We start from the raw sequence: 51,725 nt of genomic DNA, 5'->3' as shown, positions 1-51,725 counted from the left end.
CACTCACGGAACCGTCGCGATCCGAGGTGGGAGCGGCGTCGTCGTGATGGGAGCCGGAACCCGACTCCGAACCGGCGGCAACTGCGCCAGCCGCGCCACCCGCGCACCCGCGGTGGCACCGGCGCGGACCAGGGACTCGCCCTCAACGTCCACGCGAGGCAGGATCTTGTCCAGCCAGCGCGGCAGCCACCAGACCTTCTCGCCCATGATGCGCATGACGGCCGGGATCAGGAACATGCGGACCACGAACGCGTCCAACAGCACGCCGATCGCCAGGGCGAAACCAATGGGCTTGATCATGGACAGGTGCGCGAAGATGAAGCCCGCGAACACGGAGATCATGATGATTGCCGCGGCCGTGACCACTGCGCGGCCGGCCTTGAATCCGTGCACCACGGCTTGGCGCGCGGGGTGACCGTGGACGTAGGCCTCGCGCATACCGGAGCCCAGGAACAGCTGGTAGTCCATGGCCAGACCGAACAGGATGCCGATCATCAGGGTGGGCAGGAAGCTCAGGATGGGCCCGGGATCGTGCACGCCCATCAGGTCGCCGCCCCAGCCCCACTGGTAGACCGCGACCACGGCACCCAGCGACGCCAGGACCGAGAGCAGGAAGCCCAAGGAGGCGATCACCGGAACCACGATGGAGCGGAAGACCATGAGCAACAGGAGCAGCGAGATGATGATGACCACGCCCAGGTAGAGCGGGAGCTTCTCGCCGAGCAGCTGGGAGACGTCGATATTCGCGGCGGTCGTGCCGGCCACGCCGATTTTGACGTCCTCGCCGTTCAGAGCGTCGCCGTTGAGGCCGCGCAGGTTGTTGACGAGCTCCTCAGTGGCGGCATCGGCGGGACCGGATTCCGGGATCACCTGGATGACGCCGGTGCGGTTGTCATCGGTGGTGACGCCGGGTAGCACGTTGGCTACGTCGTCCTGTTCGGCAATGCGGTCGGAGACGATGTTGAGCTTGTCGGTCGCCTCGTCATCGCTGAGGCCCTCGGGCATATCGACCACGGCCACGAGCGGGCCGTTCTCGCCGGCGCCGAAGTCCTCGGCGATGCGCTGGTAGGCCTGGTACGAGGTGCTGTCCACGGCTTCGGTGGAAGCATCCGGCAGACCCAGGCGCATGTCCTGAGCGGGCAGTGCCAGCACCACCAGGACACCCACGCTCAGCAGCGAGGTGATCCAGGGGTGACGGAGGTGGAACGGAACGTCGTGTTCGTCGATGTGCTGCTCGTCGGGGGCGGCGTTGCGCTGCTTGCGGGGCAGCGCCTTGCGCCCGGCCAGGGAGAGCAGCGCGGGGGTCAGGGTCAGGGTGATGAGCAGTGCGATCAGTACGGCAATGCCGGCCACGGTACCCATCAGGCCCAGGAACGGAATGCCGGTGATGTTCAGCGCCACCAGTGCAACGATCACAGTCAAGGCAGCGAAGAATACGGCGGTGCCCGAGGTGCCCACGGCCATGCCGATGGATTCCTTGACCTCCATGCCGCGGCGCAGCTGCTGACGGTGGCGGTTCAGGACGAACAGCGAGTAGTCAATACCCACGGCCAGGCCAAGCATCACGCCGAGCATGGGGGTCACCGACATCATGTCGATCACGCCGGAGAAGGCGAGCGTGGCGGCCGTGGAAATACCCACGCCGATCAGTGCGGTCAGCACCGGCAGGATGGCGGGCACCAGGGCGCGCAGCATGACCAACAGCACAATGGCAGCGATTGCCACACCCACGATTTCCGCCGGACCCAGCAGGGCCGAGATGTCCTGCGAGAGCTCCTGGGAGAAGTCCACGCCCACGCCGTCGACCGGGTGGTCCTTCACGGCGTTCATCACGGCTTCCTTGGCGTCCGCGGTCACGGACGTCTGATCCACGGTGAAGTTCACGACCGAGATGGCGGAGTTGCCATCCTCGGAAACCACGCGGTAGTCGCCCATGCGTTCCATGGCCTGCTCACCGGATTCCAGCTGAGCCTGCTGCTCCTGGATCTGCTGCGGGTCGATGCCGCGCTGCTGCAGGATCTGGTCCGCGTTGGCACCCGGAGGCAGGTTCTCCTCCAGCTGCTGGATGGCCTGCTGGCCCTCCTCCAACTGCTCCCGGCCGTCCACGAGTTGCTGGCGGCCGTCATCGAGCTGGGCCTGCGCCTCGAACGGGTTGCTGGCGCTGTCGACCTGGTCGATGCCCTCGGTCGAAGCTACGGCGTCGGCAATACCCTGCCGCTGCTCTTCCGTGAACTCCGAGCCGTCCTCGGTGTAGAAGACCATGCGCCCGGTGCCCTGGTTGGCCTCGGGAAGTTCGTCCTGCAGCCGGTCAGCGAGCTGCTGGGTCTCGGTACCCGGGATGGTGATCGCGTTGGACAGCTGCACGCCGGAGAACGCCACCGCTCCCACGGAGATGGCCAGCACGGCGATCCACGAAACAATCACCGCCCACGCGTGACGGGCCGAGCCGATGCCCAGCCGGTAGAGAAGTCGTGCCACGAAGAATCTCCTACTTGTGAGTAGCGATGGTCATGTTCAGTTACGTTCCGCTGTAGCGGATCTCGCCGACGACGCCGCTCGCGCGGGCTTGCCGACAAAAGGTCAGGTAGGTCAGGTGTTGAAGCCGCGGCCCAGAATCTTGAGGGTCTCGGTCAGGAGTTCGTTCCACTCACTACGGGTTTGGTCGTTCAGCTCTCCACCGGTACGCAAGAGCCACGCGTCCATGCACACGGCCATGGAGTTGATGATGGAGGTGGCCACCAGCTGCAGTTCGAGCTGACCGTGATCCGGCAGCCTTTCTTGCATGACCCTCTCCAGCTCCTCGGTTGCCGCGTTGGTCACTCGGAAACTCCAGAGCGCTGCGGTCGGAGATTCTTTGATATCCGTTGCCTGCAACAGCAGAGGGCGCAGTGCTTCCACCAAACTGTGAGCCCGCATGGCCTTGCACAGGTCCTGGTAGACCTGCCCCAGCGTCTGTTCGGTCTGCTCGGAAGGCTCCGGAAGTTCCGCCAAAACCATACCGATGAGGTGCGAGACAAGTTCCGAGAGGTACTCGTAGCCTGCATCCTCCGCAGATGCGAAGTGGTTGAAAATAGTGCGCCGGGAAACGCCCGCCTTCTTGGCCAGGTCGTCCACCGAGAACCCCTGAATACCGTGGAGGTCGGCCAATTCACCGGCAGCCATCACGATGGCGCGCCGGTTGTGCCACTTGAGAGCACCCCGTTTGTCTTTGGGGGCCTCCCCCCGGCATGAAAAGTTCACGTGTCAACAGTAGGGCACTTGTTGCACTCTGTGCACCTTCTGAGGCTGAGTGTGAGCAAGCAGACTTCCTGGGGAAAGCTGGTGGTGTTTCTCCGGCGTTGATGCTGCTCGTGCTGCGCGCATGGCCGGGTGTCAGGCGTTGGGCCTCAGGCGCCAACCGTCGGGCGTCCGCAGGCAGGCGTCAGGCCAGATAGCCCCGCTGGATGTCCTCGGGAACCATGCCGCCGCCGGTCAGCCAGGCGAGGTGGGTGACATTCTGGAGCTGCTGGTTCGTGAGGTTCATGCGCTGTAGATAGTCCGCGTCGGCGGCGATCCACCGCGGGCCGTCCAAGCTTGCTGCGGCGGAGGGTTCTGCGAGTATTCCCTCTGTTGCATACAGCGCTTTGACCAGTTCTTTCATGCGTTGATCGGTCACCGTGTAGTAACCGTCGATGAGGCCCTGCATGCGTCGCCCCACGAAACCTGATGGTCTCCCCACGGCCAAACCGTCCGCCACCGTGTGGGTGTCCAGCCCTAATTCAGCCACAGAGATCTCATCGTGGAGTCCGGTGTAGACGCCCAGCATCATGCAGGGTGCGGCTGTCGGTTCGGCGAAGACGCAGTGGACGGCATCTCCGAATTCCAGTTTGAGACCGTAGGCCACCCCGCCGGGTGCACCGCCGATGCCGCACGGAAGATAGACGAATAGCGGGTGATCCCCATCCACGGTGAAGTCCTGATTCGCCAGCTGCCGCGCGAGCCGTCGCCCCGCCACGGCATAACCGGCGAACAGGCTGACCGAGTGCTCGTCATCCACGAAGTGCGTGGTCGGATCGGCTTGCGCTGATTTACGCCCTGCCTTCACCGCGGCGGTGTAGTCGGTGCTGTGCTCCACCACTTCCACACCCAAGCTGCGGAGGAGTTCCTTCTTCCAGGCTTGCGCGTGCGTGGACATGTGCACCGTCGCCTGGAGTCCGAGCGCCGCGGCGGTGATGCCGATCGACAGCCCAAGATTGCCAGTTGAGCCAACGACCACGCGATGCTGGGCCATGAGCTCACGGAACGGATCCGAACCGAACGCGCGGTAGTCCGTGGTGCCGCCGGGCTCATCGTCATTGTTGCCGGTGGTGAGGCACGAGGTCGGGTCCGCGCCTTCGTTCGAGGCCAGATTTCTGGTCGCACAGCCGCTGTTCAGTGGCGCCAGCAACCCGGCCTCGATGGCCAGTGACTCCGCATACTCGAGAACCTCGTGCACTCCCCCGCGAGCCTTGATGGAGCCGCTCACGGGCAGGATGTCGTCCCGCTTGAGCAGCAACCGGCCCGCAGTCACGCCCAATTCACGTTGCATGTCCGGCGCGGCATAAAGCGGCGACTCGATCACTCCCCGAGCATCCGCCGTCTCCGGAAACGCCTGGGCAATCCACGGAGCGAACCGCTCGAGTCTCGCGGCGGCGGCGTCGTCCACGATGCCCGACGACAGGCCCGACGCGGCCAACCCCGCCCCGGTGGTGGTGACGGCCGGGTTGAACCACGCGGACGGCTCTTGCTCTGCCAGCCTGGTGAGGAACGGATCGTCACGAAGGTTGCCGTGCGCGGCCATCACGCCTGCTGCGCCGCCGCGGACAACGTGCTCGGATCCTCGCCGTTCAACGCCGCACGAAACAACGCCATGAGGTTCTCCTCGGTGGGAATGGACGGGTTGGATTCGGGGATGGCTTTCAGGGACCGCTCGACGGCCTCCGCGATCCCGTCCTCCGTGAAACCAATGTCCGCGAGCGCCCGGGGCGCTTCGATCTCGCGGTACAGCGAGCTCAGAGCGGCGGTCGCATCGCTGGAGTCGGAGCCCAGCGCGTCGGCCAACCGCGCCGATACCTCCGGCACCGCGGGCGCGTTGAACGTCAGAACGTAGGGCAAGACGGTCGCGTGGACCTGCGCGTGCGGGAGGTTGAACGTCCCGCCCAGTACGTGCGCAATCTTGTGGTGCATCCCGGAGCCGGCCGACGCGAAGGACAGCGCTGCAAGGTAGCAGCCGTACAGCGCCATCTCGCGGGCGCGCAGGTCATCCGGATCAGCCGTGATGCCACGCAGGGCAATTGCCAGGCGCGTGCGCCTTCGAGGGCGAACGTCCGATTGATCGGGTCGGCTTTGGGCGCCCACAACGAATCCACACAGTGCGCCATCCCGTTCAGGCCGGACGCGACCGACAGGCCCACCGGCAGGGAACGGGACAGAGCGGCGTCGTAAATCACGGTGACCGGCAGGACCTTGGGATCCAGGCCGGTGGTCTTGGTGCGATTCTCGGTCAGGCCCCACATGTCGGTGGCTTCGGAGCCGGCGTAGGTCGTGGGCACGGCGATCAGCGGCAGTCCGGATGTGAGCGCCACGGCCTTGCCCAGACCGATGGTCGAGCCGCCGCCGACGGTCACGAGCGCGTCGACCTTAGCGTCCGACGCCGCCGCACGCGCCTTCTCCGCGAGCTCCACCGGAACGTGCTGAACCACCTCGTTCCACCACAGGCCCGGCTCAAGCTGCGCGGTGATGTCCCGGGCGGCCTGTTCCGCGGAACCACCCGTGATGATCATGGGACGCGTGCTGCCCAACCGCTCTAGCTCCGCGGCCAGGAATTCACCGGCCTTGTCGGAGCCGAACAACACCCGCTGGGCGGCGGTGCTGTGCTCGAACACCATGGGCTGGCTGTCACCGGGCTTGGCCTGATTGGACCGCTGATCACTCACGAACATCCCGCTCTCTACGCACGAAGACTGGTTGGCTCCAGTCTGTCAGGTGCGCCGGGTCGACCCAGGGCCATTTCGTGACGGTTTACTGCAGAGTACGGCGGCCTACCGTGCAGTAAGCCGTGATCAGATGGTGCCCGCCGCTCCCTCCCACGTCCGGTACTGCGCAGCCAGCCGCACGGGGGCGTTGGGGGCGCCGAATCCGCGGTAGCCGCCGCGGCGTTCCACGACCTCCACGAACACCTCGCCGAGGGTCGCTGTGTAGAAGTGCAGGAACTCGCCGTGCTCGTCGCGGTCGTAGAGCAGTCCGTGCTCGCGTAGTTCGGCCACCACGTCCGGGGCCAGATCGAAACAGGCCACGAGGTCTTCGTAGTAGTTCTCGGGAACCGGCAGGAAGGTGAGGCCGCGGCGTCGTGCGCGGCGAGCCACGGCGACAATGTCGGTGCAGGCCAGCGCCACGTGTTCGGGGTAGGCCGCTCCCGTGTACGCGCCTTGTTCTGCGGCGGTGGGGGCCACGTTGAGCGGGATTCGCACGGTCTCGTCCGCAGATCGCATGACCTGCGAGCGCACCAGCCCGGACGGCCCCGCCACTTCCTGCGCCGGCTGCGCGTGCAGATCGAGCAGGGAGGTCAGGAACAGGACGGCCTCGTCGTAGTGCTGCCACGGCTGCGCGAGGTTCACGTGTCCACGCCGGTGATCAGGGATTCCGACGTCGCCTCGGCCGGGTCCGCGCCGAACTCCTCCAACCACGGGGGCACGCCGCTGTCCGTGTGGGGACCGAAGAAGATCTCGGTGGCATCCGGGGCCACCACGCCGTGCAGCACGGTTTCGTCCGGCTGCTGGGTGCGAGAAACCACCGGGGCGAGCAAGCGGGAGGCGCGGTGGGCGGCGTCGTCGGGGCTGTCGACCTGGAATCCGAGAGCGGCCAGGCGGGTGGGTTGCGCGGGCGAGGCCTCGAGATCCTCCGCGATGACCATGCGCACCGGACCCTGTGTCCACGCCTGAACAGTGTCTTTGCTGCGGTGATGACCCGCCAGTTCGAAGCCCAATTGGTGCAGCAGTCGCGTGGTCTGGCCGAGCTTGGAAGTACGCAGTTCCACGAAGTCCCAGGCTCGCGGGGGCTGTGGATCGGGCAGGTCCACCAGCACGAGCGGCTCGCGTGCGGGGTCCTCGCCCGCCGCACGTACGGCATCTGCCGTCTGATCCTCAAGCCAGCGCAGTGAGCGCAGTCCGTCCACCGCGGTGCGGTGAACATCGGCCTGGCGGAAAGCATCGTTGAAGATCTCGAGCGAGACCGGACCCGCATAGCCGCATTCATGCAGGCGGGCGAGCACGTCCACCAGATCGAAGTCCCTCTCACCCGGGAACACGCGGTGGTGCCTCGACCACGAGAGGATGTCCTGCTTGAGCAGCGGCGCATCCGCGAGCTGAACGAAGAACAGCTTCTCCGGATCCAGCGACTCCACCCCGTCCACGGTGTCCCCGCGGGAGAGGATGTGGAAGCTGTCCAGGCACGTGCCCACTGCGGGGTGATCGGCAAGCTCCACGATGTGGTGGGCGCGGCGCCAGTCGTTGACGTTCTTGCCCCAGGCCAGCGCCTCGTAGGCGAGCTTGATGTCGTATTCGGCCGCCAGGTCGCCGGCCTGTCGCAGCTGATCCGCGATCGCCTGGTCATCGTTCAGCGCCCCCGTGGCCACGTTGGAGCACATGAGCAGCACCGGGGTGCCGAGGCGCTTCATCAGCTCAAACTTGGCGCGCAGCCGGCGCAACGAATCGGGAAAATCCTCCGGGGCAACCTCTACGCCGTCACGGAAGGGCTGGTACATGTCCAGGGACAGACCCAGTTCGGCAGCCATCCCGCGCAGGTCTTCGGGCGAGGACGGCGAGACCACCAGGTCCTGCTCGAACACCTCGATCCCGTCGAATCCCGCGAGCGCGGCGGCCTGCATTTTCTCTTCGAGCGTGCCGGACAGGCACACCGTGGCGATGCTAGTTCTCACAGGGCGGCTCCCTTGTGCTGCTCCTCGGCTACCGGTGACTGCCCGGTCAGGGACAGGAAGTGATCGCGCATTCTCTGCCGGTCCGGTTCCAGATCGGTGAACAGCCTGAAGGCATCCACCGCCTGCCCCACCGCCATGTGGCCGCCATCCAGCACCTGGCAGCCCAGGGCCTTGGCCGCGGTCACGAGTTCGGTGGCCAGCGGCAAATAAACCACGTCCGCAACCCACTGCCGCGCATTGAGCAGGGCGGTATCGAACGGGGTGCCCGGGTGGTGATGCATCCCGACCGGGGTCGCGTTGACGACGCCGCTCGCCACCTTCACGAGTTCGGGCGCCTGTTCGGGTGAGACAGTTTCGACGAGGGCGCCGGGTACCGCTCGGCCAGGGCGGTGGCGCGCTGAGCCGCGCGAGCGACGTCGACGTCGATCAGATCCAGGCGCTGAACACCCGCGGTGAGCAGCGCCTCGGCCACCGCCGACCCTGCGCCGCCCGAGCCGAACTGGACCACGCGCTCCAGACTGGCGCCGGGCAGGCCCGCGCGGAATCCGTCCGTGAAGCCGGAGCAGTCAGTGTTGTAGCCGATGAACTTGCCGTCCCTGATCAGCACCGTGTTGACGGCTCCGATCGCGGCTGCCTGGGGATCCACCTCGTCCAGATGCTCCAGCACGATCTGCTTGCACGGGTGCGTGATGTTGAACCCGTTGAACCCCAGGTCCCGACCGGCGCGCAGTAGCTCACCCACGTCCGCCCCGGGGCGGTTGATCACGGTGAGGTCCACGGGGCGGTAGAGGTAGCGCACACCGTGCTGATCGGCTTCGCGCTCGTGCATGGGCGGGGTGAGGCTCTCGGTGATGCCGTCACCGATCAGACCGATCAGGAAGGACTCGTTGCGAGCGGACATGCGGTTCCTTTCGGGGAATCCGTGGTGTTTCGGTGTCTGGAAATTCAGGTGACTGGGCGCGTTGAGCCGTCTGCCGGCGACGCGGTGACTACGGACGCTGCGGGAGTTGCGAGGCCAGTTGGGCGGCGGCGTCGTTGAGGAGGGGCAGGTTTTCTTCGAGACCGGCCAGATTGCAGCGGTAAACGGGAGCAGCGAGCGCGAGAGCGGCTACGAGCGTTCCGCCCGGGGCCATGACCGGCACGGCTACGGCGCACATGCCGTCATCGTGTTCCTGATCCTGGGAAGCCCAGCCGCGTTCGCGGGTTTCCTCGAGAATGCGGCGGAGGTCCTCGCGATCGGCGAGGGAGCGGTCGGTGCGCTGGCCCAAGTCAATGCTGGCTACCAATTCGTCGCGCGTCTCCTGTGGGCTGAAGGCCAACAGCGCACGGCCCAGAGACGAGGTGTGCAGTTCGCCGCGGTCCCCCGGATCGGTGGTGATGCGGTGGTTGGGTCCGTCCACGGTGTGCACGGTGAGAAAACGATCCCCGTCCAACACGGCCAGCAGCGAGCTTTCGCCGGTGGCTTCGGTGAGCTTCCGCAGCACGGGGAGTGCGACGCCCGAGTACCCCCTGGCCGTGGCGACCTTCTGCCCCATCTGGAACACGAGCAGTCCTAGGCGGTACTGCTTGGTGGCAGCGTCGTACTCGGCGAACCCGGAATCGACGAGCGTGGTAAGCAAGCGATAACAGGTACTGAAGGCGTAGCCGGAGTCAGCGACGATCTGACCCGCGGTAGCCCCGTGCGGATAGTTGGCCAGCAGCTCCAGGAGCGTGAGCCCTTTGCGCACGGTGCCGGATCGGTCGGCAGGGCGCGCCTTGTCAGGCGGGCCTGCCGCGTCCGCCGCCGCGGCGGTGGTCTTGGTGGGGCTCATGGCGTGCTCCTGATTATTTCGGTCGGGTACTTGACGAACAGTGTGACCCACTTCATGCTTATGTTTCAAGTATTTGAAAACAGTTTCCAATATTTGGCAATCGTCGCAGCGGGGACGTTCGATCCCACGCCTTCCGTGAAGGATGACTTCTCATGAGCACCACCCACCACACAGCTCCCCGGGCCCACAAACCCGCCTCATCACTCGGCCGGGACTCCCGCCAAGACACCGAAGAAGGCCGCGCTCGCGAGCTGGATCGGCTCGGCTCTGGAGTACTACGACTTCGCCGTGTACGGCACCGCCGCGGCACTGGTGCTGAACCATCTCTTCTTCCCGGAGGATGCATCCCCGGCGTTGCCATCCTGTTGTCCATGGGCACCGTGGGTGTGGCTTACGTGGTTCGCCCGCTGGGCGCGTTGATCATGGGGCCGCTGGGTGACAAGTACGGCCGCAAGTTCGTGCTCATGCTGACCCTGTTCATGATGGGTGGCGCCACCTTCGCGGTCGGCTGCTTGCCCACTTACGATCAGGCAGGCCTGTTGGCTCCGGCCTTGTTGGTGTTGTGCCGCGTGATCCAGGGCCTCTCGGCCTCCGGTGAGCAGGCGAGCGCCATCTCCGTTTCGCTCGAGCACTCGGATGACCGCCACCGCGCCTTCACCACCAGCTGGACCCTGCAGGCACCCAGTTCGGCACCTTGCTGGCAACCGCCGTGTTCATCCCCTTCACCCTGATCCTCACCGAAGAACAGTTGTTCAGCTGGGGCTGGCGCGTACCGTTCTGGGCCTCCGCCGTGGTGGTCTTCGTGGCCTACATGATCCGCCGTCATCTGGAGGAGCCGCCGTCGTTCGAAGAGGCCAAGGCCGAGGGCTCCGAGGTCAAGCGCACCGCACCCCTGAGCACCCTGCTGAAGTACCACAAAGCTGCCGTGCTCCGCATTGCCGCCGCCGCCATGGTCAACACCATCAACGTGGTGTTCCTGGTCTGGTCGCTGTCCTTTGCCACGTCCATCGTGGGCCTGGAACGCTCCACCATGCTGTGGGTTTCGGTGGTCGCGAACTTCGTGGCACTGTTCACCATTCCGGCGTGGGCACTGCTGGCGGACAAGATCGGCCGCAAGCCCGTGTTCATCGTGGGTGTGCTGGGTGCCGTGGGCTTCATGTTCCCCTACCTGGCGGCAGTGTCCGCCGGTAACTGGACCCTGATCTTCCTGCTGGGTGCGTTGCTGTCCGGCTGCTTCTACTCCATGGCCAACGGCATCTGGCCCTCGTTCTACGCGGAGATGTTCCCCACCCGCGTTCGCGTGACCGGTCTGGCCCTGGGCACGCAGATCGGCTTTGCGATCTCCGGCGGCATCACGCCGTTCCTGGCCACTTCCGTGGCCGGCGCCGACGGATCCTCCTGGATCAACGTGGCCCTGGTCGTTGCAGCCGCGGGACTGATCTCGGTAGTCGCAGCACTGACCGCCAAGGAAACCAAGGACCGCTCGCTGGACGAGATCAACGACCTGCACACCACTCGCACCGAGGCACTCGAGCTGGGTGCCCTGGACCGCAAGGAGGCCTCGGCTGCGGGCCGTCGCTGACGCAGCCTCGCGGGGTGAGAACTCAGCCCCGTGATCTTTTGAACTAACCCACGCGACCCGACCCGGGCGGCGTCGTCACTCCTGGTGAGTGGCGGGCCGCTCGGGCTTGGTGATGTGCAGGGCGATGGACGCGAGTACGCCGACCACGGCGGCGGCCATCGTGAGCATGAATCCGCGCTCGGGCTGCACGGACAGCACGCCGCCCAGCGCGGCACCCAGCGAGACACCGAGCACCAGGCACGTGGTGAGCATGGTCATCACCGAGGCGATGCGATGCGAGGGTGCAATCCGCTCGCCGCGACCGAACGAGCTGACCAGCATGGTGCCCACACCCACGCCGATGATCACGAACAGTGCGGCGATTACCGGGGTGCCGGGCAGGGACAGCAGACCGACGCAGGTCAGCGCGATGATGGATGCGCCGATGGCCACGCGCAAGGACAACGGGAAGCGCTCCGGCAGCCGGGAGACCAGAATGCTCGCGACCGCGCTGCCCGCGCCCATGAAGCCGTAAATGATGCCGGTGTAAGCCTCGGTGCCGCGGATCGCATTGATCGAGGTCAGAGCAGTCTGGGTCGAGCCGAACACGGTGCCCACGCACAGGCACACGATCATGGGCGGCACCACCTTGGCGATCGAGATCCCCCCGATGCCACCCGCTGCGGTTTCCTCGACCGTGGCCGCGCCGTGCTCGGTGCGGTGGCGCGCCAGGTACACGATGAACGCACCCTGGCCCACGATGACCCACGCCATGATGGTGAGCAGCGCGGGATTGGGGCCGAGCAGACCAACGAGCAGACCGGCGATGACGGGGCCCAGGATGAAGCTGGTTTCGTCACAGGCCGTTTCGTAGCCCAGCGCGCGACTGATCAGCCGCGGTTGCCGACGACGCCGCGCCAAGCCCGACCAGTGTGCCCTTGCGATCGCGCCCACTTGTGGGTTCGCGGAACCGACCAGGGCGGCGCACACGAGGATGAGGGCGGTGGGGCCTTCGTTGACGACCGTGAGAAGTAGTGCCGTAAGGCTCAGCAGTTGGACGAGCGTGGCACCCGTGACCACGGGCAACGGGCCAAAGTGGTCGACGAGCCTGCCGACCAACGGGGCACCGACCGCTGAACCGAGTCCGACGGCCGCCACCGTGATGCCAGCCAGGCCCAGGCTCAGCCCGGCGCCACTGACGTAGAGCAGTAGACCGAGTTGAACGGTGGCCGCGGGCAAACGGCCGATGAATGCCGTGATCAGGAACGGCCAGCCGCCTGCTTCGACGAGCGAATTCTGTGAAGAGAGTGGCCTCTGTGCCTGAGGCGCGGTCGAGCTGGACAAAGGAACCTCCGGGTACACCAAACCGCCGCACACCCGACCACACGTGCGGACCGATCCCTCTAAGTTCGCTTCACATGGTACGCGCGAATTGGGCGGTTGGTGGTGGGTGAGGTGGAGGGGTTGGTCACGGGTGGGGTTCGGTCGATGGTGCGCGGGGCGTGGAGGGGCGCTGGAGTGTGCGGGCCCAGGCACCTGGTGGTTCGGTGGAGCACTTCTTCACAGGTGAGGGGTCGCTAGAACCTTAGATGCGCTCCAGGTGTCGTTAGAGCCTTTTCCGCTGGGCAGACGGGTTCCATCGGCGCCCAGATGTAGGCGGAGGTTCGAACGGCGCACCAGGTGCAACGGAAGTGAGACGTCACGCCATACTTGGGGCATGGAACAGGACTTGAGGTCCGCCGAGTTCGGCCCGCCGGGGCCGCTGCGGGATCAGCTGGTGTTGCTAATCCTCCGCGGTCAGAAGACGGCGACGAGTTCGCTGGTTTCGGACTACGACGTTGAAGGTGAACCGCTGCCTGAGCCAGGTGAGCTGGAGCTCTTGCTGAACTCCAATGACCGTGGCGTTGCAGTCCTTGAGACCATCGCGGTCACCATCGTGCCGTTGAGCGATATCCCCTGGTCCCATGTGGTTGCCGAGGGCGAGGGCCACACCTCGTTGACGGACTGGCGCCGGGACCACGAAGAGTACTGGGCCGCCCACTCCCCCGCCGGCCAACTCGATGACAGCACGCCAGTGGTGATGCAGGAGTTCCGGGTGGTGGAGCGGCTGGTGGCAGATTAGAACCCTCAGATGCACACCAGGGGCCGCTAGAACCTTTCCCACAAGGGATGAAGGTTCCAACGGCACTTCCCGTGTAATCGATGGCTCTAACGGCACACCGGGTGCACCCTGCACGGACCACCAAAACCCATGCACGGAACGACGAGACGCAGATCACATTTAGGCGCATCATGTCTTCATGGCACACACGAATTTGAACAACTCCGACCAGCACACCGTGGTGATTGGCGCAGGAACAGCAGGATCCATCGTTGCGGGGAGGTTGGCCGCGGCCGGTCACACCGTGACTCTTCTGGAGGCCGGCGGCCAGGACACGAACCCCGCCATTGCAGAGCTCCCCCGTCTGGGCGAACTGTGGCACGGCGCCGAGGACTGGGATTACTTCACCGTCCCGCAAGAACACGCCTCCGGCCGGGTCATCCACTGGCCACGGGGCCGCGTCCTAGGCGGCTCCCACGCACTCAACGCATCCATCTGGGTACGCGGTAACCCACTCGACTACGACGACTGGGCCGCGGCGGGTTGCGACGGGTGGTCTTGGAGCGACGTCGGCCCCGTTTTCGAAGCCCTGGAAAATTACGACGGCGCCGCGTCGCCTGACAATCTCAACCCCCGCGGCAAGGACGGACCGATTCCCGTGGTGGGCAACTACAAGCGCAGCCCAATCTTCGAGTCGATCATTGCCGCGGCGGAAGCGGTGGGTGTGGAGTTCAATCCCGATTACAACGGTGACCAACAGGACGGCGTCTCTTACGAGCAGCTGACCATCCGGAACGGAAAACGCTGCACCACCTACACGTCGTACGTGAAGCCGCTGGTCGAGGCGGGGAAAATCACGGTTCGCACCGGGGCGATCGTGGAGAAGTTGCTGATCGGGGGCGGCGCGGTGGTCGGTGTGGAGCTGCACGCCGGCAACAACCAAGAAGTCGAAGGGGTGGAATCAGAGGACCCCGCGGCCAGGGAAACCGGATCGGGCGATGTGATTCGCGCCGATCAAGTCATCCTGTGCGCCGGGGCGCTGGACAGCCCCAAGATTCTGATGCGCTCGGGTATCGGGCCGGCTGATCATCTGCGCGAAGTAGGCATCGAACCGATCGTGGATCTGCCGGGTGTGGGTGAGAACCTGCACGACCATCTGCTGCTGCCCGTCATTGCGGAAGCCACCAGCCGGGCCGTCGATCACCAGGTGGACGAGCAATCGATATCGCAAACGCACCTGTTCTGGCGCTCGGGACCGGAGCAGGATCGACCGGACACCCAACCCATCCACTTCTGCGTCCCGATGTACGACGACACCATGACCGGACCCGCCAATGCGTTCACACTGCACAGCGGCCTGGTGCGGCCCTATTCGCGCGGGACCATCCGCCTGACCGGGCCGAGCAGCGCGGATCCCGCCGAGTACGATCCGCAGATCTTCGCAGATCCGCGGGATCGGGAATCGTTGCGAGCGTCGTTCCGGCAAGCGCGGGAGATGGTCAGGAGCGCGCCGTTGGCCGAGGACTGGGGTGCACGGGAGGTCTATCCCGAGTCCGACCTCGCCACCGAGGAGGAAGAGAACGCTACATGGACCGGGCGGTGACCACCTACCACCACCAAGTGGGCACTTGCAGGATGGGCACTGATCCGATGGCGGTCGTGGACCCGGCGACTCTCAAGGTGCACGGGGTGGAAGGACTCCACGTGGTCGATGCATCGATCATGCCGTCCGTGACCACGGGAAACACCAACGCGCCGTCGGCGATGATCGGGGAGAAGGGCGCGCGGATGCTGCTGGGTGAGGAGTAGGCCGCATCTGGTGGGGCGCTAGAACCCTCGAACACACTTCAGGGGCGTTGAACCCTTCCCGCTTGGAAAAGGGTTCCAACGGCCCTGAGATGTAAACGGCGGCTCTAACGGCCCACCACGTGCACAGCCAAGCCTCTTAGGAGCAAGGATGCGCGCAGGACCTACTGCACCGTCACCTTCGCGAAGGGGTAGTCGGTGTAACCGCGAGCCCCACCGCCGTAGAAGGTCTTGCTGTCCGGCTTGTTGAGTTCCAGGCCGTCGCGCCAGCGCTCAACCAGGTCCGGGTTGGCGATGAGTGCCCGGCCAACCACCACGGCGTCGGCAATGTTGTCCTGCACGATGTGCTCGGACTCTTCCAGATCCGTGTGCTCGCTGAAACCGCTGTTGAGCATGAACGGTCCGCCGAAACGCGTGCGCAGATCCTGCACGAATTCACTGTCGATGTCCTTGTACAACATGGACAGGTACGCCAGACCCAAATCCTTGATGCCGTCGACCAGGGTTTCGTAAGTGGCCACAGCGTCCTCGTGATCGGCTTCGACAGCACCCTGCACGTTGTGCTGCGGGGAGATGCGGATTCCCACGCGATCGGCACCGATTTCCTCAGCCACCGCGCGAGTCACCTCGATGACAAAGCGCGCACGGTTCTCGGGAGATCCGCCGTACTCGTCGGTGCGTTGGTTGGATGCGGGGGTCAGGAACTGCTGCAACAGGTAGCCGTTGGCGCTGTGCAGTTCCACACCGTCCACACCGGCGTCCACGGCGCGGCGGCTGCAGCCACGAATTCATCACGCACGCGCGGCAGTTCGTCGAGTTCCAGGGCGCGGGGCTCGGGAGTCTCTTCCTTACCGCCGGGGATGTGAATCGGCTGACCGGGTGCGATGGCGCTGGGTGCTTCGCCCTGCTGACCCTCGGTCAGCGCGGGGTGAACCAGTCGCCCGGCGTGCATGATCTGAATGAAGAACAAGCCATCGCGCTCGTGTACGGCGTCCGCCACTCGGCCCCAGCCTGCAGCCTGTTCGTCGGTCGCCAAGCCGGGTTCGTTGACGTAGCCGCGGCTCACCACGGTCGGGAACGTACCCTCAGCGACCACCAAACCTGCCGAGGCCCGCTGCGCGTAGTGCTCCACCATGATGTCGGTGGGCACGCCGTCGGCATCGGCACGCATACGGGTCAGCGGCGCCATCACCACGCGGTTCTTCAGTTCGTACTGGCCCACTTTCAGCGGGTCAAAAAGAGTGGTCATGCGTGTCCTTCCACAGTCTTCACCGGGCCGCTACGCGGGCAGCGGCCCTGATACTTTCCGTAGACAACAACACGACGCGCCCCGCGACATTCCGACGCTCCCTGCCCCACCAACGCGCGAACCAAAAAAATGGCCACATGACCAATGACAGCCCTTCCAGCGGCACCTACCGTGGAGCCAATCGGAGAGGAAGGAAAGGATAGGAAGAAGTACATCCCGTCCGCGCTGATCCTGTTATTCATTGTGTTGGCGGTCATCGCGTACTTTGCGGCGTCGAACCCGGCGCTCGCACTCGTATCCGCCACATGTGGAGTCTTGGTGTGGGCACTCGTACCCAGCGGCCTCGGTCACTCCCCGGGGCCGGCCGGTGATGCTGACCCCAAGGAGCTTAAGACCTACCGCAAGGAGCACCCGGGCTCGACCGTGGCGGACGCAGTACGGGCGACCAGAAAGAAGTAGTCCATTCTCGGCGGCCCAGCAATGGCTCGCGGACCGCCGCTCGGTGAAAGTTACCGGTCCCGTCCCATCCGTGCCGCGGCGATGTTCGCCCCCAGAATCAGGGTGCGCATGAGCCGCTCGGTGGCCTCGATGAGCAGTCGTTCACCATCCGCCACGGCGTCCTGCAGCGACATGGGCACCGGCACAATCGATGCGATTGCATCAATTCCGATGTCGTAAACGTCCCGCGAGCCCTTGCCCAACGTTCCTGCCAGGCCGATCACCGGCACGCCGTGCAGAGTCGCGCGGCGGGCAATCTCCGCCGGAACCTTCCCCTTGGCGTCTGGAAGTCGATGGCACCTTCAGCGGTGATCACCAGATCCGCCTTGCTGAGCAGATCGTCCAGATCAATCCCGGCCAGACCGGAGTCCAGTAGCGCCTGGAATCGCGGCATCAGAACCGCTCCCACCGCGGCCATGCCCGCACCCAAACCACCGGATGCGCCAGTGCCCACGCCGTGCGCAAAGCTCGTACCGCGAGCGGATTCCACACAGTCGCGGCCGAGCACGGCTGCCCAGTTGTCGAAGCCGTCCGAGAGTTGCTCGACCTGCTCCGGCGTTGCACCCTTCTGCGGCCCGAACACGCGCGCCACGCCCTTGGACCCGGTCAGCACATTGTGCGGATTCAGCGCCAGGGTGATCTGGGCCGAGCCATCTTTGAGGGCCGGGTGCAGATTAGTCATGTCCAGGCGATCGACCTTGGCCAGATTCGAACCGCCGTCCGGAACCTCGTTGCCATCGGCATCCAGCACGCCCACGCCCAAGGCCTTGAGCGCACCCAGACCGCCGTCGCTGGTACCGGAGTCACCGCAACCGACCAGGATCTTCAACAGACCCTCGTCCAGCGCGGCGGCAATCAGTTCGCCGACGCCGCGCGTGGTCGTAGCGCCCGGGTCACGTTGGTCCTTGGGCACCAGCCGCAAACCCGCCGCCGCAGCCATCTCGACCACCCCGGTGCCCTTAGCGGAGCCACCCAGAACTGCGTAGTGGGACTCGACCGGCTGACCCACGGGACCGGTCACGGTCATGGGAATCAGGTGACCAGCGGTGGCGGTGGCCAGCGTCTCCGCGGTGCCCTCGCCGCCGTCGGCAATCGGAACGGCGCGAATCATGGCGCCGGGCACGGCACGGCGCACACCGGCCTGAATTGCGGCGGCCACGGCATTGGAGTCCAGGGACTCCTTGAAACCGGAGGGTGCCACCAAAATGTTCTGCGGGAAATGAGAAACCATGATGGGTTCGCTTTCTGTGGAGAGTGAACGAAACGGGTTTAGAGGAACAGCGGCATGCCCATGAGGGGCCAGATGACAAAGGAGAAGACCAGGACCATGGCCACCATCAGCGGCGCCAGGAAGGCGCTGAGGCGGAGCAGGTCCTTGGGTTGATAGGTTTCGATCCCCTCGACGTCCGAGAAGAGGGTCACGGGCTTGGCGGAACTTGTCAGGGTGTGACAGAAACCCGCAGCCGCGGTGGAGACGAAGGCCGCCGCCATGGGGTCGACCCAACCCCCGGTGCCAGTGAGACCACGATCGGAATCAACACGGCGGATCGGGCCGAGCGCGACTGAATGATCAGGTGCGCTGCCGTGGACATCACCACGACCACCACCACAAAGACCACGCCCGCCGCAGCACCCGCCCCGGAGACCGGGCCGAGCACGCGCTGCGCCAGCCAATCCGCGGCACCGGACTCCACCAGGGCGGTGCCCAAGGTGAGGGTCGCGGCCATGAACAGGAGCATGGACCACGGCACGGTTTTCAATGCCTTACCCATGCTGACCAGTCCGTATCCGGGGCTCGTGGCCAACAACGCACCCAGCAGAGCCACCACCGCGGGATGCAGTCCGTGCAGAGATTCCGTGCACCACAGCACCACCACGGCCAGGGTGAGCAGTGCCGCGCGGGATTGCCCCACGGTGAGCGGACCGGTCAGAGGCATGGAGGTGTGTTCCTCGAGCTTCTCAACACTCACGTCCAACTTCTGCGAGCGGCCCTGCTTGTCCAGGAACAGCCACATGATCAGTTCGGCGCACGCGTAGGAGGAGATCACCGCGAGGGGCAGGCCGTAAATCAGCCACGTGGTGAACGAGAACCCGTCGTAGCCGGACGTCTGCAGGATCTGGCTGGTGATGATGTGCGCGCCGGCGCCAGATAGGACGCCACCGCAGACAACAAAATCACCGACGGGAACAATAGAGACAGGGCCAGCACGAGCCGTTTGCGGTCGTGCAGCGCCTGCGCCAAGGCCACGAAAATAGGCAGCGCGAGTGCCGCACGCCCGGACGTGGACGGGATCGCGAACGCCGTGGCCACCAGGACACCGGTCACCAAATACACGAGCTGCCGCACCCCGGTCGCACCAGTCACGATGTACACGGCCGCCCTGGTGGACAGTCCCGTGGCGGTCACGCCGGCAGCAATCACGAACGCGGCGAGCAGCAGCCAGACGGTGTCCTCACCCAGCGATGAGAACAGCTGACTGTCCGAGAGCATGCCGGTGAGCACGAGCACGATGGCCGCACCCAACGCCACATAGGTGTCACCGATGGACGAGAAGATCCACAGCCAAATGGCGATCGCGAACACGGCCAAGGTGAGGGCGCCTGGGCAGGCAACCGGGCGACGTCGGCGGCCGGGGTCGGCCCGAAGGCCTCGAAAGCGCACCAGGCCACGAAGGCCAGTAGAAGGAGCGCACCGATGATGGCCGGAACGTTGTCTTTCGCCCATGTGATCGGGGTGTCCTTGGGCGCGAGCCGGGTGGACGGGGCGGAGTGGTCGCGTACCGAACCGGCGGCTGATCAGATTCGGACGACGGAGAGGGCGCGGCTGAGGAACTCATCGTTCCTCCCGCATGGATTCGTGCACCTCTTCTGCGAGCTGTTCATCCTCCCCCGCCTTGCGTGGGGCCAGGGCGTCCACGGGAATGTCGATGCCGAACCGGGTGCCGGACGGTCCCCCGGATTCAACCCAGGCGCTGCCGTTGTGGGCGTCTGCCACAGCCCGCACCACGGCCAGTCCCAGGCCCATGCCGGACTCGTCCTCACTCTCGGAATTGGTGCGATACTCCTCGAACAGCCCCTCGGCCTGCTCCTGGTTGAGCGGAATACCGTGATTGGTGACCCACATGCTTAGAGTCTTGCCCTGATCGGTGAGGGTCGATCCCACGCGAATCGGGTCCTGCGGATCGGTGTGGTCCACCGCGTTGCGCACCACCTGGTGCATGGCATCCGCGATGCGCGCGGGATCCACCCAGGCCTCACCGTTAGCAGTGGATTCCAGGTTCCATTGCCGGTTGGGATTATTCTCGGCGGCGTCCGCGTAGACCTCCACGGTCAGCTGTTTCAGGCTGACGCGCTGCGGTTTCACGAAGTTCGGCTTGTCGCTCTGCGCCAGCAGGTCCAGATCCACCAGGGTGCGGCGCATCGACCGGATCTGGCGGTTGGCCTGCTTGGCCGCACGACGCCGCTCGGCCGGGTTCTCGTCCGCGGTCGCCATGGTCTCGATGGCCTGCGCCGTGCGTGAGAGCGGTCCTCGCAGGTGCTGTTGTGCTTCCAGCACGAAGTGCTGCTGGGAACCGTAGGCGCGTTCCACACGGTCCAGCATGTTGTTCAGGGTGTGCGCCAACTGAGATAAGTCGTCGCGGCCGTGCACGGGAATGCGCGTGGACAGGTCCTGCGCGGTAACGGAGTCCGCGACCTCACGCATGGTGCGGATGGGCTGCAGGATCCGGCCCGCCGCGAGCCAACCGATACCGGCCGTCAGCAAGAGCCCGGCCATGGCGATCCCCACGAGAACCACGACCTGCCGGTTCACGGCTTCGCGTGGCTCTTGCGTGAAGTGCACGACGATCAGGGTGCCTGCTCATCACCATTCGGGGCACCGGCGGACATCTTGCCCCAGCGCATTTCGCCGTGCTCACTGTCCGAGACGCCGGAATTCTCGCTGGACTGCACCAGTTCGTTCAGGCGTGCCCGGTCGCGGGCAAGCAACTCCCCCGGATCGTCACGGGCGTTGTCCGTGTACATGACCTGGTCACCCACCACGGCAATGATGGCTTCACCGGTGGCCGGGGTCTGCCGGGACAGGTAGCGCTGCATGAACGGTTCCAAGGAGGTGAACGGTTCTGCGGTGGTGGGGTCGACACCTTCTTGGGCGAAGACCCGGAACTCGTCGAACTCCTGCGAGATCGCAGCATTGGCGGACTCCGAAACCTGACCCATGAGGAACGAGCGCATGGTGACCGTGACTGCCAGTAGAGCCAGCAGTGTGGTCAACACGATCCAGCCCACGATGCGCCAACGGGCCGAGACCCGGGTCATTTCCATGGTGGAGTTCTGCGGTGTTTTAGTCATCGAGATCCCCATCCCACTCGTCATCCATGTCGTCATCGCCAGGGACTTGCACCGGGTGCGGGTTCTGGTAGACCTGCTGCGGAATTTCGCCCACGTTGGGCACGGGGACACCCGGACTTACGGGCGCTCGGTGACCGGTGCAGGCGAGGGAGCGTCGGATTCCTCAGCTTGATCCGGTGCCACTGACGCCGCATCGCGGGGCTCAGCAGAACCAGACGGCGTGGCTGACGAGGACGCGGATGCTGCGGGCTCAGACGGTTCTCCGGAACCGCTCAATTGCACTTCGATGGTTTCCTGCGGCAACCGCGGGGGTTCCGCAGTCGACGCAAGGGACTGACTCGCGAGGGCGAGCGCGATGGGTACGCAAATGACGCCCAGCAGCATGAGAATTTTTCGGATCACGCCGTAAGGATTACCGCACCAGGTGAAAGCGGGGTTAACTAATCATTAAGGTGTTCTCATGTTGCCGCCCCTATCGGAAGCCGTGAACCCCCTCCGACATGCGGTTCTGCTCGCGGCTCGTACCCCGGAGGCAACGAGCCCCCTCATCAAATTTATTTTGACATTGCATCGAATGATTAGAGGGGCTAATCCGCATTTATGGCGGATTTCCAAGGGCCTTTAGCCGAGAACAGTGAAACGCGTCAGATAACACTTCGATTACGAACCCGACATTCTGAAGAAGCCGGTGACCTCAGCACAGGGCTGCTGAGATCACCGGCCTCGACAGTGGGACCGAGCGGCGTCGTCGCCCGCTACCTAGAAATCACCTTGGGCGCGGCAACTGACTTGAGGCCCTCGACCCCGAATTCCAGGCCGTAACCGGAACTCTTGATGCCACCGAAGGGAACGCGCGGATCCACCGCACCGTGCTTATTGATCCACACGGTGCCCGCCTCGATCCGCTGAGCGACCTCGACGGCGGCGCCCGGATCGGACGACCACACAGAGGCACCCAACCCCACGTCCAGCCCGTTGGCCATGGCGATCGCTTCGTCAAGATCCGAGTACTTGATGATCGGCAGGGCGGGACCGAACTGCTCCTGCGCGACCAGGGGATTATCATTGGGCAGGTCCGCGACCAAGGTGGTCGGATAGAAGTAGCCGGCCTGCTCAGCCTCCGGATCGCCACCGATGAGCACGCGGCCGCCGCCATTCTTGGCGTCCTCGACAAGCCCGGCCACGATGTCGTACTGCTGCTTGTTCTGCAACGGACCCAGCACGTTCTGCTCTTCACGACCATTGCCCATGGGCATCTGCTGGGCACCGCGACCAAGGCGTCACACACGTCGTTGTAAACGTCCTCATGCACATAGAGGCGCTTGAGGGCGGCACAAGTCTGTCCGGTGTTGATGAACGCGCCCCAGAACAGGTCGCCCGCGATTTTCTGGGCGTCCACATCGGGCAGCACAACGCCCGCGTCATTACCGCCCAACTCGAGAGTGAGGCGAGCCAAGCTATCCGCGGCGGAGCGCATAATCGCCTGACCGGTCTTGGTTGAACCCGTGAACATGATCTTGTCGATGCCGTCGTGCTCGGTCAGCGCCTGACCGATCTCTCCGCCACCCGGAACCACGTGCAGTACATCCGATGGCAGCGCTTGGTTGAGCACGTGAATGAGGCCCAGCACGGACAGCGGCGTGTACTCGGAGGGCTTGACCACCACCGTGTTGCCCATGCACAAAGACGCAGCGACCTGCCACACGGTGATCATCATGGGCCAGTTCCACGGCCCGATCGCCCCGACAACACCCAGCGGCATGTAGTGCAGTTCGGCCTTGCCGGATTCGTCGTCCACGAGGACTTCCGGCTCCATGGGGGTGTCCGCATTCGCTCGCAGCCATGCGGCACAAGCACCGACCTCAAAGGCCGCATTGGGGCCGTTCTTGATTGGTTTGCCCTGCTCACGTGAGAGCAGTTCCGCGAGCGCTTCCGCGTTGGCCTCCACCGCATCCGCCGCTCGATGCAGGAACTCGGACCGCTTGGCATGGCCCGACGCCGCCCACTCTGGCTGCGCGGCGCGGGCCGCTTCGATCGCCTGGTTCAGTTCAGCCACCGTGGACTCGTGGACCTTGCCCACGAGCTCCCCCGTGGCCGGGTCGAGAATCTCGCGACCGGCTGGATTTTCAATGGCAGACAACAGTTCCTGATACGCGCTCATGGGTGCTCCTTGGATTGCAACGGCGGCCCACCACCGACTGGCGAAGGCCTGTCTCTGTACCCATTGTGGCGTGGATCACGCGCACTGATGTTGTCAGCCCGCGCAGCAGTTTTGGCCCCAGGTGCAGGAGGGGCCCTGAACATTTACATGACGGCACCTTGATCGGCACCGCGCAGTCAAAGACAACTGTCGAGCACTCCTGGACAACACCTTATGGATGTGACCTGGCTAACAATGGGCTAACCCAGCTGAAACCCGCATCGGAGGCTCACCGTGCAGCAACCTACTCGCCTCGCGAGGCGTCATTTATCCACCACAGCCCTGGTGTTCATGATCATCGCAGCGTCAGCGCCCTTGACTGTCTTGGCCGGCGGTGTGCCCACAAGCTTCGCTGTATCCGGCCTCCTCGGAGTGCCCGTGGGTTACCTGATCCTGGGACTCATCCTGGCTGTATTCGCCATTGGATACGGCGCCATGAGCGGCCATGTCCAGAACGCCGGAGCGTTCTACGCATACGTGGCCGAGGGCCTGGGAAACAGGCAGGGCATCGCAGCGGCCATCCTGGCGCTGGTCTCCTACAACATGATGCAGGTGGGCCTGTATGGACTATTCGGCTTCTCTCTGGCCGCGTTGATCACAGGGCTGTTCGGCATCGCGGTCCCGTGGTGGCTGGCCGCCCTGCTCGGATGGGTGATTGTTGGCGCTCTGGGTGTCAATAGTGTGGATCTCTCCGCCGAGGTCCTTGGTGTTCTGGTCGCACTCGAATTCCTGGTCGTGGGCGTGGTCTCCATCCTGGCGCTGGTAGCCGCCCCGGAGGGAATCGAGTTCCAGACTCTCGATCCACAGAACTTCTTCACGCCCGGAATTGGCGTACTTCTGGCTTTCGGTATCGCTGCGTTTATGGGGTTCGAATCGGGTGCCATCTATTCCGAAGAAACCAAGAATCCTCGCAAGACCGTGGCCCGCGCGACCTACGTCGCAGTGGCCGTAATCGCCGTGTTTTACATGTTTTCGTCATGGGCATTCTCGGTAGGCGTGGGCGCCTCGAGCATCGTGGCCTCGTCTCAAGAATTCGGGCCCGACCTCGTCTTCGTGTGGCTCGCGGAGCGCAGCCCTCTGCTTGCCGACGTCGCTAATGTCCTTTTCATCACCAGCCTGCTTGCCGCACTGGTCGCTTTTCACAACGGCGCCGCCAGGTATTTCTTCGCTTTAGGCCGCACCGGAGTGCTTCCGAAGAAACTCGGACTGACATCCGCTCGGACCGGCGCCCCGTTCGCGGGGTCCCTTGCGCAGTCTGCCGTGGCGGTTGTGGTCATCGTAGTTTTCGCACTGGCCGGTGCAGGATCGCCCTTGGGAGATCTTTTCCCAGTTCTGACGCTTTTCACCTGGCTGACCAACGCGGCCGCTTTTGGGCTGGTCTTCCTTCTGGCCATTACTTCTATCGCCGTGGTCGCATGGTTCTCCCGCCGTCATCACGGCCACGGTGTGGGCACGCGAGTGGTTGCCCCGGTGGTCTCGGCCCTCGGGTTGATCACCGTGGCCATCCTCATCCTGGTCAACTTCGACCTCATGATCGGGGCGGAGGGCCCATCACCGCTGGTGGCCATTATGCCGGGCATCATCATCGGCTCGGGAGTAGTGGGACTGATCTGGGGTGAAGTCCTTCGCCGACGCCGCCCGGACGTGTACCGGGCCATGCAGCACGAGGACCAGATCCCTGAGTCGCAAGAACTTCCGGTAGTCGCAAACCATCCCCATTCCTGATCTGTCCAACAACCCATTCACTGGAGGAATCACCATGAGCAATCCCCACGTCGTAGTTGTCGGGGCCGGCTTCGCTGGCCTAGTGGCGGCCCGAGAACTGCAGATGGCTGGCGTAGACGTGGAAATCGTTGAAGCCCGCGACCGTATCGGCGGACGAGCGTGGACCGAGGAACGAATGGGGCGCCCACTTGAGCTCGGTGCCACCTGGGTGCATTGGATGCAGCCTCACGTGTGGTCCGAGATCACCCGGTACGACCAAAGCATCTACCCCAGCCCGTTCTGTGATGACGCCTACTGGGTCACCGGCGACTCGGTCAAGCACGGTTCCGAAGCTGACCTCGAGGCCGCGATCGACCGCCCGATGCAGAAGATCTTCGAGAACTCTCGCGATTTCTTCCCGTACCCCTACGAACCACTGCATGTCCTCGATGAGCGCAGCGGAAGCTCCCCAGAACTGCGGCAGCAATTCCTCGCCGCTGACGAAGGTAGCGTTCTTGACTGCCTCCGCGATGGGTCCTTCAGCCAGGAAGAGATCGACCTCTGTAACGCCTTTTGGGCCGCCGGTTACATCGGTGACCCGGAACAGGGATCGCCGCTCATGGCCAAACAATGGGCGGCACTGTCCGATCACCGAATGAGCCTCATGGAAGAACAGACTCTTCGGTACAAACTCACGAATGGCATGCGGGGCATCTACGAGAACATCGCGGCCGACCTCAACTGCCCGATCAGGCTCAACACCCCGGTCAAGTCCATTGACCACCGAGCAGCCGGAGCCACGGTCACCCTGGAGAATGGTGAGAGCATCTCCTGCGACAGCGTGATCGTCACGGTCCCCGTGGGAGCGTTGCCCACCATCGAGTTCACCCCGACACTTCCAGACGGCATGCGCAACATCATCGATAAGAAGTGGAACTCCACCGGCTGCAAGATCTGGGTCAAGATCAAGGGCCACCACAGCATCCTTGGTTACGCCCCCACCCCCGCCAAGATGGCGATTTTCCGCAGCGAATTCTTTCTCGACGACGACACCACCATTTGCGTAGGGTTCGGCCCCCACCACGATCAGGTGAATCTCAACGACCCCAAACACGGGCAAGAGATCGTCAACCAATGGCGACCTGACCTGGAAGTCGTAGACTCCACCGGCCATGACTGGGTCGCGGACAAGTGGAGCGGTCAGGCTTGGGCAACGCTGCGTTCGGGACAGTTCACCAACGGCTGGCACCACTTCCGCACCACCGACAGCCGCCTGCATTTCGCGGGAGCGGACTGGGCGCGGGGCTGGCGCGGTGTCGTGGTGGATGGCGCCATTGAAACCGGGCTGAGCACGGCGCGAAACGTGATCAAGGAGCTGAAGGTCTAACCGTCATAACGCATGCTGGCCGGGCCCGGCGGGATACTCAGGCCCCGGCCAGGATGCGTCTTCGATATGCCGACGGCGTCTCCCCATACTCCGCTTTGAAGCTCTTACTTACGTGTGCTGCGTCCAGTAAGCCGTAGCGAGAACTCACGCTGTGCACCGTCTCGTCCGCGAGCGCGGGATCCGAGAGATCTTCACGGATCGCTTCCAACCGCTTCAGACGAACGGTCGAGGACACGGTGAGGTCCTGGGCCGCAAATCTGCTGTGCAGCTGGCGAACCGAAACGTACAGCGCCTTAGCAATGGTGCCCGGCGACAACTCAGAATCGCCCAGATGGTCGTCGATGTAGGCCGCTGCCTGCTGGACCAGCAGGTCTCCCGGCTGCTCCTCGCTGAGTTCCAGAACGTCCGAGGACAGCACGCTCACAAGCATGCCCAGCGCGCTCCTGACCAAACGCATGGCGTGGGGCCCGTGAAGTAGATCCATGTTCTCGGCGAGATCACGGAACATGGGGGCGGCCACCCGGCCCAGCCCATGGTCCTGGGTGATCCGCCGCGCGGTGACCATCTCCACCTGAGCCGGAGTCATGTGAACCACGGAGCGAGGAAACGTCATAACCATAGAGTGCTGCGGACCACGAAAATCCAGCTCGTAGGGCCGGTACGCTACGTACAGTCCCAGGTCACCGGGCTCCAACTGGCACTCACGCCCGTCCTGGCGGAGAGTGCACACCCCTTCCAACTGCAGGCTGAGCTTGAAGTACTCCCCCTGGTCCTGCTCGACCAGCTGTGCAGTGCGCACCACCCGGTGAGCGTCGGTGGACATATCGAACAAATGCACGTCGTCGAGTTCCACCACGCGTAAGTTCGCGCGGAATTGGCCCTCATTGGGAGCAGTGATTTCCAATGCCGAGAACGAACCACGAATCACTTCCCGCCACTGCGGCATGGTCAGGCCGGTGTACAGACCGGCAGGTTCAACAGACGGTTGCTGGGGTGTCGCCATGTCCCTCTCTCCCTCGCTGCCCGGTTGACGGCATCCTACGAAGATTCGGGTGCGGCCGACACCAGGAGACCGATCCTCGCTAGCGGGACGGAGCGGCGTCGGCGGCTATCCGACGGCGCTGCGTAACCGGGCCCGGCATTCTCGGTAGACCGCAACGGGGTCGGCGGTCTCGCCACGCGTGGCCAACTCGCCCCAGCGGATCCAACTGACCCGCCACACTGCCACCGCTGTTTCGGAGATCAGCAGCAGCGTGGCCGGGTCTGCCTCCGGTAGTTGCTCGGCCAGACGTGCACGCAGCGCACCGGGAGGACCAACTCTTGCGATGCTGCCAGAGACTGCAGATCCGCGTCCCGCGCCAGCAGTTTGGCCACGCGCCGGTGTTCATCGAGTTCGGGATCATTGTCCGCACCCATGACCGTTTCCGCCATGGTTTCCACCGCACGGAGTACCGCCGCGGGATCTGGATCAGTGATCTCAAGCGAATCGATGGCTCGCAGCATCCGCCGCTGACCGGGCAGTGCCGCTTGCTCCTTGGTCGAGAAATAGCGGAAGAACGTGCGCGGTGAAACCCCGGCGCGTTCGGCAATCTGGTGGACCGTGGTCTCCCGCACCCCGTACGCCTCGAAAAGTTCCAGTGCAGCTTGATGGATCTCGCGCTGCGTTTCCAGTTTTCGACGAGCCCTCAGCCCCGCCTGCGGTTCATGCTCCATGACGCCCTCCCTGACGCTCGGCACCCCATTGTGACCAACCCCACGGCTTTATGTCACTTATGCCAAAGTGGCATTCAGTGCCATTATTGAGTGTAATCCCCTCTGAGAAACAGGTACTTGCATGTCCCATGCCCACATTCAGGATGAGCCGACCACCGGCCAATTCCAAGCGGTAGCCGATACGGCCGCCCGATCCGCTCTCGAGCTCGAACCGGAGCGCCCCGCCACCAAGCACATCGTTGCCGTGATCTCCGTGCTGGTGACCTCCGCTCTGATCATGATTCTGAACGAAACGGTCCTGACGGTGGCCCTGCCCAACCTGATGGCCGACTTCAGCATTACTGCGGCCACGGCCCAGTGGCTGACCACAGGATTCATGCTGACCATGGCCGTGGTGATCCCCACGACCGGATGGATGCTCCAGCGTTTCACCACCAAGGGCCTGTTCACCGCGGCCCTGCTGTTGTTCGGGATCGGTACCGCCATGGCTGCGTTCGCGCCAAGCTTCGCCGTGGTCCTTCTGGGTCGGATTGTGCAGGCCGGCGGCACGGCCATCATCCTGCCGCTGTTGATGACCACCACCCTCACCTACGTTCCCCCGGCCCACCGCGGCACCATCATGGGACTCAACTCCGTGGTGATCTCAGTGGCTCCGGCCATTGGCCCGACCATCTCCGGCATGATCGTCAATGCCCTGAACTGGCGCTGGGTCTTCGGCCTGATGCTTCCGGTCGGGATGCTCGTGCTGCTCCTGGGTCTGGTGCTCATCAAGACGACCGGTGAGACCCGCAAGATTCCCCTGGGCGCCTTCTCCGTGCTGCTCTCGGTCTTCGCCTTCGGAGGCATCGTTTACGGCCTGGGATCCATGAGCGCTTTGTTCCAGGGTTCGCTGCTTCCTGTGCTCGCCCTGGCGGTCGGCGCAGTCGCCCTTGCGCTGTTCACCATCCGCCAGGTGCGCCTCCAGCGCGCAACGGACGTCGCCCTCCTGGATGTGCGCTCCGTTCGTGAAGAAGCTACCCCCGGTGCCCGTCCGAGTGACCGTGGACTGATCCCTGCGACGTCGAAAATCCCGGCCTGACTCGATCGCGAGCCAAGCCGGGATTTTCGCAACCATCTAGAGCCTGCCGAGGACTACTTACAGTCCTTCACCCGAGGGGGAGACGAGAATCTTGACCGCAGTCTCGTTGCGGTGGATGAGCGTATCGAACCCCTCATCCACAAGACCTTCCAACCCGATCTTGCCGGTGATGAACGGCTTGAGATCAATCTTGCCGGACTCCACGAGCTCGATGGTGGCGGGGTGGGAATTCACATATGCAATGGTGCCGCGCAGGTCGATCTCCTTCATGACCAGCTTATGGATATCGAAGTTGGACCGTTCCGCCCAGATCGATACGACGACCAGCACGCCAGTGGGTCGCAGGGCATCCATCAAGGTGTCCAGCACCACCTGAACCGACGTGCACTCGAACGCGACATCCGCACCTTTACCGCCGGTAATCTTCTGAACTTCCTTCACCACGTCCACTTCCCGTGGATCCAGCGCATAATCTGCCACGCCGGTCTCCAGAGCTTTCTCGCGACGCAGGGAGGAGAGCTCCGACACCACCACGGTGATACCAAGGGCCTTGAGCACGGCGGCGGTCAGCAAACCGATGGGGCCGGCACCACCCACCACTGCTACGTCCCCGGCTTTGGCCCCGGAGCGCTCGACGGCGTGATATCCCACAGATAGTGGCTCGATCAGGGCGGCCTCGTCCAAGCTCACGGAGTCCGAAATCGGGTGCACCCAGCGGCGCTTGACGGCAATGCGCTCCCCCAGGCCGCCGCCGCGTCCGGCGAGACCGATGAAGTTCATGTTCGGAGACAGGTGGTAATCCTTGGATTCAGGACCGGTGTCCACCTCGTCACCAATGATGTAAGGCTCGACCACCACGTGCTGACCGACCTCGAGATCTTCCACGCCTTCACCGAGTTCATCGATCACTCCGGAGAACTCGTGCCCGAGAGTCACCGGAGCAGTCTCACCCGAGATGGGGTGCGGGGTGTCGTGGGTGGGGCAGAAAACGGGCCCGTCCTTGTACTCATGCAGGTCAGTGCCACAGATGCCGCACCAGGCCACTTTGATTCCCACCTCGCCCGGGGCCACCGTGGGCTCGGGAATCTCTTCAATACGAATGTCGCCTCGGTCGTAAAACCGTGCTGCCTTCATCATGAACCTCCGGATCACTCATGGGACCGGGAATGGAGACTCGATCCCTGTGGTCTGACCATAAGCACGATGGGGTCTAAAAATAAAGACCCAGGGAAGCATGGAACACATTTCTAGCCCAATCCCAGAATGGCGCGAGCAATGAAGAAGTAGACCACCAGGCCGGTCGCGTCCACGAACGTGGTGATGAAAGGGTTGGAGAAAACCGCCGGGTCCACTTTGATGGCGCGGGCGATCAGGGGCATGAGGCCACCCACCGTGGCAGCCAAGGTACAGATCGCAGCCAAGGTCAGGCCGATGACCGCGCCGATCGAGGCCCCGTAGATGATTCCGGCGATGACAAAGCCCGCAGCTCCCAGGAGTAGGCCCAAGCTCACGCCCACGCGCAGTTCCCGCAGCCACCTTGGCCACGTCTCGCGGGCGAACATCACCCAGGGCGAGTGCACGCGTGATGGATGTGGCCGCCTGATTACCCGTATTGCCGCCCGTGCCGATGAGCAGCGGGATGAACACGGATAGCACCACCATTTGCTCGAGCGTGGATTCAAAGACCTCGAGCACCTGGACTGTGAGGGTCGCACCGATCGCCAGCACGAGCAGCCAGACCACGCGGGCTTGCACGAGAGTGCGCACCGGAGTGGACAAATACGGACGACGCAGGGGCTCGGAACCGCTGATGCGCGCCTGATCCTCGGATTCGGCGTTCTCGAGGATGTCCAGGGCGTCGTCCACGGTCAGGATGCCCACGAGCCGATCCTCGTGATCCACCACGGGCATGGCCAACAATCGCAACCCCGCGCAGCGGCGTGCCGCCTCCTCCGCAGGTTCGGTCGCGGTCGCGGAATCCGCCTCGCTCATCAGCTCAGCCACGGGAGTTTCGGGATCGGCACCCATCACCTGGCGCAGCCCCACAACGCCCACCAGCTTCCGGGAGTCATCGGTCACGGGAATCGTGTAGATCGTCTCCGCACGCTGCAGTCCGTGACGGATGCGCTGCAAGCTCTCTCCGGCGGTGAGGTGCGGGTGGGTGGTCACGCACTCGGGGTTCATCCGACGCCCAATGGAGCGCTCCGGGTAGCCCAGCACCACGGAGGTGAGCTCCCGCTCGTCGTCCGGGAGGTCCCGCAGCAATCGGGTAGCCACGGTGGCGGGGAGCTCATCAACCAGGCGGGCACGGTCATCTGGAGTCAACCCCGCGAAGATCGCGGCGACGTCCTCGTCCTGCAACCCCACGACCAGTTCTTTTTGGAGCGGCGCATCCAAACGTTCGAACACCACGGACGCACGGTCCTTGGGAAGCATGCGATACACCAGTGCCCGATCACGCACGCTCAGTCGTTCCAGGAGCTCGACCACCTGGCCCGAGGGCATGGCGTCGATCGAGCTCGTCACCCGGTCGAAGTCCCGTTTCGAGACTGCGGATTCAACATCCTGAAGCTGCCGGCCGGTCACCGGTTCGGCTTTGCGATCCACTGCATCTCCCTCGTTGTTACGTCCTTCAAACCCGCCAGGGTCACCGCGGAGCTCTCCCCACCATTCTCCGCGTTGTTCCTAGTCAGTAGGCTCCATGAACTCACAAGAAGCCGGTCGCAAGTGTGGGTAATCACATTCATCCACGGGTGATTCTCGGTTGTTACGTTGGTTACGTCCAGGTCAGGGAGAAGGTTTGGGGGAACCTAACCGACACTCGCGACATGGGCTTCTTAGTTCGACGCCTGCGGGGGCAGGCGCATCAAATATCTGGAGGAAACCCGTAAAAAAGAATATCGTCAAGACCGGTACCGCCATCGCAGCTTTCGGCGCCCTGACCTTCGGTTCTGTCGCTCCGGCACAGGCCACCTTCTTCCACCCGGCTCCCAGCCACCCCGTGACCTCCTGCTCCACTTATGACCCTTGCAAGGACGGCGGCAGCACCGGCGGCGGCCACACCGGTGGTCACACCGGCGGCAAGGACATCCTGGGCGGCCTGTTCGGTCACAAGATCAACTTCGTCAAGGACGTCATCGACTTCAAGCTGGGTCTGTTCCACAAGATCTTCAGCTTCAAGCACTGAGGTTCCGTTTCACTGATTTCCTAGTGAACGTGCCCCGCACCTTCTGGTGCGGGGCACGTTCTTTTGCGCCGGGCACTCCTCAAATCACCAGCGGGCACCTAAGGTAGTAAAAAGTTTTGCTATTTCTGCTCCCCTCGGAGGACCCGCATGAACGCCGACCCGAATGACATGCCCGCAATCCGCGAAATGCTTCACGAGATTTTGCGGAATGATCCCGCCCCACTGCACCTGGGCATCCAATTGGGGGACATCGACCAGGGACGCGTGGTCATGACCATGCCCATCGCCGATCACATGGCCAACAGCCACGGTATGAGCCACGGCGGCTACCTGTTCACCCTGGCCGACACAACTCTCGCCTACTGCTGCGCGACCGCGGGTACGCGCATTGTCACCCGCAACGCGGAAATCACGTTTGTCGCCCCGGCCCACGCCGGCCAGATCGTGACGGCGACCGCTACGCGCCGGGTGAGCTTTGGCAGGAACCAGATCTGCGACGTCGTTCTGGAGGCCGACGGGCGCGTGGTCGCCTACTTCACGGGGCAGGGAACCACGCCCCCGCCGCCGCGTGAGAACAAGTCCTAGCGAGCCTCATCCGCATCCACCCGGGTTGCCTCCAACTGCGCGCGCCGCGTGGCCATCTTGACGTCCACGTAAATCAAGATCCCCACAACGATGCCGCCCACAGCAGCCACCAGAAGCAGCATGGGCCAATTGTCACCGGGTGCTTCGAGCGTACGGTCGTCGATCTGCCACGGCCACAGCGCCCGCAGCGCTCCGAGCATCAGCCCGGCCAGGACCACCATGGTCGGGCGGTAGCGATAGGCGAGCAACAACTGGAGGCCCTTCACGAGAACGGCCATGCCCATGATCGCACCCACCATGAAAAGCCCCAGGTAGCCCAGGTCCAGCTCATCCACGGCCTTGAGCGTGGGCTGGTACAGGCCGATGGTGAGCAGGATGAACGAGCCGGACAGTCCCGGCAACAACAGCGCGGAGACCGCGATGGCGGCCGCCAACACAATGATCACGGGATTCGGTTCCACCGTGGTGGGCGGAATCGACACTATGAAGAACGCGAAGAGGAACCCGGCGATACCCATGATCCAGTCGATTGCACGCCAGTTCCTGCCCGCCAAGCGGATGGGTACCGCCACCGAGACCAGTACCATGCCGAAGAACAAGGCCCGCATGACCTCGGGATGATCCTCGACCGCGCGCGACATAGGACCCGCAATCGTGAAGACGGCCAGGACCATGCCCAACATGACGGGAATGATCATGCGCCAGTGCACCTTGGCCAGGTTCTCCTTCACCCCGGCCATTCGATCCGGGCCCAACAGGGCGCGCTTGCCGGCGCTGACCACGTGGGACGCGGAATCAATGAGCTCATCGTAGATCCCCACGACCAGCGCCACCGTGCCACCGGAAACTCCCGGGATGGTTTCCACCGTGCCGATCAGGGCACCACGGATGATGTTGCCGGGGATATTGCGATGCTCGGTGACCTGATGCGGTTCTGCGGTCGGTTGTGGTTTTCCGGTTGGTCGTGCGGTGGCGCCCATGCAGTCGTATCCCCTCGTTCGCGGCTGAATGGTCCACGCTACCGGGCCTACCCGTGCGGTCCCTCAGACTGTTCTCGGTGACCGGCGCGACCTCAGCCGGCCACCGTAGAACAGACGGTGATCAGACCGCGGACCAGCCGCCGTCCGAGGGCAGGATGGCTCCGTTGATGTTCACGCTGTCATTGGAGGCCAAGAATGTGATGCTGGCAGCCAGGTGCGCGGCCTGGGCCATGCCCGGCATGTTGGAGCGCACTCCTCCCAAGCGAACTGCGCCGGACTCGGACATGTCCGCCGGAAGCTTGATGCCGGTGGCCACGCCACCCGGCGCCACCGCGTTGAACCGAATGCCTGAGTGGCATACATGAAAGCAGAGCTGACGGTCAGACCCACCACGGCGTGCTTGGAAGCGGTGTAGGCGGCACCCGCAGCGGAACCGCGCAGACCCGCCTCTGAGGTCAGGTTGACCACGCTGCCGTGACCGGCCTCGAGCATCAAGGGGATCACGGCGCGGGTCAGGCGCATCATGGCGTCGACGTTCACGGCGAAGACCTTTTGCCACGTCTCGTCCGTGACCTCGTGCAGCGGTGCGAAGTTGTCCATCACACCGGCGTTGTTGATCAGGCGTCCACGCGATTGTCGGCGGCTGACAGGATGCCGGGGATCGCGTCAGGATCCGTGAGGTCCGCTTGCACGGGCACCAGGGACTCCGAGAACTCGCTGGAGAGATCGTCCAGACCATCGGTGTTCAGGTCCACTGCGACCACGCGGCCGCCCTCGCGGAGAATCCGGGAGGTCGTGGCCAGGCCGATACCAGCACCTGCGCCCGTGACGATCACCGTCTGACCGGCGAACCGTTCGGGCACGATCCGCTCTTCCCACTCGAGATTCAACATGGTGGGCATACCCGGAGTTTCAGTCATTGTTCTCCCCTTCATCGCGGTAGACGACCCGTCCGTCGCACACGGTCAGAACCGGCCGGAGGTCCTTGAGATCCTCAGTCTCAACACTAAACGGATCACGGTCCATGAGCACCAGGTCTCCCAGGAACCCCTCCGCGATTCGCCCCAACCGATCCTCTTCGAAGGAAGCACGAGCCGCAACGGTGGTGAACGCGGCGATTGCTTCGGCCACGGAGATGTTCTGCACGGTGTCCAGGAGCCTACCGGAGGAGGTTCGTCGGGCGACCGCGGCGTACATGCCCAACCACGGGTTGGGCGTGGTGACTGGGAAATCCGAGTTGATGGGCGCGTCAATGCCGTGATCGATAAACGTGCGCATCGGGTAGGTGCGCTTGATGCGCTCCGGACCCAAGTTGTTGAGGTAGCTGTCCCCGAGCTCGAACAGGAACGCGGTAGATGCTGCGGCAATGATGTTGCCGTCCCGCAGCCGGTCCAATTCTTCCTGGTTGGGCAACCCGCAATGTTCCACCCGATGACGGCGCGATCGCACCACGGTGTCGTAGAGATCGTGAGCCTTGGTCTCACCGGTCTCATCCGATGGTCCGCCGGTGTTCTGCGCGCTGTCCGCCGCGTCCCGGCCGCCCGCTTCAATCAGGTCCAGCGCCTGGGTCACGGCACGTTCACCGATACCGTGCACGGCCACGCGCTGCCCTGCGGCGACGGCCTTGGCACGAGGGGTTCGATCTCGGAGGTGTCGTAGTAGAGGATGCCGCGCGAGGAACTGCCCTCGAACGGCTCAGCCACCGCGGCGGTGCGCCCGCCCACGGAACCGTCGAGCACGAACTTGAGACCCTGGTAGCGCAGCATGTCGTTTCCGAAACCGCTGCGCAGGCCGGTGCCGAGAACGGCGTCGTAACTGCCCGGGAACTCACCTTGCGCGAGCGCGAAGTACCACGGCCGGAAGCGCACCGAGAGTGCACCCTCCGCGAGCAGGGTTTGATAGACGCCCATCTCGGTGGGGCCGGAGCTCATGTCGTGAACTGTGGTGACGCCCTTGCTGGCCAGGTCATCGAGCGCCAGGCGCATGCCCTCGGTCATGCCTTCGGGGGTGTCCGTGGGGAGGTCGACCAGGGACATCGCTTTTTCCTGCAGCAGGCCCGTGGCGCGCCCCGATTCGGGATCACGCACGATGCAGCCGCCGGACGGATCCGGGGTCTCGTCGGTGATGCCGATGAGCTCCAGTGCGGCGGTGTTCACCAGCGCCATGTGCGCGCACGTACGGCGAAGGAACACGGGGTTCTCGGGTGCGGCGCGGTCCAGGTCCTCCAGCGTGGGGCCGGGGCCGTCCATACGGTGTTCGTCGTATCCCCAGCCGGCGATCCATTCACCGGGTTCCGCGTTCTCGGCCGCTTCTCGAAGGGCACCGACAATATCCTCAACAGTCCCTGTCACGGCGGGGCGACAATCCACCTGCAGCAGACTCTTGGCATACATGCCCGGATGGCCATGCGATTCGATCAGCCCCGGCATGAGAAAGCGCCCACCCGCATCGATCACCGGGCGTCCGGGGCGCTGCGCTCTCGCGCTTGCTCCGAACTGCCCACGTAGGTGATCACACCATCGTTGACGACGACGCCGCGTGGTGCGGTTTCGTACGCGCTGCCGGGGTCGTAGACCACGGCGTTGATGACGGTGAGGTTGCGGGTGGGACGCTCTGTCATGGGTAACTCCTCATGCAGTTACTTGCGGTTGAGCAGGTCCCCGCTGATCTGGTCGACGCCCTGCGCGTCATCGCGGCGGATCATGATTCGCGCGATGATCGAGGAGACCAGGGAAATCACTGCGATCACGAACAGCAGGATGGCCGGGCCTGTAGAGCCACCGCCGGTTGCCACCAGGATGGTTGCCGCGAGTGCGGGCATAAAGCCCGCGACAACGCCCGCGAGGTTGGCGGACAGCGCAATCGCCGAGTATCGGATCTTGACCGGGAACAGCTGGGTCAGCACGGTGCCCACGGGGGCGTAGGCGATCGAGGCAAAGCCCAGGCCGAGGATCAGGCCACGGTGATCATGGCGGTGGAACGAGTGTCCATGAGCCAGAAGATGGGGAATGCCACGAGCGCGGCAATCACGTAACCGGCAACCACCACGGTGGATGGGCTGGTCTTGTCCGCGATCTTTCCTGCCGCAAACATGGTCACGATCTGTGCCACGGCGCCCCACGTGATGGCGTTCAGAATCACGGTGGACGGCAGACCCAACTCGTCGACCACGTAGCTGATCATGAACGTGGTGAGCATGAAGAAACCGGCGTTACCGAACAGGTAGGTACCGATGCCCACGAGGAGACGACCCGGAACCGTGCGAATGATTTCGACAACCGGTGCGCTTTCCTTCTCGGCGGGCGCGGCGGCCTTGGCCGCCTCGGCATCCTTGAAGTCATCAGTCTCGTCGACCTTGAGGCGGATCCACACACCCACGGCGACCAGCAGGATGGAGATCAGGTACGGGATACGCCAGGCACCCTCGAGGAACTGTTCACCGGACGCCGCGACAACCGCCGCGACGATCACGCTGGACAGGATGGTGCCGGTGGGCGAACCCAACTGCACCACAGCACCATAGAAGCCGCGCTTGCCTTCGGGTGCGTTCTCTACGGCCATCAGTGTGGCACCGCCCCATTCACCACCGGCGGCCATGCCCTGCACGAAGCGGAGTACACCGAGCAGGATGGGCGCTACGAGACCTGCGGTTTCGTAAGTCGGCAGCAAGCCGATCAGTGTCGATGCAACGCCCATGGCCACGATGGTGATCATCAGAATGGTGCGGCGGCCGATGCGGTCACCGAAGTGACCGGCGAGCAGCGCGCCGACGGGGCGGGCAATGAAGCCGACGCCGAAGAGCAGGAACGAACTGATGGTGGCCAGTGCGGGATCGTCGCCGCCGAAGAACAGCGGGGCGAACACGATGGCGGACGTGGTGCCGAACAGGAAGAAGTCGTACCACTCAAGGGACGTACCCACGTATGCGCCCCACAGGGCACGACGGGCCTTCTTCGGATCGTGGACTCGCTGGGCGGGCGCGGGATCAACGCCACCAGCGGGGGAAGCTGAAGTGCTGGACATGGAGAACCTCGAAAGAACGGTGGTGCGGAACCCTGACAGTGTGATGTAGGGCACCGAGAGTGTAGGTATTCACTATGTGACCCGGATCGCAAGGGGTCAAATACCTCTTAAGTACTGTGTTCATGCCGTTCAGGCATAGTTCCAGGGTTCGTCCATGCCACCCCAGTCGGCGGCGGCCCAGTGGGACAAAAATTGTGACAGCCTACCGGCCAGTTCGAGCAGTTGTTCGTGGGCGTAATGCCCGCGTGGCCACACGAGGTGGAGCTGGAGTGCGAGAGGTACGCGAGCGGCGTCGTCGGCTATGAGTCCGTGAGAACTGCGCATCTCGGGGACCAGAACGCGAATGGGGTGGGCCCCGAACCGCGGGAGTTCGGAGGTGAATCCCGTGGCGGTCCCGGAGGCGGCGAGCGCATGATGGCCTGGCCGTCGTCGGATTCCATAACCGAAGGGAACCGGATGCCCGCGGCGGAGACCGCGAAATCCAGGAGGTAACGGCTCGCGTTGCGGTGGGTCGGGAGGACCACGGCGTGATCGGCGAAGTCTTCGATGGGCGCCTCGACCACGCCCGCGAGCGCCATCGGGTGACGCGCGGAGACGCACGCGTAGATCGGTGCGGAACCGAGTAGCTCGGAGACCAGTTCGCCCTGCATGGGGGCGGTGGAGATGGCGGCGTCGCAGCCTTCGCGCAACGCCACGGGGATATTCGCCTGAATAACGGTGCGCGCGTTTACCACGGGATCGTCCGGGCCGAGCGTGGCGATGAACGGTGCCAGGAGGTTACGCAGGGTGGCCTCCGTGGTGCCCACTGTGAGGGTCGAGACCCGACCCGTGCTCAGCGTGGCCGCGCCGCGCTCGAAGCGGTCCACTTCACCCATCAGTCTGCGCGCCATGGGCACCAGCCGCTCCCCCGCCGTGGTGAGCACGAGCCGATTGCCTTTGGGCCGGAACAGCGTCAGACCGAGGTCCTGCTCGAACAGCTTGATCTGCCGACTCAACGCCGGCTGCGCCATCCGCAGCGACTGCGCCGCGGCCGTCATGGTCTCCGCATCCACGGCGGCCAGGAAGTACTTGACCCTGCGAAAACTCATCTCAGCCATGGGGTAAGTGTGGCAGGTGACCGTGCCCCTCGCTGCGTCCCAGAAGGCCCTAGCCCACCCGCTTCACAAACTCCCACAGCTTCTCGGCAGCAACCGTCAGGTTCCGTGCAAAACCTTCCAGGTCCTCGGAGGTGTCCCGGCGGTAGTTGATGCAGAACTCGTACCCGTCGGACAGGCGCGTGTAGGTCATCCCGAAACCCTCCGGAGTGGTGGGGGCAAAGGCGTAGCGCACGATCTGTTCCGGCCCACCGATGGACGTGGTGGACAGGAAATCACGCCGCATGGTCGTCAGACCCGGGTTGGCGAAGAACGAAGTGTCCACGCCATTCCGCTCGGCCACATACTGCAGGCCGAGCAGGTGCCGGTCGATGCCTTGGGCGGATTTGCACGCCTTGACCCAGCTGCGGTGGGCATCCAGAGCTGCCTGGAACTGCTCCAAGGTCGCCTCGCCAGCCTGCAAGGCCGCGACGAACTCCACGGCTTCCGAGGTCACCGGGCGCAGACACTCCGTGCGGCCGGCCTGGTATTCGCGCATGTCCACGGCCTCGTACACGCTGCGCACCCTGTTGTAGGTGGCCAACTGGGCGTAGAGCATGATGAGCTGCTGAGCGGCGTCGTCGCTGATGCGGAACGGGAGCTCGGCCTTGTGAGGCCGCGGCACGAAGACCCGGTGCACGCCGTGAAGCGCGGCGTCGCGGCGGTAGGCGGCCAGTTCCTCGAGCAAGGTGGAGCGTAAAGATTCGCTCAGGTCCCACGTCAGCGGCTCCGGCGATGCGATCTCGGAGGCGACCGGCTGCTCCGGGATGGCCAGCTCCTGCATACGCGCCACCGCAGCCAGGATGGTGGCGCCGTCCACCGTGCTGTGTTCCACGTGGATGGCCAGCCAGTCGTCGGCCAGGCACACCTCATAGGTCAATGGCTTGTAGGCCCACGCGTGACCCACCTCGAAGGCCGAATGCTCGAGGTGCTCGATGACCTCGGCCTGGGTATCCAGCACATTGACCATGAAGATCATGCGGGTGATCCGGTCGTAGATCTCCGCGTTGTGGGGGTTCTCGGTCAATTCCTCCAGCAACGGCGCGGCCTTTTCGCTGCCCACATAGGACAGCGTGCCGAACGGAAGTTCGGGCTCGGTGGCGGCCTCGGCGCCGTCGATGACCGAACGCAATGATTCGGCCAGGGTGCGCAGCGACAGCGGCTGACCGTCCTGGTCACTCACGGGCACCGCATACAGGCGGCCGCGGTGAATCACGCCGATCTCGCGATCCGCAGCGGAGAGTTCCGGGCGAATGATTTCGTCGACTTCCTCGGCCGGGTGCCGCAGCCCGCCCTCCATGCAGCGCCACTGCTGCATGCTGATGTGGTTGCCGCGGGGGTCCACTTCCTCGGGGGTTTCGCCGCGCACTTGCTGCAAATGCACCGATGCCGCGCGGTAGACCAACTCGGCCGCCCGGCCCAGACCCGGGGCGCCGAAGTCACCCGTGATCTGGAAGCCCACGTTGCTCGTGAGCGGCAAGGACGTGCGGGTCATCAGGTAACCACTGAGCCAGTCCTCGGACAGCCAACTGTTGCCGGCCGCGTTCTCGTCGCGGGCGAATTCTTCCAAGCCGGCCTGCACCTCATCGCCATGCTGCTTCCGGAACTCCTGGGTTGCCTGCGAGGTCTCCTCATACGCGGCATCGTCCACGAGTGGCCGGACCGTGGCCAGGAATCGATCGAGGGTTGCATCCAATTCGGGAACGGGCAGGGGCTTCACGGACATGCGGGGTCCTCTCGACACGGCTCACCGGGGCGCGCGAGCGCGCCATTCGCTGGTGTGGATTCACCCTCCATCTTGCCGGAGATCACTGACATGTGGGCTGAGAAATCGCCCCGTGGACAGCGCGTCATCCATCACACGTGCTATCCACGGGGCGATTTATTTACTCCCACGTGGCATTGTCCGGGTCCACACCGTGAGCCCGGGCATTTTCAGCCACCGCACGGTACAGCCAGTCGGCCAACCCGGGTTCGAGCTTGTCGTAGTACTCCGTGAACCGCGGATCCTGGGTGTACATGGTTGCCAGGCACACCTGCATCGAGTGAGTGCAGTCGTAGAACTGCGCAATCGACTCGCGGTGTCGTTCGGCCAGTTGGTTGGCTCGTTCCGATCCCGGTTCCACGCCGTCTCGTGCGGCCTGGGCCAGGTCCTGGTTGAGCTGATCGCCGTCGGCCTTGATCCGCTGCCAGTCCTCCTTGGACATCTTGGCGGCCCGCTGTTGCGACTGCTCCCACTGGTCGGTATCGCCCCAGCGTTCCTCCGCCTCCCGTTGGTACTCGGGGTTCCAGTCCTGGCCGAAAATCTCGCTCTGTTCCTGTGGAGTGAGTTTCTTGTTCATGGCTTGCGCTCCATCATCTGATCTACTGCGCAGACCATCTGCTGCAGGTGATCGATGCGTTCGGCCAGCAGCTCACGCTGCCTCTCGAGGTGCGCAGACTCGTTCACGGACGGGTCGTCCAGAATCTCGCCCACCTCGGTCAGCGAAAACCCCAACTCCCGGTAGAGAAGCACACGGTGGATCCGGGCGACGTCGTCCGCCGAATACAGGCGATATCCCGTGCTCGTGCGACCGCTGGGGCTCACCAGGCCGATATGGTCCCAGTGATGCAGCGTCCGTACGCTCACGCCAATTAACGACGACGCCGCTCCCACCGTCAGCAGCTCATCTCCCGTTGGATTTCCGGTTGCCTCGGGTCCTTGCGTCATGGCTTCAGCATCTCTCACAACCCCTACTGTTCGCCCTGACGTCGCGTGAGGGTCAAGCTCTAGTACTTGGCCAGCGCACGGCCCAGGCGGTCCAGCCCCTCGTCGATCACCTCGGGTGAGTGGGTCACGAAGGACAAGCGCATGGTCGAGCGGTCCGGATCGTGGGCGAAGAACGACGCACCGGGCACGAAGGCCACGCCTTCGTCGAGGGCGATCTCCAGCAGTCGGGTGGTGTCGATTCCGTGGCCGAGGCGCACCCACAAGAACATGCCGCCGTCGGGCTGGGTGACCTCGGCGCCATCGGGAAGGATGCGCTGCAAGCTCTGGTACATGGCTTTGGCGCGCATGGCGTAGACGGGACGCACCTTGTCCAAGTGAGCCTCGACGTCGGCGGTGGCCAGGTACCGCGCGACCGCGAGCTGGTCCGGGACCGGGGACTGTAGTCCTATGGCCTGCTTGGCAACGGTGAGCGTGAACTGGATGGGGCCTTCCGAACGCATCCATCCGATCCGCACGCCCGGGGCGATGACCTTGGAGACGGAGTTGAGCAGGATGGTCTGCGCGGACATGCCCGGTTCTGACGCAATGGGCGGCAGTGGCTCACCCTCGAAGCACAACTCACCGTATGGATCGTCCTCCACAAGTGCTGTGTGAGTACGCAGGAGCACGTCTGCCACAGCCGCGCGCCGCTCCACCGACATGCACACTCCCGAGGGATTCTGGAAGGACGGGATCAGGTACACGAACTTGGGAGAGTGCTCCGCGATGAGCTTCTCGAGTTCGTGCGGGATCACGCCGTTCTCGTCGGTGGGAACCCCAATCAGGCGTGCACCGTTGAGTTCAAAGGCCTGAACTGCCGCCAAGTAGGTGGGGCGTTCGACGAGCACCACGTCTCCGGGGTTCACGAGTGCTTGCGCTACGACGAACAAGCCCTCCTGGGAGCCGTGGTGACCTGAATCTGCTCGGGAGTCGTCTCCAAGTAGCGGCTGATCCGGAAAGCAGCTTGCTCACGGAGCTCGAATTCACCCTCGCTCGATGCGTACTGCAGCGCGCGCTGGGCGTGATTCTCGAAGACCCAGTCGTAGGCGGCGCGGATGTCCTCCACCTCGAAATACGCGGGGTCCGGCACACCGCCGGCAAAGGAGATCACGCCCTCCTTCGAGACCGCATCCAGCAGGTCCCGCACCGGCGAGGAATCCACCCCGTCCAAGCGATCGGCCAAGCGGAATCTGAACTCACCCTGTGCACTCATGCAAACGAGTATTTCACGACGTCGGGGGGTCGCTTGAAGTGCCCAAGCACCCTTCGGATGCTGGCCGCCGGTATCAGCCTTGCTGAGGTGTAGGCGCCCACGCTCGCACGAGCGACTGCATGTAGCGGTCGTACGCGGCGTCGGGGTCTTGTCCGATCATCACGGGACGGGTTGCCTCGATAGAAACCCAGCCGTGAACGCCCGCCCAAATGGAGTTGCCCATTTCTTCGATGGGGTAATCGCCCAGAATTCCTTGTGCCCTACACTCGGCCACCCGCTTGAAAAGTGACTCGATGGCCTTCTTCGCGGCGATCATCCTGGGGGAATCTTCCGTGAACTCCTCGGGGCTGATGTCCGGGCGCTTGCCGCCGCGTCCGATCATGACCACGTAAAGAGCTGGGTACTTGAGCGCCCACTGACGGTATGCCCTACCAAGCTCCCAGAGGTCTTCCAGGGGATCCCCGGTGATTGGAACGCTTTCCTGCGACCGGGTGAAGCTTCCCACGGACTCGTAGACGACAGCCTCAATGAGGGCATCACGGCTGCCGAACATGGTGTAGATCGCGGTGGTTGAACAGCCATGCTTGGCTGCCAACGGGCGCAAAGAAACTGACTCGACTCCGCCGGTCACAATTTGGTCGGCGGTATCGCGAATCAGCGCTGCGCGAGTTTCGTCATCAAACTTCCTGGGTCTGGCCACTCCGCAATGGTACTGGCCAGTACCCCAATAACGGTGTTATATATGTATGGACGTGTCCACACGTCCTCAGAATCAGCTGTGCCGCGGGATGTCTTGGGGGCATCCCGCGCAGACATGACTAGCGACCACCGGACATAAACATTTAGTCCCGGGTCTCGTGCGCGCTGTCAGCAGCGACATCTGCCTTAATCACCAGCGGAAGATTGAGTTTTCTTGGTGCGGATCCCCACCGCACTGTTCCGAGCGGTCAGCCCAGCCGCACCCTGCTTGGCCAGCATCAGATAAGCGCCACCAACCATGAAAAGACCCAGGCCACCCAAGATGCCCATGAGGTTCATGGATCCACCCGCTTTCTGGTTGGCCCGGGTCCCAAACGATTTACATGGGTCAGACGGCCCGATTCCTCTGGTTACGGCGTACGCGACGCACAACCCACCAGATCAAGAATGCCAGAACAGCAATGACCACGATGCGTGAGAACACGCCAGCGTACTGTTCCGCGATGTGCCAATTCTCACCCAGGAAGTAACCCGCCACCACAAAAATGCTGTTCCAAATCAGTGACCCCGCAGCAGACAGCACAACGAATAGCGGAAAGTTCATCCGTTCAATTCCGGCCGGGATGGAAATCAATGATCTGAAAATGGGAACCATCCGCCCGAAGAATACGGTGGCTTTACCGTGGCGCTCGAACCAGGCTTCCGTGCGATCCAGATCATCCAGATCCACCAGGGGCATTTTGTCCACGATCACTCGCAGCCGGCGGCGGCCCAGTGCCACACCGATCCAGTACAGCGCAATGGCACCGACCACGGAACCGAGCGTGGTCCAGAAGATCGCACCGAACAGGCTGAAATTTCCCTGGCTCGCGGTGAATCCCGCCAGCGGCAGAATGACTTCCGAAGGCAACGGCGGGAACAAGTTTTCCAGTGCGACCAGCAGACCGGCACCGGGGGCACCGATCGCCTCCATAACGTCGACCACCCACCCTGCAAGACCATCGAGTTCAGCAGCACCAGCTGCTTGGGCGGGCAGGAGGACAGAGGCTAGGGACATCACGCATTCGCTTTGTGTGGGGTGCAGGAACGCCGTCATGATACGTGAGCACACTTGGAGATTCCCTAACGCAATCTCCCTCAAGACCTGGAGAGACAAAGGGCACAATGGGCCCATGAGACTTTGGTCGCTGGACCCTGCCCTGTTGGATCGACGCGCGTTGGTCGCCGGCTGGCGGGAGACCCTCTTGGCCCAAAAGGTTCTCCGCGGCGAGACCAAGGGCTACACCCGCCATCCTCAGCTCGAGCGTTTCCGCGACCGCCCGGATCCCCTCCAAACGATCGCGGATTATTTGCACGCCATTGCGGACGAAGCCGACAGGCGCGGTTACAACTTTGATCGCGGACGAATTGCACTCGAACGTTCCACGAACCCAGACCCCATGAACGTGACCTCCGGGCAGCTCGAGTACGAGCTCGCGTTCCTTCGACAAAAAGTCGAAGGGCGTGATCCTGACTGGGGCCGTGCGCACCTGGATTCCGTGGGTAAGCCCGCTCCGCATCCGCTGTTCGCTGTGATCGATGGGCCCGTTGAATCCTGGGAGCGCATCAAGCCACTGGGGCAATGACCCGGCGGTGAGCAAACGCTGTGGTCGTCGCCTGGGCACCAAGAACCATTCCCACGTAGAGTCTCAGGTAACCCCCTTCTCACCGGCCTGGAGACCTATGAAGTGCAGCGTGGTCATACCCACCCGCAATGACTCCGCGTATCTACACCGTTGCTTGCGCGCTCTGAGCCGCCAGACCCGTCAACCGGACGAAATCATCGTGGTGGACAACGGCTCCACCGATGACATTGCGGCAGTCCTGAGCGAATTCCCCGACGTGGTGTGTTTCCGAGAAGACATCCCCGGTGTCGCATTTGCGGTTCGCTCGGGGTACGACGCCGCTCAGCACCCCGCGATCCTGCGTTGCGATGCGGACAGCATTCCGGCCGCGGGCTGGGTCGAACGCATGGTGACGGCTCTAGAGCGGCACTCGTCTCGTGGTGGCAGAACTCAAGTCGTGGCAGTCACCGGGATCGCTCGATTCGGACCCCGCTTCGCGGCGCTGGGGCGAATCTCTGGAGCCCTGTATTCCTACACCTACCGACTCGTGGGCGGATTCGCGCTCGGTCATGTGGCCCTGTGGGGATCGAACATGGCCATGACATCAGCGTGGTGGCACTCCGCGAGAGACCGCGTGCACTTGTCCCCGGACATCCATGATGACTACGACCTCAGCTTCCAACTGGGCCCCGACCAGAAGGTCCTGCTGGATCACCGGAACGTAATGCTGGTGTCGTGGCGAGCGGCCGCTTCAACGCCTCGTATCGTGCGGCAGCTACGCATGGCGGGTATGACCATGCGGACCAACTGGGCCGAACAGAAACCGTGGGAACGCATGCGATCTCGCTGGACAGTGCCGCGTGGCTGACCGAAGCCCCGCCAGTGAATATGTCGCTTCGAGCATGTGCTTCACGGGGTTGCTCTTCGCCCTGATCTACGGCATTCAGGGACGCTGGATCGACGTGGCGGTCTTACTACTCGTGGGACTCGGGCAAGTTGTCGCGTTCCTGTGCTTCCGCACCGGTTACGCTCGCGCGGCAACCAGCCTGGTCATGCTCATTGCCGGGGTGAGTGCCGCGGAGCAGGTGTACAGCAGCATCTGGTGGTGGGATTTGGTGATCCATTTCTTGTGCACCTACGTGCTGGTGTGGATTGCCTGGAACTATGTCCTTCGCAAGTCACCGGAGCGAGGTCATCTCCAGACACGGCAGCGCCTGGCTATCTGTTCCGTGGCCGGACTGGTCCTGGCCGTCGTATGGGAAGTCATGGAGCTTCTCGGCTTCCTCTTGGTCACCCCGGACATCCATATCCCACCGCTGGACACCCTGACCGATGTGGCCGTGGGGGTTCTAGGGGCTGCCTTAGTAGCACTTCACAAGAAATCCCGATAAAAAGAGTGAGAAGCATGCTGTCCACCAGGTAATCCAGGGAAGAGGTCCCCGTGAAGTCCCACGTCAGTCGCACCAAGAACTCCCCTACCGACGGGAACGTACCCTCCAGAGCAGGCGAAACCGCCGTAAGATCGCGCTCGGCACCGCTGCGGCAGTGGGCGCTTGCGCCGCGGTGGGCACACTCCTCACCGACCCCGAGAACAGCTGGTACAAGTCCCTTCGCAAGCCTGATTGGCAGCCGCCGGCCGCAGCTTTCCCCATCGTGTGGACGGCCCTGTACGCGGACATTGCCTACGTCTCTTATAAAGTGCTCGCCGATGCGCACGGACGCGGTGACGCCGCCGAGTTCAAGAGCTATTCGCGAGCACTCGGGACCAACCTTGCTCTCAATGCCGCGTGGTGTGGGTTGTTCTTCCGCGGTGAGCGCCCGGTCGTGTCGACCATTGAAGCCGGTGCCTTGGCGGTGAGCTCCATCGACCTGGTTCGCCGCGCGGGCGCATCCCACGCGGGCCTCGGTCTGCTGCTGTCCCCTTACGCGGTGTGGACCAGCGGTGCTACGGCACTCAGTGGTGCGATCGCCGCATTGAACCCGGACAAGTAGCCGCGTGGCACCAGCGCTGGGTGCCCACGCGGCGTCGTCGTCCTGGGTCGAATTAGGCCGAGATCTCGACCAGAACCTTGCCCTTGGAACGCCGGGACTCCAGCTGCTCGAATGCGGCTCGGAACTGATCGAGTGGATAGCGGCTGTCGATCGTGACCCGCAGCTTGCCCTGATCCACCAAGGCTGCCAACTGGGCAAGGCCCTCGCCGTCCGGGTGCATGAGGAAGAACTCGAATGTCACCCCGGCCTTCTTGGCCGAGCGGCGAACTTTGAAGCTCAGGGCCTCTTCAACGGCGCGAACCAGCGCCGCCTTGGGCTTGGAAAGGTCGGTTTCCTCGGCCAAGCTGCCGGGGGTGGGCGGACCCGCAATGCTCACCACGGCCCCTCCGCGCTCCACAGTGGACATCAGATCGGCCACGGTCTCGCCGCCCACCAGGTCCAGAACCTTGGTAAAACGCTCGCCACCGTCGGAGATTTTCCGGCCGCGATAGTTGATCACGTGATCCGCTCCGGCTTCACGCACCAGCTTCTCGCCCGCCGACGACGCCGTGGTCGTCACGTGCGCGCCCATCAGCTTGGCGAGCTGGATGGCCAACAGGCCGACGCCGCCGGCACCGCCCGTGATCAGCAGCCGTTCGCCCGCCTGAAGATCGAGGCGTTCCGGGCCCAACGCCTGCTGGGCCGTCAGCCCGGCCAAGGGAATGGCCGCCGCATCCGACAGCGGGATGCTTTCGGGTGCCCTTGCGACGAACTCCTCGTCCACAGCCACGTACTCAGCCAGCGCACTCAGTTGCTGGGAGCCAGTGCGAGTCATGACGCGATCCCCCGGCTGGAAATCGCGGACGAGCGAGCCAACGGATTCGACCACGCCGCTCAATTCGTTGCCCGCGATCTTGGGGAACGTGTAGGGCTGGACCAGCTTGAAGGTGCCCTGCCGCTGCAATGCATCCACGGGATTCAAGCCCGCGGCGACGGTGCGGATCAGGACCTGATTCGCCTCGGGGACCGGTCGCGGCATGTCTTGTAATTTTATGACCTCGGGGCCGCCGTATTGGGAAAAGGTCATCGCGCGCATGGGTTCTCCGATCAATGGTTCGGGGTTAAAAGCCTATGCGTGTGAACGGGTGGCTGGTGAGGGCTTGCGCTGAGCGCTGATCGGAAACCGCGTCCGAATCGTGACAAATGTCAGTAGCCCGTCGCTTCCGGGGCTGGCACACTCAAGTCATGAAACGGCAAACTCTGGCTTTCATCGCTCTGGTCATCACCATCCTCTACGGTGCAGGGTTCGCGGCCTTCGACACATCTCAGGCCTATGCGGCTCTCGGCGGTGCGATTGTGGCCATCGCCTGGATCTCGGTCGGCGTCTTCGGGCGAGACGATGCCCGGGGGAGCACCAACCCGGCCGAACGCCATCCCCGCACCTAATTCCCACCCCCCCCCCATGGCCATGTCCGAAAACCGCTAGTCCAGCGCTCGGAAGCGTGTCAGTCTTATGACATGAACTTCCGGGACATGAGCTTCGACCAGCGGTATCGCGCCGTTCAATCGCGCGATCACCGCTTTGACGGTCAATTCGTCCTGGCCGTGAAAACCACCGGGATTTACTGCCGGCCCAGCTGCCCTGCGCGGACTCCCAAACCCGAGAACGTGCGGTTCTTCCGCGCGAGCGCAGCCGCCCACGCCGCGGGGTTCCGAGCATGCAAACGGTGCCTGCCCGAGGCCGTCCCCGGCTCCCCCGAATGGAACCTCCGCGGAGACGTTGCGGGCCGAGCCATGCGGCTGATCAACGACGGCGTGGTCGACCAGCACGGGGTCTCTGGGCTCGCGCAGCAACTCGGCTACTCCACCCGCCATCTCACCCGCATTCTGCGTGACGAAACGGGTGCGGGCCCGCTTGCACTCGCCCGAGCCCACCGTGCCCAAACGGCCAGGGTGCTCCTCACGCAAACGGCCATGCCGATGTCGGACATCGCGTTCTCGGCCGGATTCAGCAGCATCCGCCAGTTCAACGACACGGTTCGGGAGGTGTACGACCTCTCGCCCCAACAGGTCCGGGCGCACGGTCACCGCACTGCACAGGCCGACACCGCCACGGTGGATCTCTCCCTGAGCTATCGAGAACCCATCGACCTTCCGGGCCTATTCGCTTGGTTCGCGGCGCGCGCCATTCCCGGCGTTGAACTCACGGATGATTCCTCCTACGCACGCGTCATCCGGCTGCCGGGCGGACCCGCGTGGTTCAGGGTCTACCTGTCACCCGAATCCGACGGCAACCTCCGCCTGCAAGCTCGGGTCACCGAGATGCAGGACCTCCCCGTCCTCATGGCTCGCGTCCGCCGGCTGTTCGATCTCGACGCCGATCCGGTCGCCGTGGACACCGCCCTCGCCTCCCTGCCAGCCATCCGTCCGCTGGTCGCTGCCCTACCCGGTGTCCGCGTGGCCGGTTGCATGGATCCGCACGAACTCCTGATCCGCACCATGATCGGCCAACAAATATCGGTGGCCGCCGCACGCACGATCCTCGCCCGGATCACCGCCGGCTTGGGTGATTCCGCTCCCGACTTCGCGCCCGGGCTCACCCACATGTTTCCCACCATGGACGCCATCGCGGAGCGAGGCAGCACCGTCTTGCGGGGCCCGAAAGCCCGCCAGAACGCCGTCCTCAACGCGGCCGAAACCATCGCGACAGGCCAGCTGCGCCTCGGGTTCGGCGACGATCCCGCGGAACAGCGCAAGGCCCTACTCGCGCTGAAAGGTGTGGGCCCCTGGACCGCTGACTACGTGCGCATGCGCGTCACCGGCGATCCGGACGTGTTCCTGATCGACGACGGCGCTCTGCGCGCCGGTGCCCGCCGGGCCGGTTTGCCCGCAGACAAGGCCGAACTTCTCGCCTGGTCGACCCAGGCATCGCCGTGGCGCAGTTACCTGACCACCCACCTGTGGAGGGCGCCCACCGTGCCCGCGCAGTCGCCCGAAGGAGACCCCTCATGACCGCCACATTTCAAACCATCGACACCCCGGACGGACCGTTCACGGTAGTCAGCAATGACGCAGGACAAGTCATCGCCTCCGGGTGGACCTCGTCCGCGGAGGACACTACCTCGAGAATTCGTGCGGCCAACCGCCCGACCGACATCGAGGAGGGGACCGTGGACGCGGCATCGGCTGTGGAGGCCTACTACGCGGGCGATGTGCGCGCCGTCGAGGCTGTGGAGGTCGACCTGCACGGCACCGTTGGCCAGCTCGCAGGGTGGAATGCGCTCCGGCAGATCAAACCAGGACAACCGCTGAACTACTCGCAGTTCGCTCGTGCCCTGGGGAGTCCATCTGCCGTGCGCGCGGCAGCATCCATTTGCGCCCGCAACCCCGCGGCCCTGTTCGTTCCATGCCACCGCGTGCTTCGCACGGACGGTTCACTGGGCGGGTTCGCGTGGGGGCTCGACATCAAGCAGAGCCTGTTGGACCGCGAAGCTCGCGCCTGAGGCACCGGCTGGCGCCATAGCCCTCCCGCTCACCACTCGCGTGGCGCGACACCGGCCGCCCGGAGCAACCTCTCCCCTAGCTCTGCGACGGCCTCTCGGACCTCCGGATCCTCGATCACCGTGAATTCGTACTCGATCCCGGTCAACCACGACGCCGCTTCTTCAGGATCATCCGTCCCCGTGACGTACTCGCACAGACCCGGTTCGAGTTCGCGGAGGATCGCGCCGTCCCAGGTCATGAAGTCCGGCGCGCTCTCGATCGAACATCGCACGTGCAGCACCACCTCGTGTTCATAGGCCTCCAACGGCACGGGATCGAGCGTTCGTTCCAGCGCTTCGGCAGCATCCGGCCTGCGACGAAACACCCAATCCCCTATGCGGACCTCAGCCATGCGATCGAGGCGGAATGAACGCCAAGCCTCGCGAGCGACGTCGTACGCCGCCAAGTACCAGACCTGGCCGCGGCACGAGACCTGGTGTGGTTCGACCCACCGCTCCGAATGCCTCCCGCGACGGTCCACGTAGCTGAACCGCAGCCGACGGCGCCGCCTGGTCCCGTCCGCGCATGCGGCCAAGATCGCGGAATCGACCGCCATCCCCGCACCGCTCAGATCCGTAGCCGCGCGTGTTTCCTGCGCTCGAGCGCGCGCGGCGGGCGGCAGGACG

At 64.2% G+C, this 51,725-nt stretch carries 49 protein-coding genes and 9 pseudogenes; 16 read left to right on the top strand and 42 right to left on the bottom strand.

Annotation, left to right across the window (positions count from 1 at the left end; translation table 11 throughout):
- Positions 1 to 3 precede the first annotated feature (3 nt).
- The 9 genes and pseudogenes from YO9_RS0102490 to YO9_RS0102460 form a co-directional block, all read right to left on the bottom strand.
- Positions 4 to 2,478, bottom strand: coding sequence for an MMPL family transporter (locus YO9_RS0102490; RefSeq protein ID WP_016996099.1), 2,475 nt, complete (start codon positions 2,476 to 2,478; stop codon positions 4 to 6).
- Positions 2,479 to 2,589: 111 nt separating this feature from the next.
- Positions 2,590 to 3,162, bottom strand: coding sequence for a TetR/AcrR family transcriptional regulator (locus YO9_RS0102485; RefSeq protein ID WP_223285997.1), 573 nt, complete (start codon positions 3,160 to 3,162; stop codon positions 2,590 to 2,592).
- Between the two features lie 259 nt (positions 3,163 to 3,421).
- A complete protein-coding gene (locus tag YO9_RS0102480; RefSeq protein ID WP_031272535.1) occupies positions 3,422 to 4,819 on the bottom strand; it encodes a D-serine ammonia-lyase in 1,398 nt (465 codons plus the stop codon).
- The gene (locus YO9_RS20435) at positions 4,819 to 5,262 is read right to left on the bottom strand and encodes a dehydroquinate synthase/iron-containing alcohol dehydrogenase family protein (protein ID WP_317259714.1); all 444 of its coding nucleotides are present in this window, start codon (positions 5,260 to 5,262) and stop codon (positions 4,819 to 4,821) included. Before YO9_RS20435 ends, YO9_RS0102480 begins: the two co-directional genes overlap by 1 nt.
- A 236-nt stretch (positions 5,263 to 5,498) precedes the next feature.
- Positions 5,499 to 5,906, bottom strand: a pseudogene (locus YO9_RS20430) (iron-containing alcohol dehydrogenase); the annotation flags it as partial.
- Positions 5,907 to 6,080: 174 nt separating this feature from the next.
- Positions 6,081 to 6,635: a VOC family protein gene (locus YO9_RS20425; RefSeq protein ID WP_317259713.1), complete on the bottom strand. Its 555-nt coding sequence runs from the start codon at positions 6,633 to 6,635 to the stop codon at positions 6,081 to 6,083.
- Entirely contained in the window at positions 6,632 to 7,954 is a 1,323-nt protein-coding gene (locus YO9_RS0102470; RefSeq protein ID WP_317259712.1) for a sugar phosphate isomerase/epimerase and 4-hydroxyphenylpyruvate domain-containing protein, read from the bottom strand. Before YO9_RS0102470 ends, YO9_RS20425 begins: the two co-directional genes overlap by 4 nt.
- Positions 7,951 to 8,855 (bottom strand): annotated as a pseudogene (locus YO9_RS0102465) (shikimate dehydrogenase). The gene YO9_RS0102470 and the pseudogene YO9_RS0102465 overlap by 4 nt, the downstream one beginning before the upstream one ends.
- 88 nt (positions 8,856 to 8,943) lie before the next feature.
- Positions 8,944 to 9,765, bottom strand: coding sequence for an IclR family transcriptional regulator (locus YO9_RS0102460; protein ID WP_016996096.1), 822 nt, complete (start codon positions 9,763 to 9,765; stop codon positions 8,944 to 8,946).
- Between the two features lie 255 nt (positions 9,766 to 10,020).
- Between YO9_RS0102460 and YO9_RS0102450 the strand changes: the two are divergent.
- Positions 10,021 to 11,347 (top strand): annotated as a pseudogene (locus tag YO9_RS0102450) (MFS transporter).
- Positions 11,348 to 11,422: 75 nt separating this feature from the next.
- On the opposite strand, the gene YO9_RS0102445 reads toward YO9_RS0102450, so the two are convergent.
- Positions 11,423 to 12,670 carry an MFS transporter gene (locus YO9_RS0102445; protein WP_223285994.1) on the bottom strand — a complete coding sequence of 416 codons (1,248 nt, stop codon included), beginning with the start codon at positions 12,668 to 12,670 and terminating at the stop codon, positions 11,423 to 11,425.
- 385 nt (positions 12,671 to 13,055) lie between these two features.
- On the opposite strand from YO9_RS0102445, the gene YO9_RS0102440 reads away from it, so the two are divergent.
- Positions 13,056 to 13,448: an ASCH domain-containing protein gene (locus YO9_RS0102440; RefSeq protein WP_223285993.1), complete on the top strand. Its 393-nt coding sequence runs from the start codon at positions 13,056 to 13,058 to the stop codon at positions 13,446 to 13,448.
- A 178-nt stretch (positions 13,449 to 13,626) separates the two neighbouring features.
- Positions 13,627 to 15,236 (top strand): annotated as a pseudogene (locus YO9_RS0102435) (GMC family oxidoreductase).
- Between the two features lie 161 nt (positions 15,237 to 15,397).
- Here YO9_RS0102435 and YO9_RS0102430 read toward each other — a convergent pair.
- A pseudogene (locus YO9_RS0102430) lies at positions 15,398 to 16,482 on the bottom strand (alkene reductase).
- Between the two features lie 171 nt (positions 16,483 to 16,653).
- On the opposite strand from YO9_RS0102430, the gene YO9_RS0102425 reads away from it, so the two are divergent.
- Positions 16,654 to 16,941, top strand: a complete 288-nt coding sequence (locus YO9_RS0102425; RefSeq protein ID WP_016996092.1) for a hypothetical protein — start codon at positions 16,654 to 16,656, stop codon at positions 16,939 to 16,941.
- 50 nt (positions 16,942 to 16,991) lie between these two features.
- On the opposite strand, the pseudogene YO9_RS0102420 reads toward YO9_RS0102425, so the two are convergent.
- From YO9_RS0102420 to YO9_RS0102400, 7 genes and pseudogenes are all read right to left on the bottom strand, one after another.
- Positions 16,992 to 18,211, bottom strand: a pseudogene (locus YO9_RS0102420) (glycerate kinase family protein).
- 38 nt (positions 18,212 to 18,249) lie between these two features.
- Positions 18,250 to 18,402: a hypothetical protein gene (locus YO9_RS16465; protein WP_223285992.1), complete on the bottom strand. Its 153-nt coding sequence runs from the start codon at positions 18,400 to 18,402 to the stop codon at positions 18,250 to 18,252.
- Positions 18,403 to 18,419: 17 nt separating this feature from the next.
- Positions 18,420 to 19,094, bottom strand: a complete 675-nt coding sequence (locus tag YO9_RS16460; protein ID WP_223285996.1) for an SLC13 family permease — start codon at positions 19,092 to 19,094, stop codon at positions 18,420 to 18,422.
- A complete protein-coding gene (locus YO9_RS16455) occupies positions 19,049 to 19,564 on the bottom strand; it encodes an SLC13 family permease (RefSeq protein ID WP_262925548.1) in 516 nt (171 codons plus the stop codon). Before YO9_RS16455 ends, YO9_RS16460 begins: the two co-directional genes overlap by 46 nt.
- 249 nt (positions 19,565 to 19,813) lie before the next feature.
- Positions 19,814 to 20,791 carry a HAMP domain-containing sensor histidine kinase gene (locus YO9_RS16450; RefSeq protein ID WP_223285990.1) on the bottom strand — a complete coding sequence of 326 codons (978 nt, stop codon included), beginning with the start codon at positions 20,789 to 20,791 and terminating at the stop codon, positions 19,814 to 19,816.
- A gap of 35 nt (positions 20,792 to 20,826) precedes the next feature.
- Positions 20,827 to 21,330, bottom strand: a complete 504-nt coding sequence (locus YO9_RS16445) for a hypothetical protein (protein WP_223285989.1) — start codon at positions 21,328 to 21,330, stop codon at positions 20,827 to 20,829.
- A 755-nt stretch (positions 21,331 to 22,085) separates the two neighbouring features.
- Positions 22,086 to 23,491: pseudogene (locus tag YO9_RS0102400) on the bottom strand (aldehyde dehydrogenase family protein).
- Between the two features lie 273 nt (positions 23,492 to 23,764).
- On the opposite strand from YO9_RS0102400, the gene YO9_RS0102395 reads away from it, so the two are divergent.
- Both YO9_RS0102395 and YO9_RS0102390 read left to right on the top strand, forming a co-directional pair.
- The gene (locus tag YO9_RS0102395) at positions 23,765 to 25,255 is read left to right on the top strand and encodes an APC family permease (protein ID WP_223285988.1); all 1,491 of its coding nucleotides are present in this window, start codon (positions 23,765 to 23,767) and stop codon (positions 25,253 to 25,255) included.
- A 34-nt stretch (positions 25,256 to 25,289) separates the two neighbouring features.
- Entirely contained in the window at positions 25,290 to 26,621 is a 1,332-nt protein-coding gene (locus YO9_RS0102390) for an NAD(P)/FAD-dependent oxidoreductase (protein ID WP_016996084.1), read from the top strand.
- A 37-nt stretch (positions 26,622 to 26,658) separates the two neighbouring features.
- Here the strand turns inward: YO9_RS0102390 and YO9_RS0102385 are convergent, their stop codons facing one another.
- Together YO9_RS0102385 and YO9_RS16440 are read right to left on the bottom strand one after the other, a co-directional pair.
- Positions 26,659 to 27,624 carry an AraC-like ligand-binding domain-containing protein gene (locus YO9_RS0102385; RefSeq protein ID WP_016996083.1) on the bottom strand — a complete coding sequence of 322 codons (966 nt, stop codon included), beginning with the start codon at positions 27,622 to 27,624 and terminating at the stop codon, positions 26,659 to 26,661.
- Between the two features lie 239 nt (positions 27,625 to 27,863).
- A complete protein-coding gene (locus tag YO9_RS16440) occupies positions 27,864 to 28,334 on the bottom strand; it encodes a TetR family transcriptional regulator (protein WP_016996082.1) in 471 nt (156 codons plus the stop codon).
- Positions 28,335 to 28,455: 121 nt separating this feature from the next.
- Between YO9_RS16440 and YO9_RS0102375 the strand changes: the two genes are divergently transcribed.
- Positions 28,456 to 29,412 carry an MFS transporter gene (locus YO9_RS0102375; protein ID WP_016996081.1) on the top strand — a complete coding sequence of 319 codons (957 nt, stop codon included), beginning with the start codon at positions 28,456 to 28,458 and terminating at the stop codon, positions 29,410 to 29,412.
- 57 nt (positions 29,413 to 29,469) lie between these two features.
- On the opposite strand, the gene YO9_RS0102370 is transcribed toward YO9_RS0102375, so the two are convergent.
- Both YO9_RS0102370 and mgtE read right to left on the bottom strand, forming a co-directional pair.
- Positions 29,470 to 30,546: a 2,3-butanediol dehydrogenase gene (locus YO9_RS0102370; RefSeq protein WP_031272528.1), complete on the bottom strand. Its 1,077-nt coding sequence runs from the start codon at positions 30,544 to 30,546 to the stop codon at positions 29,470 to 29,472.
- 113 nt (positions 30,547 to 30,659) lie between these two features.
- Positions 30,660 to 31,917: pseudogene (gene mgtE, locus YO9_RS0102365) on the bottom strand (magnesium transporter).
- Positions 31,918 to 32,413: 496 nt separating this feature from the next.
- Here mgtE and YO9_RS0102360 point away from each other — a divergent pair.
- Together YO9_RS0102360 and YO9_RS0102355 are read left to right on the top strand one after the other, a co-directional pair.
- Positions 32,414 to 32,599, top strand: coding sequence for a hypothetical protein (locus tag YO9_RS0102360; RefSeq protein ID WP_016996078.1), 186 nt, complete (start codon positions 32,414 to 32,416; stop codon positions 32,597 to 32,599).
- Between the two features lie 147 nt (positions 32,600 to 32,746).
- The gene (locus YO9_RS0102355; RefSeq protein WP_016996077.1) at positions 32,747 to 33,184 is read left to right on the top strand and encodes a PaaI family thioesterase; all 438 of its coding nucleotides are present in this window, start codon (positions 32,747 to 32,749) and stop codon (positions 33,182 to 33,184) included.
- Here YO9_RS0102355 and YO9_RS0102350 read toward each other — a convergent pair.
- The 18 genes and pseudogenes from YO9_RS0102350 to YO9_RS0102290 form a co-directional block, all read right to left on the bottom strand.
- A complete protein-coding gene (locus tag YO9_RS0102350; RefSeq protein ID WP_016996076.1) occupies positions 33,181 to 34,164 on the bottom strand; it encodes a DUF368 domain-containing protein in 984 nt (327 codons plus the stop codon). The genes YO9_RS0102355 and YO9_RS0102350 overlap by 4 nt on opposite strands.
- 121 nt (positions 34,165 to 34,285) lie before the next feature.
- Positions 34,286 to 34,764: pseudogene (locus YO9_RS19550) on the bottom strand (SDR family oxidoreductase).
- A gap of 17 nt (positions 34,765 to 34,781) precedes the next feature.
- Entirely contained in the window at positions 34,782 to 35,084 is a 303-nt protein-coding gene (locus tag YO9_RS19545; protein WP_262925545.1) for an SDR family NAD(P)-dependent oxidoreductase, read from the bottom strand.
- Positions 35,077 to 35,766 (bottom strand): amidohydrolase family protein, encoded by a 690-nt coding sequence (locus YO9_RS19540; RefSeq protein ID WP_262925544.1) that lies wholly within the window; start codon positions 35,764 to 35,766, stop codon positions 35,077 to 35,079. Before YO9_RS19540 ends, YO9_RS19545 begins: the two co-directional genes overlap by 8 nt.
- Positions 35,733 to 36,593, bottom strand: a complete 861-nt coding sequence (locus YO9_RS19535) for an amidohydrolase (protein ID WP_262925547.1) — start codon at positions 36,591 to 36,593, stop codon at positions 35,733 to 35,735. The genes YO9_RS19540 and YO9_RS19535 overlap by 34 nt, the downstream gene beginning before the upstream one ends.
- Before the next feature lie 23 nt (positions 36,594 to 36,616).
- Entirely contained in the window at positions 36,617 to 36,784 is a 168-nt protein-coding gene (locus YO9_RS16425) for a hypothetical protein (RefSeq protein ID WP_016996074.1), read from the bottom strand.
- Between the two features lie 18 nt (positions 36,785 to 36,802).
- A complete protein-coding gene (locus tag YO9_RS16420; protein ID WP_223285987.1) occupies positions 36,803 to 37,078 on the bottom strand; it encodes a hypothetical protein in 276 nt (91 codons plus the stop codon).
- 38 nt (positions 37,079 to 37,116) lie between these two features.
- The gene (locus YO9_RS0102325; RefSeq protein ID WP_223285986.1) at positions 37,117 to 38,187 is read right to left on the bottom strand and encodes an MFS transporter; all 1,071 of its coding nucleotides are present in this window, start codon (positions 38,185 to 38,187) and stop codon (positions 37,117 to 37,119) included.
- A gap of 129 nt (positions 38,188 to 38,316) precedes the next feature.
- Complete coding sequence (locus tag YO9_RS16415; RefSeq protein WP_223285985.1) at positions 38,317 to 38,511, bottom strand: hypothetical protein; 195 nt, start codon at positions 38,509 to 38,511, stop codon at positions 38,317 to 38,319.
- Positions 38,487 to 39,275 carry a LysR family transcriptional regulator gene (locus YO9_RS0102320; RefSeq protein ID WP_223285984.1) on the bottom strand — a complete coding sequence of 263 codons (789 nt, stop codon included), beginning with the start codon at positions 39,273 to 39,275 and terminating at the stop codon, positions 38,487 to 38,489. The genes YO9_RS16415 and YO9_RS0102320 overlap by 25 nt, the downstream gene beginning before the upstream one ends.
- Positions 39,276 to 39,333: 58 nt before the next feature.
- Positions 39,334 to 41,046, bottom strand: a complete 1,713-nt coding sequence (locus YO9_RS0102315; protein ID WP_016996073.1) for a choline/carnitine O-acyltransferase — start codon at positions 41,044 to 41,046, stop codon at positions 39,334 to 39,336.
- Positions 41,047 to 41,206: 160 nt separating this feature from the next.
- Positions 41,207 to 41,662, bottom strand: a complete 456-nt coding sequence (locus YO9_RS16410) for a TipAS antibiotic-recognition domain-containing protein (RefSeq protein ID WP_223285983.1) — start codon at positions 41,660 to 41,662, stop codon at positions 41,207 to 41,209.
- Positions 41,659 to 42,030: a MerR family transcriptional regulator gene (locus YO9_RS16405; RefSeq protein WP_223285982.1), complete on the bottom strand. Its 372-nt coding sequence runs from the start codon at positions 42,028 to 42,030 to the stop codon at positions 41,659 to 41,661. The genes YO9_RS16410 and YO9_RS16405 overlap by 4 nt, the downstream gene beginning before the upstream one ends.
- A gap of 59 nt (positions 42,031 to 42,089) precedes the next feature.
- Positions 42,090 to 42,959 (bottom strand): aminotransferase-like domain-containing protein, encoded by an 870-nt coding sequence (locus YO9_RS0102305; protein WP_223285981.1) that lies wholly within the window; start codon positions 42,957 to 42,959, stop codon positions 42,090 to 42,092.
- Entirely contained in the window at positions 42,947 to 43,282 is a 336-nt protein-coding gene (locus YO9_RS16400) for a hypothetical protein (RefSeq protein ID WP_223285980.1), read from the bottom strand. The genes YO9_RS0102305 and YO9_RS16400 overlap by 13 nt, the downstream gene beginning before the upstream one ends.
- Positions 43,283 to 43,355: 73 nt before the next feature.
- The gene (locus YO9_RS0102300; RefSeq protein WP_031272522.1) at positions 43,356 to 43,982 is read right to left on the bottom strand and encodes a TetR/AcrR family transcriptional regulator; all 627 of its coding nucleotides are present in this window, start codon (positions 43,980 to 43,982) and stop codon (positions 43,356 to 43,358) included.
- Between the two features lie 185 nt (positions 43,983 to 44,167).
- Positions 44,168 to 44,320 carry a hypothetical protein gene (locus YO9_RS16395; RefSeq protein WP_016996071.1) on the bottom strand — a complete coding sequence of 51 codons (153 nt, stop codon included), beginning with the start codon at positions 44,318 to 44,320 and terminating at the stop codon, positions 44,168 to 44,170.
- A 49-nt stretch (positions 44,321 to 44,369) separates the two neighbouring features.
- A complete protein-coding gene (locus YO9_RS0102290; protein WP_016996070.1) occupies positions 44,370 to 44,954 on the bottom strand; it encodes a DedA family protein in 585 nt (194 codons plus the stop codon).
- A gap of 199 nt (positions 44,955 to 45,153) precedes the next feature.
- Between YO9_RS0102290 and YO9_RS0102285 the strand changes: the two genes are divergently transcribed.
- The 4 genes from YO9_RS0102285 (at position 45,154) to YO9_RS0102270 (ending at position 47,577) form a co-directional block, all read left to right on the top strand.
- The gene (locus YO9_RS0102285; protein WP_016996069.1) at positions 45,154 to 45,606 is read left to right on the top strand and encodes a pyrimidine dimer DNA glycosylase/endonuclease V; all 453 of its coding nucleotides are present in this window, start codon (positions 45,154 to 45,156) and stop codon (positions 45,604 to 45,606) included.
- Positions 45,607 to 45,715: 109 nt separating this feature from the next.
- The gene (locus YO9_RS0102280; RefSeq protein ID WP_262925543.1) at positions 45,716 to 46,453 is read left to right on the top strand and encodes a glycosyltransferase family A protein; all 738 of its coding nucleotides are present in this window, start codon (positions 45,716 to 45,718) and stop codon (positions 46,451 to 46,453) included.
- Positions 46,446 to 46,976: a hypothetical protein gene (locus tag YO9_RS0102275; RefSeq protein WP_016996067.1), complete on the top strand. Its 531-nt coding sequence runs from the start codon at positions 46,446 to 46,448 to the stop codon at positions 46,974 to 46,976. The genes YO9_RS0102280 and YO9_RS0102275 overlap by 8 nt, the downstream gene beginning before the upstream one ends.
- A 154-nt stretch (positions 46,977 to 47,130) precedes the next feature.
- Entirely contained in the window at positions 47,131 to 47,577 is a 447-nt protein-coding gene (locus YO9_RS0102270) for a TspO/MBR family protein (RefSeq protein ID WP_016996066.1), read from the top strand.
- A 52-nt stretch (positions 47,578 to 47,629) separates the two neighbouring features.
- Here YO9_RS0102270 and YO9_RS0102265 read toward each other — a convergent pair whose 3' ends face one another.
- Positions 47,630 to 48,643, bottom strand: coding sequence for an NADP-dependent oxidoreductase (locus tag YO9_RS0102265; protein ID WP_223285979.1), 1,014 nt, complete (start codon positions 48,641 to 48,643; stop codon positions 47,630 to 47,632).
- A gap of 158 nt (positions 48,644 to 48,801) precedes the next feature.
- On the opposite strand from YO9_RS0102265, the gene YO9_RS16390 reads away from it, so the two are divergent.
- The 3 genes from YO9_RS16390 (at position 48,802) to YO9_RS0102250 (ending at position 51,059) form a co-directional block, all read left to right on the top strand.
- Positions 48,802 to 49,002 carry a hypothetical protein gene (locus tag YO9_RS16390; RefSeq protein WP_223285978.1) on the top strand — a complete coding sequence of 67 codons (201 nt, stop codon included), beginning with the start codon at positions 48,802 to 48,804 and terminating at the stop codon, positions 49,000 to 49,002.
- A 72-nt stretch (positions 49,003 to 49,074) separates the two neighbouring features.
- A complete protein-coding gene (locus YO9_RS0102255) occupies positions 49,075 to 50,568 on the top strand; it encodes an AlkA N-terminal domain-containing protein (RefSeq protein ID WP_016996063.1) in 1,494 nt (497 codons plus the stop codon).
- On the top strand, positions 50,565 to 51,059 hold the full coding sequence (locus tag YO9_RS0102250; RefSeq protein ID WP_016996062.1) for a methylated-DNA--[protein]-cysteine S-methyltransferase: 495 nt from the start codon (positions 50,565 to 50,567) through the stop codon (positions 51,057 to 51,059). The genes YO9_RS0102255 and YO9_RS0102250 overlap by 4 nt, the downstream gene beginning before the upstream one ends.
- A 29-nt stretch (positions 51,060 to 51,088) precedes the next feature.
- Here the strand turns inward: YO9_RS0102250 and YO9_RS0102245 are convergent.
- The coding region (locus YO9_RS0102245; protein WP_016996061.1) for a helix-turn-helix transcriptional regulator at positions 51,089 to 51,725 on the bottom strand (637 nt) is incomplete at its 5' end.

It is taken from the genome of Kocuria atrinae C3-8 (assembly GCF_000286355.1).
Taxonomy (GTDB): Bacteria; Actinomycetota; Actinomycetes; order Actinomycetales; family Micrococcaceae; genus Kocuria; species Kocuria atrinae_A.
Note: the sequence above shows the minus strand (reverse complement) of the source record. Positions and strands in the feature narration are given on the sequence as shown.

What these genes read in the sequence shown, in the direction of transcription:
- YO9_RS0102485 (WP_223285997.1), bottom strand. Translation starts at nt 3,162, where the DNA reads ATGGCTGCCGGTGAATTGGCCGACCTCCACGGTATTCAGGGGTTCTCG.
- YO9_RS0102480 (WP_031272535.1), bottom strand. Translation starts at nt 4,819, where the DNA reads ATGGCCGCGCACGGCAACCTTCGTGACGATCCGTTCCTCACCAGGCTG.
- YO9_RS20435 (WP_317259714.1), bottom strand. Translation starts at nt 5,262, where the DNA reads ATGGCGCTGTACGGCTGCTACCTTGCAGCGCTGTCCTTCGCGTCGGCC.
- YO9_RS0102460 (WP_016996096.1), bottom strand. Translation starts at nt 9,765, where the DNA reads ATGAGCCCCACCAAGACCACCGCCGCGGCGGCGGACGCGGCAGGCCCG.
- YO9_RS16445 (WP_223285989.1), bottom strand. Translation starts at nt 21,330, where the DNA reads ATGACTAAAACACCGCAGAACTCCACCATGGAAATGACCCGGGTCTCG.
- YO9_RS0102390 (WP_016996084.1), top strand. Translation starts at nt 25,290, where the DNA reads ATGAGCAATCCCCACGTCGTAGTTGTCGGGGCCGGCTTCGCTGGCCTA.
- YO9_RS0102385 (WP_016996083.1), bottom strand. Translation starts at nt 27,624, where the DNA reads ATGGCGACACCCCAGCAACCGTCTGTTGAACCTGCCGGTCTGTACACC.
- YO9_RS16440 (WP_016996082.1), bottom strand. Translation starts at nt 28,334, where the DNA reads ATGGAGCATGAACCGCAGGCGGGGCTGAGGGCTCGTCGAAAACTGGAA.
- YO9_RS0102375 (WP_016996081.1), top strand. Translation starts at nt 28,456, where the DNA reads ATGTCCCATGCCCACATTCAGGATGAGCCGACCACCGGCCAATTCCAA.
- YO9_RS0102370 (WP_031272528.1), bottom strand. Translation starts at nt 30,546, where the DNA reads ATGAAGGCAGCACGGTTTTACGACCGAGGCGACATTCGTATTGAAGAG.
- YO9_RS0102355 (WP_016996077.1), top strand. Translation starts at nt 32,747, where the DNA reads ATGAACGCCGACCCGAATGACATGCCCGCAATCCGCGAAATGCTTCAC.
- YO9_RS0102350 (WP_016996076.1), bottom strand. Translation starts at nt 34,164, where the DNA reads ATGGGCGCCACCGCACGACCAACCGGAAAACCACAACCGACCGCAGAA.
- YO9_RS19545 (WP_262925545.1), bottom strand. Translation starts at nt 35,084, where the DNA reads ATGACTGAAACTCCGGGTATGCCCACCATGTTGAATCTCGAGTGGGAA.
- YO9_RS19535 (WP_262925547.1), bottom strand. Translation starts at nt 36,593, where the DNA reads ATGCCGGGGCTGATCGAATCGCATGGCCATCCGGGCATGTATGCCAAG.
- YO9_RS16425 (WP_016996074.1), bottom strand. Translation starts at nt 36,784, where the DNA reads ATGACAGAGCGTCCCACCCGCAACCTCACCGTCATCAACGCCGTGGTC.
- YO9_RS0102325 (WP_223285986.1), bottom strand. Translation starts at nt 38,187, where the DNA reads ATGTCCAGCACTTCAGCTTCCCCCGCTGGTGGCGTTGATCCCGCGCCC.
- YO9_RS16415 (WP_223285985.1), bottom strand. Translation starts at nt 38,511, where the DNA reads ATGCGCAGTTCTCACGGACTCATAGCCGACGACGCCGCTCGCGTACCT.
- YO9_RS0102320 (WP_223285984.1), bottom strand. Translation starts at nt 39,275, where the DNA reads ATGAGTTTTCGCAGGGTCAAGTACTTCCTGGCCGCCGTGGATGCGGAG.
- YO9_RS0102315 (WP_016996073.1), bottom strand. Translation starts at nt 41,046, where the DNA reads ATGTCCGTGAAGCCCCTGCCCGTTCCCGAATTGGATGCAACCCTCGAT.
- YO9_RS16410 (WP_223285983.1), bottom strand. Translation starts at nt 41,662, where the DNA reads ATGAACAAGAAACTCACTCCACAGGAACAGAGCGAGATTTTCGGCCAG.
- YO9_RS16405 (WP_223285982.1), bottom strand. Translation starts at nt 42,030, where the DNA reads ATGACGCAAGGACCCGAGGCAACCGGAAATCCAACGGGAGATGAGCTG.
- YO9_RS16400 (WP_223285980.1), bottom strand. Translation starts at nt 43,282, where the DNA reads ATGAGTGCACAGGGTGAGTTCAGATTCCGCTTGGCCGATCGCTTGGAC.
- YO9_RS16395 (WP_016996071.1), bottom strand. Translation starts at nt 44,320, where the DNA reads ATGAACCTCATGGGCATCTTGGGTGGCCTGGGTCTTTTCATGGTTGGT.
- YO9_RS0102290 (WP_016996070.1), bottom strand. Translation starts at nt 44,954, where the DNA reads ATGGAGGCGATCGGTGCCCCCGGTGCCGGTCTGCTGGTCGCACTGGAA.
- YO9_RS0102285 (WP_016996069.1), top strand. Translation starts at nt 45,154, where the DNA reads ATGAGACTTTGGTCGCTGGACCCTGCCCTGTTGGATCGACGCGCGTTG.
- YO9_RS0102265 (WP_223285979.1), bottom strand. Translation starts at nt 48,643, where the DNA reads ATGACCTTTTCCCAATACGGCGGCCCCGAGGTCATAAAATTACAAGAC.
- YO9_RS16390 (WP_223285978.1), top strand. Translation starts at nt 48,802, where the DNA reads ATGAAACGGCAAACTCTGGCTTTCATCGCTCTGGTCATCACCATCCTC.
- YO9_RS0102255 (WP_016996063.1), top strand. Translation starts at nt 49,075, where the DNA reads ATGAACTTCCGGGACATGAGCTTCGACCAGCGGTATCGCGCCGTTCAA.
- YO9_RS0102250 (WP_016996062.1), top strand. Translation starts at nt 50,565, where the DNA reads ATGACCGCCACATTTCAAACCATCGACACCCCGGACGGACCGTTCACG.